The sequence below is a fragment of the Candidatus Binataceae bacterium genome (assembly GCA_035500095.1).
GTDB lineage: Bacteria > Desulfobacterota > Binatia > Binatales > Binataceae > JAKAVN01.
The window spans coordinates 1-57,671 of the sequence record DATJXN010000014.1 but is presented as its reverse complement, the minus strand read 5'-3'; the positions used below and the strand labels follow the sequence as shown (position 1 = coordinate 57,671).

The 57,671-nt window shown below is 65.3% G+C and carries 53 protein-coding genes and 1 riboswitch; of the genes, 22 read left to right on the top strand and 31 right to left on the bottom strand.

Translation table 11 applies throughout. The features are described from left to right. Positions 1-230: 230 nt before the first annotated feature. The 6 genes from VMI09_02370 to VMI09_02345 form a co-directional block, all read right to left on the bottom strand. Positions 231-1,007 carry a rhodanese-like domain-containing protein gene (locus VMI09_02370; GenBank protein ID HTQ23511.1) on the bottom strand — a complete coding sequence of 259 codons (777 nt, stop codon included), beginning with the start codon at positions 1,005-1,007 and terminating at the stop codon, positions 231-233. Between the two features lie 11 nt (positions 1,008-1,018). Then, positions 1,019-1,552, bottom strand: coding sequence for an OsmC family protein (locus tag VMI09_02365; protein ID HTQ23510.1), 534 nt, complete (start codon positions 1,550-1,552; stop codon positions 1,019-1,021). 72 nt (positions 1,553-1,624) lie between these two features. Beyond that, positions 1,625-2,788 (bottom strand): cobalamin-independent methionine synthase II family protein, encoded by a 1,164-nt coding sequence (locus tag VMI09_02360; GenBank protein ID HTQ23509.1) that lies wholly within the window; start codon positions 2,786-2,788, stop codon positions 1,625-1,627. Positions 2,789-2,880: 92 nt separating this feature from the next. Beyond that, on the bottom strand, positions 2,881-3,633 hold the full coding sequence (gene otsB, locus VMI09_02355; protein HTQ23508.1) for a trehalose-phosphatase: 753 nt from the start codon (positions 3,631-3,633) through the stop codon (positions 2,881-2,883). Positions 3,634-3,661: 28 nt separating this feature from the next. After that, positions 3,662-5,164: a trehalose-6-phosphate synthase gene (locus VMI09_02350; GenBank protein HTQ23507.1), complete on the bottom strand. Its 1,503-nt coding sequence runs from the start codon at positions 5,162-5,164 to the stop codon at positions 3,662-3,664. 263 nt (positions 5,165-5,427) lie between these two features. Continuing rightward, positions 5,428-6,090, bottom strand: coding sequence for a peroxiredoxin (locus tag VMI09_02345; protein ID HTQ23506.1), 663 nt, complete (start codon positions 6,088-6,090; stop codon positions 5,428-5,430). Between the two features lie 536 nt (positions 6,091-6,626). Between VMI09_02345 and VMI09_02340 the strand changes: the two genes are divergently transcribed. From VMI09_02340 to VMI09_02320, 5 genes are all read left to right on the top strand, one after another. Next, positions 6,627-8,369 (top strand): CocE/NonD family hydrolase, encoded by a 1,743-nt coding sequence (locus VMI09_02340; GenBank protein HTQ23505.1) that lies wholly within the window; start codon positions 6,627-6,629, stop codon positions 8,367-8,369. 265 nt (positions 8,370-8,634) lie between these two features. Then, complete coding sequence (locus VMI09_02335) at positions 8,635-10,608, top strand: sulfatase (GenBank protein HTQ23504.1); 1,974 nt, start codon at positions 8,635-8,637, stop codon at positions 10,606-10,608. Then, positions 10,605-12,584, top strand: coding sequence for a sulfatase (locus tag VMI09_02330; protein HTQ23503.1), 1,980 nt, complete (start codon positions 10,605-10,607; stop codon positions 12,582-12,584). The genes VMI09_02335 and VMI09_02330 overlap by 4 nt, the downstream gene beginning before the upstream one ends. Before the next feature lie 136 nt (positions 12,585-12,720). Continuing rightward, positions 12,721-13,137: a nuclear transport factor 2 family protein gene (locus tag VMI09_02325; protein ID HTQ23502.1), complete on the top strand. Its 417-nt coding sequence runs from the start codon at positions 12,721-12,723 to the stop codon at positions 13,135-13,137. A gap of 148 nt (positions 13,138-13,285) precedes the next feature. Next, the gene (locus VMI09_02320) at positions 13,286-13,633 is read left to right on the top strand and encodes a hypothetical protein (GenBank protein HTQ23501.1); all 348 of its coding nucleotides are present in this window, start codon (positions 13,286-13,288) and stop codon (positions 13,631-13,633) included. Between the two features lie 81 nt (positions 13,634-13,714). Here the strand turns inward: VMI09_02320 and sat are convergent, their stop codons facing one another. The 9 genes from sat to VMI09_02275 all read right to left on the bottom strand — a co-directional run bounded on the left by sat (position 13,715) and on the right by VMI09_02275 (position 20,769). Beyond that, positions 13,715-14,893: a sulfate adenylyltransferase gene (gene sat / locus VMI09_02315; protein ID HTQ23500.1), complete on the bottom strand. Its 1,179-nt coding sequence runs from the start codon at positions 14,891-14,893 to the stop codon at positions 13,715-13,717. Next, positions 14,890-15,459, bottom strand: coding sequence for an adenylyl-sulfate kinase (gene cysC, locus VMI09_02310; protein HTQ23499.1), 570 nt, complete (start codon positions 15,457-15,459; stop codon positions 14,890-14,892). Before cysC ends, sat begins: the two co-directional genes overlap by 4 nt. Positions 15,460-15,514: 55 nt before the next feature. Then, positions 15,515-16,384, bottom strand: a complete 870-nt coding sequence (locus VMI09_02305; GenBank protein HTQ23498.1) for an HAD hydrolase-like protein — start codon at positions 16,382-16,384, stop codon at positions 15,515-15,517. After that, the gene (locus VMI09_02300) at positions 16,381-17,115 is read right to left on the bottom strand and encodes a hypothetical protein (GenBank protein HTQ23497.1); all 735 of its coding nucleotides are present in this window, start codon (positions 17,113-17,115) and stop codon (positions 16,381-16,383) included. The genes VMI09_02305 and VMI09_02300 overlap by 4 nt, the downstream gene beginning before the upstream one ends. A 47-nt stretch (positions 17,116-17,162) precedes the next feature. Next, complete coding sequence (locus VMI09_02295; GenBank protein ID HTQ23496.1) at positions 17,163-17,408, bottom strand: NIL domain-containing protein; 246 nt, start codon at positions 17,406-17,408, stop codon at positions 17,163-17,165. Continuing rightward, a complete protein-coding gene (locus VMI09_02290) occupies positions 17,378-18,424 on the bottom strand; it encodes a PLP-dependent cysteine synthase family protein (GenBank protein ID HTQ23495.1) in 1,047 nt (348 codons plus the stop codon). The genes VMI09_02295 and VMI09_02290 overlap by 31 nt, the downstream gene beginning before the upstream one ends. Next, the gene (locus VMI09_02285; GenBank protein HTQ23494.1) at positions 18,378-18,656 is read right to left on the bottom strand and encodes a ubiquitin-like small modifier protein 1; all 279 of its coding nucleotides are present in this window, start codon (positions 18,654-18,656) and stop codon (positions 18,378-18,380) included. Before VMI09_02285 ends, VMI09_02290 begins: the two co-directional genes overlap by 47 nt. Before the next feature lie 79 nt (positions 18,657-18,735). After that, positions 18,736-19,998, bottom strand: coding sequence for a threonine synthase (locus VMI09_02280; GenBank protein ID HTQ23493.1), 1,263 nt, complete (start codon positions 19,996-19,998; stop codon positions 18,736-18,738). Between the two features lie 27 nt (positions 19,999-20,025). Next, complete coding sequence (locus VMI09_02275) at positions 20,026-20,769, bottom strand: HesA/MoeB/ThiF family protein (protein ID HTQ23492.1); 744 nt, start codon at positions 20,767-20,769, stop codon at positions 20,026-20,028. A 107-nt stretch (positions 20,770-20,876) separates the two neighbouring features. Beyond that, a riboswitch (SAM riboswitch) is annotated at positions 20,877-20,989 on the bottom strand. Between the two features lie 219 nt (positions 20,990-21,208). Between VMI09_02275 and VMI09_02270 the strand changes: the two genes are divergently transcribed. The 5 genes from VMI09_02270 to asd all read left to right on the top strand — a co-directional run bounded on the left by VMI09_02270 (position 21,209) and on the right by asd (position 25,423). After that, positions 21,209-22,108 carry an NAD(P)-dependent oxidoreductase gene (locus tag VMI09_02270; protein ID HTQ23491.1) on the top strand — a complete coding sequence of 300 codons (900 nt, stop codon included), beginning with the start codon at positions 21,209-21,211 and terminating at the stop codon, positions 22,106-22,108. Between the two features lie 113 nt (positions 22,109-22,221). Beyond that, positions 22,222-22,599: a carboxymuconolactone decarboxylase family protein gene (locus VMI09_02265; GenBank protein ID HTQ23490.1), complete on the top strand. Its 378-nt coding sequence runs from the start codon at positions 22,222-22,224 to the stop codon at positions 22,597-22,599. Positions 22,600-22,645: 46 nt separating this feature from the next. Beyond that, entirely contained in the window at positions 22,646-23,518 is an 873-nt protein-coding gene (locus VMI09_02260) for an LLM class F420-dependent oxidoreductase (protein HTQ23489.1), read from the top strand. A gap of 27 nt (positions 23,519-23,545) precedes the next feature. Beyond that, positions 23,546-24,241 (top strand): dienelactone hydrolase family protein, encoded by a 696-nt coding sequence (locus VMI09_02255; GenBank protein ID HTQ23488.1) that lies wholly within the window; start codon positions 23,546-23,548, stop codon positions 24,239-24,241. A gap of 102 nt (positions 24,242-24,343) precedes the next feature. Beyond that, positions 24,344-25,423 carry an aspartate-semialdehyde dehydrogenase gene (gene asd / locus VMI09_02250; GenBank protein ID HTQ23487.1) on the top strand — a complete coding sequence of 360 codons (1,080 nt, stop codon included), beginning with the start codon at positions 24,344-24,346 and terminating at the stop codon, positions 25,421-25,423. A 5-nt stretch (positions 25,424-25,428) separates the two neighbouring features. On the opposite strand, the gene VMI09_02245 is transcribed toward asd, so the two are convergent. The 5 genes from VMI09_02245 to VMI09_02225 all read right to left on the bottom strand — a co-directional run bounded on the left by VMI09_02245 (position 25,429) and on the right by VMI09_02225 (position 31,054). Beyond that, complete coding sequence (locus VMI09_02245; GenBank protein ID HTQ23486.1) at positions 25,429-26,247, bottom strand: arsenite methyltransferase; 819 nt, start codon at positions 26,245-26,247, stop codon at positions 25,429-25,431. Between the two features lie 483 nt (positions 26,248-26,730). Beyond that, positions 26,731-27,831: a phosphate ABC transporter substrate-binding protein PstS gene (gene pstS, locus VMI09_02240; GenBank protein HTQ23485.1), complete on the bottom strand. Its 1,101-nt coding sequence runs from the start codon at positions 27,829-27,831 to the stop codon at positions 26,731-26,733. 81 nt (positions 27,832-27,912) lie between these two features. Further along, positions 27,913-29,160, bottom strand: coding sequence for an organoarsenical effux MFS transporter ArsJ (gene arsJ, locus VMI09_02235; GenBank protein HTQ23484.1), 1,248 nt, complete (start codon positions 29,158-29,160; stop codon positions 27,913-27,915). Between the two features lie 3 nt (positions 29,161-29,163). Then, positions 29,164-30,201: an ArsJ-associated glyceraldehyde-3-phosphate dehydrogenase gene (locus VMI09_02230; GenBank protein ID HTQ23483.1), complete on the bottom strand. Its 1,038-nt coding sequence runs from the start codon at positions 30,199-30,201 to the stop codon at positions 29,164-29,166. A 25-nt stretch (positions 30,202-30,226) separates the two neighbouring features. Further along, positions 30,227-31,054, bottom strand: coding sequence for a metalloregulator ArsR/SmtB family transcription factor (locus VMI09_02225; GenBank protein HTQ23482.1), 828 nt, complete (start codon positions 31,052-31,054; stop codon positions 30,227-30,229). A gap of 213 nt (positions 31,055-31,267) precedes the next feature. Between VMI09_02225 and arsB the strand changes: the two genes are divergently transcribed. The 4 genes from arsB to VMI09_02205 all read left to right on the top strand — a co-directional run bounded on the left by arsB (position 31,268) and on the right by VMI09_02205 (position 34,574). Beyond that, positions 31,268-32,356, top strand: coding sequence for an ACR3 family arsenite efflux transporter (gene arsB / locus VMI09_02220; protein HTQ23481.1), 1,089 nt, complete (start codon positions 31,268-31,270; stop codon positions 32,354-32,356). A gap of 33 nt (positions 32,357-32,389) precedes the next feature. Continuing rightward, entirely contained in the window at positions 32,390-32,806 is a 417-nt protein-coding gene (locus VMI09_02215; protein HTQ23480.1) for an OB-fold domain-containing protein, read from the top strand. 21 nt (positions 32,807-32,827) lie between these two features. Continuing rightward, positions 32,828-34,009, top strand: coding sequence for a hypothetical protein (locus tag VMI09_02210; GenBank protein HTQ23479.1), 1,182 nt, complete (start codon positions 32,828-32,830; stop codon positions 34,007-34,009). Between the two features lie 232 nt (positions 34,010-34,241). Continuing rightward, entirely contained in the window at positions 34,242-34,574 is a 333-nt protein-coding gene (locus VMI09_02205) for an RNA-binding protein (protein HTQ23478.1), read from the top strand. A gap of 118 nt (positions 34,575-34,692) precedes the next feature. Here the strand turns inward: VMI09_02205 and VMI09_02200 are convergent, their stop codons facing one another. The 3 genes from VMI09_02200 to VMI09_02190 are packed head-to-tail and all read right to left on the bottom strand — an operon-like array spanning position 34,693 to position 38,744. Next, positions 34,693-36,021 carry a heterodisulfide reductase-related iron-sulfur binding cluster gene (locus VMI09_02200; protein ID HTQ23477.1) on the bottom strand — a complete coding sequence of 443 codons (1,329 nt, stop codon included), beginning with the start codon at positions 36,019-36,021 and terminating at the stop codon, positions 34,693-34,695. Then, positions 36,021-37,280, bottom strand: coding sequence for an FAD-binding oxidoreductase (locus VMI09_02195; protein HTQ23476.1), 1,260 nt, complete (start codon positions 37,278-37,280; stop codon positions 36,021-36,023). Before VMI09_02195 ends, VMI09_02200 begins: the two co-directional genes overlap by 1 nt. A 3-nt stretch (positions 37,281-37,283) precedes the next feature. Then, positions 37,284-38,744, bottom strand: coding sequence for an FAD-linked oxidase C-terminal domain-containing protein (locus tag VMI09_02190; GenBank protein HTQ23475.1), 1,461 nt, complete (start codon positions 38,742-38,744; stop codon positions 37,284-37,286). 183 nt (positions 38,745-38,927) lie between these two features. Here VMI09_02190 and VMI09_02185 point away from each other — a divergent pair, with 183 nt between their 5' ends. After that, a complete protein-coding gene (locus VMI09_02185; GenBank protein HTQ23474.1) occupies positions 38,928-40,121 on the top strand; it encodes an alanine--glyoxylate aminotransferase family protein in 1,194 nt (397 codons plus the stop codon). Positions 40,122-40,127: 6 nt separating this feature from the next. On the opposite strand, the gene VMI09_02180 is transcribed toward VMI09_02185, so the two are convergent. Beyond that, positions 40,128-42,791 (bottom strand): response regulator, encoded by a 2,664-nt coding sequence (locus tag VMI09_02180; GenBank protein ID HTQ23473.1) that lies wholly within the window; start codon positions 42,789-42,791, stop codon positions 40,128-40,130. A gap of 241 nt (positions 42,792-43,032) precedes the next feature. Between VMI09_02180 and VMI09_02175 the strand changes: the two genes are divergently transcribed. Next, on the top strand, positions 43,033-43,728 hold the full coding sequence (locus tag VMI09_02175; protein ID HTQ23472.1) for a hypothetical protein: 696 nt from the start codon (positions 43,033-43,035) through the stop codon (positions 43,726-43,728). Positions 43,729-43,762: 34 nt separating this feature from the next. On the opposite strand, the gene VMI09_02170 is transcribed toward VMI09_02175, so the two are convergent. The 3 genes from VMI09_02170 to VMI09_02160 form a co-directional block, all read right to left on the bottom strand. Continuing rightward, positions 43,763-44,200 carry a CopD family protein gene (locus VMI09_02170; protein ID HTQ23471.1) on the bottom strand — a complete coding sequence of 146 codons (438 nt, stop codon included), beginning with the start codon at positions 44,198-44,200 and terminating at the stop codon, positions 43,763-43,765. A gap of 15 nt (positions 44,201-44,215) precedes the next feature. After that, entirely contained in the window at positions 44,216-45,445 is a 1,230-nt protein-coding gene (locus tag VMI09_02165; GenBank protein HTQ23470.1) for an MFS transporter, read from the bottom strand. 185 nt (positions 45,446-45,630) lie between these two features. Further along, entirely contained in the window at positions 45,631-45,975 is a 345-nt protein-coding gene (locus VMI09_02160) for a septum formation initiator family protein (protein HTQ23469.1), read from the bottom strand. A gap of 547 nt (positions 45,976-46,522) precedes the next feature. Between VMI09_02160 and VMI09_02155 the strand changes: the two genes are divergently transcribed. The 6 genes from VMI09_02155 to VMI09_02130 all read left to right on the top strand — a co-directional run bounded on the left by VMI09_02155 (position 46,523) and on the right by VMI09_02130 (position 53,530). Further along, entirely contained in the window at positions 46,523-47,389 is an 867-nt protein-coding gene (locus VMI09_02155) for an alpha/beta fold hydrolase (GenBank protein HTQ23468.1), read from the top strand. A 177-nt stretch (positions 47,390-47,566) separates the two neighbouring features. Further along, a complete protein-coding gene (gene guaB, locus VMI09_02150) occupies positions 47,567-49,021 on the top strand; it encodes an IMP dehydrogenase (protein ID HTQ23467.1) in 1,455 nt (484 codons plus the stop codon). A 202-nt stretch (positions 49,022-49,223) separates the two neighbouring features. Then, positions 49,224-50,393, top strand: coding sequence for a D-alanine--D-alanine ligase family protein (locus VMI09_02145; protein HTQ23466.1), 1,170 nt, complete (start codon positions 49,224-49,226; stop codon positions 50,391-50,393). 35 nt (positions 50,394-50,428) lie between these two features. Continuing rightward, the gene (locus tag VMI09_02140; protein ID HTQ23465.1) at positions 50,429-51,079 is read left to right on the top strand and encodes a non-canonical purine NTP pyrophosphatase; all 651 of its coding nucleotides are present in this window, start codon (positions 50,429-50,431) and stop codon (positions 51,077-51,079) included. A 206-nt stretch (positions 51,080-51,285) separates the two neighbouring features. Next, positions 51,286-52,785, top strand: a complete 1,500-nt coding sequence (locus VMI09_02135) for a mechanosensitive ion channel family protein (GenBank protein HTQ23464.1) — start codon at positions 51,286-51,288, stop codon at positions 52,783-52,785. Positions 52,786-52,858: 73 nt separating this feature from the next. Beyond that, on the top strand, positions 52,859-53,530 hold the full coding sequence (locus VMI09_02130; protein ID HTQ23463.1) for an EthD family reductase: 672 nt from the start codon (positions 52,859-52,861) through the stop codon (positions 53,528-53,530). Positions 53,531-53,548: 18 nt separating this feature from the next. Here the strand turns inward: VMI09_02130 and VMI09_02125 are convergent, their stop codons facing one another. The 4 genes from VMI09_02125 to VMI09_02110 form a co-directional block, all read right to left on the bottom strand. Next, a complete protein-coding gene (locus VMI09_02125) occupies positions 53,549-55,795 on the bottom strand; it encodes an adenylate/guanylate cyclase domain-containing protein (GenBank protein ID HTQ23462.1) in 2,247 nt (748 codons plus the stop codon). 164 nt (positions 55,796-55,959) lie between these two features. Next, entirely contained in the window at positions 55,960-56,157 is a 198-nt protein-coding gene (locus VMI09_02120; GenBank protein HTQ23461.1) for a hypothetical protein, read from the bottom strand. Between the two features lie 24 nt (positions 56,158-56,181). Beyond that, complete coding sequence (locus VMI09_02115; GenBank protein ID HTQ23460.1) at positions 56,182-56,640, bottom strand: FecR family protein; 459 nt, start codon at positions 56,638-56,640, stop codon at positions 56,182-56,184. A 234-nt stretch (positions 56,641-56,874) separates the two neighbouring features. Then, positions 56,875-57,671, bottom strand: a 797-nt coding sequence (locus tag VMI09_02110) for a VWA domain-containing protein (protein ID HTQ23459.1), incomplete at its 5' end; no start/stop codon positions are given.

Genomic DNA, 57,671 nt, shown 5'->3' with positions numbered 1-57,671 from the left:
GACGCCGGCACACCCGCTCTCTACAATACAAAGCCGGCCTGCTTCGTTCCTTCATCCGCCACAGTCCTCTTTCTTTGCGCCTATGCTAGGACGTTATTTATGCAGGAATCAATAGTTGCGGCGCCGCATTCGTATCGGGTCGCCGTTACGACAGCGTTCGGATCGGTTTGTGCTCTCCGAGGCTAAGCGGGAAGCGGCATCCGCGTCGCGCCGCGAGTACTATCGGGCGTTCATTTTTCGACCGGAAGGCCGGCGCGCGACCATTTAAGGAACGATCCGTCGAACAGCCGCGCGTCGTAACCCGCCTGCACCAGCGCGATGTATCCAAGTGCGGCGCGCGGCCCGCTGCGGCAATAGGCGATAACCTTCTGCCCCTTTGCGACGCCGGCCTGCGCGAACCTAAGCTCGAGCTGTTTGCGTGAGCCGAGGAGGCGGCCCTCCGCGCCGTTGAGCGCGCTCCATACGACATTGACCGCGCGCGGAAGATGGCCGGGCGCGCCGTCGAGGTCGCGCTCGCCGGTAAACTCTTCGCGCGAGCGGAAATCGATCAGGCGATCGGAGGTGTTGGCGCGCACCTCGTCGAGCGTCGCGCGCATCCGTTGGTCCAACCGCGGCACAAAACGCCTTCTGGCAGGCGTCGGGACCGGACGGTAGGTGACCTCGCGGCCCTCGCTCTTCCATTGCTCGAAGAAGACGTCGAGCAGGAGGATCTCCGGCGCGCCCAGATACTCCATGATCCACGTGAGCATTGCCGCATTCTGTCCCTGCGGCGAATCGTAGAGCACAGGCGTCACGCCCTCGCCGACGCCGCCTGCTCCGAGCCATTCGGCGAGCGCCGCCGGTTCGAGCAGGGCGCCGTCGTCGCCGAACGCGCGATAGACGGGCAGATTGAGCGCGCCGCTCAGATGGCCCATCAGGTATTTCATCGGGCGGCGCGGATCGACGATCACGAAATCGGCCTTGCCGATCCGCTCGGCGACCGCATCCGCTCCAGCGAGCCGTATCATCGAGTCTTGGGTCAGACCTTCTCGAACTCGGTGATGATCCGGGTCGGCCGCGCGATGGTCTGGGTGACGGGCGAGCCTTCGACCGCGAGGCGCCATAGCTCCTGGAGGGTTTTTTCGTCGGCGTCTGCCCGCACGAACAGCTTGGCTTTGACCGCGGAGTAGCCGGGATTGCCGTCGGCGCTGTGGCCGGCCCACTTCAGGATATTTTCGAAGTTGCCTTCGAGCGCGACTTCGAGGTCGTGGATGCGCACGCCGCGCTTGGTCGCGTTGAGCACGAAGCCGACCGTGAGGCAGCTGCCCATCGCCGAGAGCAGCTGCTCGTGGGCGCTGGCGGCGGCGTCGGTTGCGTCGAGGCCCTCGGGTTCGTCCATTTCGATCACGTGCTTGCGCATGTAGGCCTTGGCCCGAAAGCCGCCCTGCCATACCACGCGCGATTTCCACGGCCCGCTGACGTCCTTGAGCACGTTGGGATCGTCGCGCATCGAATCGGTGATCGTCCTGAGCTTGGCGGGATGGAGGCCATTGAGGATCGTTTCGTCGGCCATAGTCTTATCGCTCCTGATCTTATTGCTGTTGCGAGCGGTGCCTTTTTAGATTCGCGGCCCTGCGCGCGTTTCTCAGCCGCATTCCTTGCGCAGCATCTCGGCCGCCTCCGCGATCGCCTGCAGCTTGTGGAAAGCGACCGGGGAGGTGTTGACGCAGCGCTCGGCGAAGGTGCCGAAGCCGCAATCGGGATTGAGATAGATTTTGTCGGGATCGAAGTAGCGCAGAATCTCCTTGACCCGTTTCACGATTTCCGCGGGCGCTTCGATCTCGTCGGTGCGCGGATTGCTGACGCCGAGGCCCAGCTCCTTTTCGTTGCGATACTCCTTGAAGACCTCGATCTCGCCGGCCCGCGGCGTGGCCATCTCGAGCACCAGCTGATGGACGTTCATGCGCATCAGCCACGGCAGCAGCGGCCCGTAGTTGCCCGCGAGCAGCACGTTCTCCTTGCGGCTCCAGTTGCCGCGGCAGACGTGCACGCCGAAATGCATGCCGTCGATACCGTCAACGGTCTCGTTCATCAGGCGCACCGCGAACTCGAGCTCGTGGGTCGGGTCGGTGCGCGAGCCAAGCGCCGCGCACATGAACGTCTGCTCGGCCTCGTCGCCGTAAACCACCTGCGAGAGCGAGGGCTCGTCGAGCTGGATAAAGTCGATGCCGAGTTCCTTCAGCCGGACGATCTCGCGGCGGAGAATCTGGACCACGTCGCGCGCCAGGTCTTCGCGGGTCGGGTAGGCCTTGTCGGAGAGCCCTTCGAACCAGCTCGAGCGGGTGAGCAGGTAGGGGCCGGGAATCGGAATTTTGGTCGCGCGTTTGGTGTGTTCCTTGAGGAATTTCGCCTCGCCGACGCACAGTCCCTCGCGCTCGCGGATTTTCTCGACCGCGATCGGGCTTTTGATCGCAAAGGCCGGAACGTCGAGCGCGCGCAGGATCTCCTCGAAGCCGGCGCGGTCCTTCACGTAGTCCATCAGCTGCGAGAGCTTCATCAGACGCATCCCGCTGAGCTTCTCGACCACGAAGGAATAGAAATTGTCGCGGCGCATCTCGCCGTCGGCGACGATATCGACTCCCGCGTCCTCCTGGTACTTGATCGCGGCGAGCACGGCGTCGTCGGCTACTGCGTCGAATTCGGCGGCGCTGATTTCGCCGGCCTGGCGCTGGCGCAGCGCCGCCACCAGCCACGGCTGGCGCGTCCACGATCCGACCACGGTTACCGGAAACAGTTTGGTCTGGGCCATCGGTCCGATTAATCCTTTGATAAACGGTGTCCGCTACTGTTGCAACGAACCTTGATTGAGGCAAGCGATGCGCCGCGCCGCCCGCCCGAGGTTTATCGCGAATCGAGCGACTCCGCGAGCGTTTTAAGGGTGCGCACGACCGCCGCCGGATTTTCCACGCGCCAGCGCGCGAGCGAGGGGCGCGCCTCGCCGACTAGAACTCCGACGCCGCGCCCGGCCGCTTCGGCAAACGCGTCTTCGTCGGTGCGATCGTCGCCGAAGTACACGGGCACGAAGGCGGCGCCGGCCTCGCGGCAGAGGGCGCGCAGCGCTTCGCCCTTGGAGGCTGCGGCGGGAATCGCCTCGACCACCATCTTGTTGTGGGCGGCACGCAGATTAGGCGTCTTTGCGCGTACGAATTCCTCGAAGCGGGCGCATAGCTCGGCGGCCGCGGCGCGCTCGGCATTGCGATAGTGAAGGGCCAGCGAGTACCGTTTGTCCTCGACCTCGAAGCCGGCGCCCTGCGGGACGTTGCGCGCGGTCCATGTGCGCACGCGCTCCAGCTCCGGGGCGCATCGGGATACGGCCTCGGCCACGCGGACCTGGGCGTCTCCTCCAGCGATTTCGAGACCGTGCACGCCGGAGTACATCACCGCATCGCCGAGCCCGGTCATCCTGCGTATTTCGGCGACCGGGCGGCCGCTCACGATCGCGACCGCAACACGCTCCGGCCGCGCCGCGAGGGCTTTTATCGCTGCGACGGCGCCCTCGACCGGGCGCGCGCTCGCGGGCCTGCTTACCAGGTCCGAGATCGTGCCGTCGTAGTCGAGACAGAGCAGGATCGGGCCGCGGGCCGCGAGTTCCAAAAGCGCCGCGCGTGGCAGCGGCGGCGGCTTAGAAGCCGGCGGAGGCCTCTGCGGCAAAGTCTCGCTCCGGCAAAAGCGCGGACAGGAATTGCTCGGACCAATGCTCGAGGTTCTTGCGATGGACCTGCGTGCGCATCGCGCGCATCCGCGTCGCGCGCTCGGCCGGACTCATTTCGAGCGCCTGCTTGATGCGCGCGGCGACCGCGTCAACGTCGTAGGGGTTGACCAGCAGCGCCTGGGTCAGCTCTTCGGCCGCGCCGGCAAACTCGCTCAGGATGAGCGCGCCGTCGTCGGCGAGATGCGCGGCGACGTATTCCTTGGCGACCAGGTTCATCCCGTCGCGCAGCGGCGTCAGCAGCGCGACGTCGGCGGCCTGATAGTAGGCGACCAGCTCTTCGGCGCCGAACTGCGTATAGAGGTAGCGGATCGGCACCCAGCCCTCGGAGGAGAAGCGGCCGATGATGCGGCCGACCAGCTCGTCGAGCTCGCGCTTGAGCGCGCCATAGTCGGCGACCTTGGTGCGCGAGGGCACCGCGATCAGCACCAGCGTGACGCGCCGATGGTAGGAGGGGTTGGCCTCGAGGAAGCGCTCGAAGCCGAGCAGGCGCTCCAGGATGCCCTTGGTGTAGTCGAGACGGTCGACGCCCAGCACCACGTGCGGCGTGCGGAGCGCGCGGCGCACGCGCTGGGTGCGCTCCTGCACGCGCGCGGTCGCGGCGAGCCCCGCGAAGTAGTCGGCCGGGATGCCGAGTGGAAAGACGCCAACGCGCACCGGGCCGTGATGAGTGGCGACCTCGTCGCGCGCGCGGTCAACGCGCAGGCCCAGGATGCGCTCGCAGCAGTTCAGGAACTGGTTCACGTAGGAGCGCGTGTGGAAGCCGATGAGGTCGGCTCCGAGCATGCCCTCGAGCAGCTCCGTGCGCCACGGGAATACGCGGAAAATCTGCTCGGGCGGAAACGGCACGTGCCAGAAGAGCCCGATCGGCACGCGCGGGCGCTGCTCGCGCAACAATAGCGGCACCAGCGCAAGATGGAAGTCCTGCACCCAGACCACGTCGTCGTCGCAGGCTTCGGCGGCGACGAGCGCGGCGAAGTTGCGATTGACGGACTCGTAGTGGCGCCAGTGGAGCGTGTTGAAATGACAAGTGGCCGTCATGAAATGCATCAACGGCCACAATCCCCGATTGCACATGCCGTAGTAATAGTGCGAGATGTCGCGTTCGCGGAGCGGGCAAAACACGATCTGAAAGCGCGCCGGGTCGGCGCCAGGCGGCATCATCAGCCGTCCGGGCGTTCTGGTCTGCGTGCCCGACCACGCTATCCAGACCCCTCCCATATGTTCGAGCAGACGCAGGAAGGTGCTGCCGACGCCGCCTACGGTAGGCTCAATTTTCTGTTTGCCGCCCTCATGCACGACACGGATCGGCGCACGATTGGACACCACGATGAGACGTCCGCTGCCGAGTGCATTCGATCCGCCGGTGGCGGTCAGAGATGCATGGCCAGAACCCTTTTTGCCCTGGTGTTCCATAGGCCGGCGCTACGCGCGCTCATGATAGCCGAGCGCGATCAAAGAAGATCTAAATTTACGGACCCCATTCAACTCTAACGCCGCGTTTGCCGCGGAGGCAAGCGCAGAGTTGCGAGGCGGACCAGGAGCGCCTCAAAAAGGCCGCGCCCGGCGCAGCTTCTGAAGCTGCATCGGGCGCATCCGGAGATCTAGGAGTGCCGTCGCGAGCTAATCTGGGCAGCGGTCCTCTGCGCAGACGACCGCCGCAGCCCGCCCCAGGTTTCCTATCCCTTGGGCTGCGGCACGATCCGCAGATAGGGCCTCGGTGCCTTCCAGCCCTGCGGGTAGATCTTCTTGGCCTCCTCGTCGGATACCGAACCCGCGATAATCACATCGTCGCCGGGCTTCCAGTTGACCGGCGTCGCGACCTTGTGCTTGGCCGATAATTGCAGCGAGTCGAGCACGCGCAGGACCTCGTCGAAATTGCGCCCGGTGGTCATCGGGTAAACGATAATCAACTTGATCTTCTTGTCCGGTCCGATCACGAAGACGTTGCGGACGGTCAGATTGTCCATCGGCGTGCGCTTCGACGCATCTCCCGAGGCGCTCGCCGCGAGCATCCCGTAGAGCTTCGAAATCGCGAGGTCGGTGTCGCCGATCACCGGATAGTTGGGCGCCTGTCCCTGCGTCTCCTTGATGTCGTTCGCCCATCGCGAGTGGTCGGCGACCGGATCGACGCTGAGACCGATGACCTTGGTGTTGCGCTTGTCGAACTCGCTTTTCAGCTTGGCGACCATTCCGAGTTCGGTCGTGCACACCGGCGTGAAATCCTTGGGATGGGAGAACAGCACGCACCAGGAATTGCCGATCCAGTCGTGGAAGCGGATGCGGCCTTCGGTTGTATCGGCCTCGAAATCCGGTGCAACGTCGTTTAACTGCAGAGCCATCGCGAACCTCCTTGGTTCAATAGTTATGGAACCTGTCCCGCGCGGGATCAGGCGTGGTCAAAGACGGGTCGCGCACAGCCTCGTGAGGCGCGCCATGCGCGGAGTGCGGTCTCTGAATCGCTCGGACTGCGCAAGCATAGCGCTCACCCGCTACCAAAGTCATCTGGTTTCAATAGGTTTAGCTGTATTTAATACAAATGCAGCTCTATAAGTCTCCTAATGATAGGGCGGTCGCATTGATGGCGCAAGCCAGATGATGATCGCCCGTTAACGCTTCTTTCTGTGCTTGCGAGCCTCGCGTGTGCGCGCCTTCAGCCGCTTCTCGCGCCGCTTGCGTCGCCGCTTGATTTCTCGCTGCCGTTCCGTCGCCATCGTTACCTCGGTTTCGGGATGAGGCCCCGCGGTACTTCAGCTTGAAGCCGCGGGCTCCTCGGATTACAAGCGACCTTAAACGGCGCGGCGTGCCAGCGCAAACGGCGCACGCCGGCGCTGCGTTCGCGAGACGAGACCCGACGGAAGAAAAGGGGGCCGATCCGATGTCCAGGATCATAATCGAAAAAGACATCGAAATTCCGATGCGTGACGGATGCGTGCTGAAGGCCGATCTCTACCGGCCCGACGGATCCGAGAAGCTGCCGGTGCTGCTGAACCGCACGCCTTACGACAAATCGTTTCCGCCAATCACGCTCAACACGCTCGACCCGGTTCGCGCGGCGCGCGCCGGCTACAACGTCGTCGTTCAGGATTGCCGCGGACTGTTCGCTTCGCAAGGGAGCTTTCGGTGCTTCGTTGACGAGGCGCGCGACGGTTACGACACGATCGAGCACCTTGCGCGCCAGCCCTTCGCCAACGGCAAGGTCGGCACCTTCGGCGCGTCGTACATGGGCGCGACACAATGGCTCGCCGCAACCCAGCGTCCGCCGAGCCTGAAAGCGATGGTGCCGTCGATCACGGCGAGCGACTATCACGAAGGATGGGTTTTCCAGGGCGGCGCGTTCGAACTCTTCTTCAGCGTGAGCTGGCTGATGATCACGCTGGGACTGAGCCGCCTGATGCGCGAGCGCGCGGACAATCCCAAGGCGGCCGAGGAACTGAGCGCGCTGATGGGCAGCATCGACGTGATGCGTGAGCGGATGGAGTTCATGCCGCTTAACGAGTTCCCGCTCTTTCGCATCGGCGCGCCCTACTTCTTCGAGTGGCTGGCGCATCCCTACTACGACGACTACTGGCGCGCGATTTCCATCGAGGAGCAGCACGATAAGATCGACGTGCCGGCGCTCAACGTCGCCGGATGGCACGACATCTTCATGGGCGGCACGCTGCGCAACTACGCCGGGATGCGCGCGCGCGGCGGCTCCTCGGCGGCGCGCGCGGGCCAGCGCCTGCTAGTCGGTCCGTGGCATCACGCGGTGCCGTTCTCGAGCCTGGTGGGACAGGTCGACTATGGTTTCCGCTCCGGGCCGGTGGCGATCGACTATGACGGCACGCAGCTTCGCTGGTTTGACCATTGGCTGAAGGGCGTCGATAACGGCGTTGACCAGGACGCGCCGGTCAGGCTCTTCGTGATGGGCGTCAATGAATGGCGCGACGAGAAAGAGTGGCCGCCGCCGGGCGTCGAGATACGGCGCTATTATCTGCACAGCCGCGGCAAGGCCAACAGTGTCTATGGCGACGGCGCCCTCGCGACCGAAGGGCCGGGCGATGAGCCGCCCGACTCCTTCCTCTATAATCCGCTCAACCCGGTGCCGACCGCGGGCGGGGGCCTGTGCTGCTACGCCAACGCCCAGATGGGTGGCGCGCTCGACCAGAGCATGGTCGAGCATCGCGCCGACGTGCTGGTCTATTCGACCGATCCGCTGACGGAGGACCTCGAAGTGATCGGCCCGGTGACAGTGACGCTCTACACATCGTCGTCGGCGCCCGACACCGACTTCACGGCCAAGCTGGTCGACGCCGGGCCGTGCGGCTTCGCGCGCAATCTGACCGACGGGATCATCCGGGCCCGCGTGCGCGAGTCGCAGAGCGATCCCAAGCTGATGGTCCCGGGCAAGGTTTACGAATTCAGGATCGATCTGTGGGCTACGGCCAACGTCTTCAAGGCGGGCCATCGCATGCGGCTCGAGATAAGCTCGTCGAATTTCCCGCGCTTCGACCGCAATCCCAATACCGGACACGAACTGTTCACCGACGCCGAGATGCGCCCGGCGCTGCAGAGCGTGCTGCACGAGCGGAGCTTCGCGTCGTATCTGAGCCTGCCGGTGATGCCCCGCCGCCCCTGAGACGCCTGGGGTATTTTCGCGTACGGCGCAGACCTCGATCGCGGCAGGGCAACCGGCGGCTCTGCCTATGGCGGGCTAATTCTGTCCAAAGACAAGCCATCAAGTCATGTCATACAGCTTGAAATCATAATTAGAGATAATTAAGCTTATTTCCCAAGGGGAGGGCGACGGAGCCAGGTACCTGGTTCCTCGGCGTCGCTATTTATACTCGTCTTAACCGCCTTGCCGGCCTGGGTGTCGACCGGCACGGATCGGCTCAACGCTGATGGCTGCCAGTCCGGCAGAGGGCGCTCCGCGCGCGGAGCTTGCCGCTGCGGTACCTGCTGCCCCGGCGCGGACCCCAGCGTCGCATCGCGACAGCGCGGAGTATCTGTTCGCCGGGTTCATTGCGCTGACCATTGTGACGGTCACGGCGCCGCTGCGAACCATTCATGCGCTCCTTCCGTGGCGGCGCGTCGTGTTGCTGCCGCTTGCGACCTGCCAGGATCTGTTCGTGCTGGCGGCGATTGCGTGGGCCTTTTACGGACTCTTCGCGATCGTCAAGCCGCCGTGGGCAAGGCGTTTGGTTGCGGTTGCAGGATGGACCGTCAGCGTTACGCTCGCGCTCTACGGCTACCTGAGCAGCATCATCTATCTGGTCATCCGCAGGCCGCTGACTCTCGGTTTGCTCGCGGCCGCCGACAATCTGCGCGGTATCCAGTCCTCGATCCACGCAATTGCGACGCCCGCGCTGATTTCCGAGCTGGCGATGGCCCCGGCTTACCTGGTGCTGATCGCAATAAGCCTCGAATCGTTTGCCCCCGCCGCAGTGAGGCGGATGCGCAGCGCTTTTCACTCCCTCTGGGGACTGTCGCTCACGTCGATCTTTCTCGTCGCGGCGCACGGCTGGGCCATCCGCAACGTGCCCTTTTCACTGGCATCCTTTAATCCGCAGTGGACCCTGATGTCGTCGGCTTTTGAGCTGCACACGCCGGTGGTGAAGGACGTTATCCCGAACGGGTATCTCGCCGACTTTGAGCCGACGGAGAAGCGCCCCTCGCCGGCGCCGGCCCTGCCCGCCGGGGCGGCGCTCGCGGCGGCGGCAGAACGGCCGCTTAACGTTCTGATGATCGTGATGGAGTCGGTTGGCGCCCGACACCTCGGGCTCTATGGTGCGCCATTCGACGACACACCCAACATCTCCGAGTTGGCCCGCCGCGCGCTCGTTTTCAACCGGGCCTATGTAGCCGAAGCGGAGACCTCGGCGGCCATGGGCGCACTGTTCGCCTCGGTCTATCCCGATCATGATTGGCCGAGTCTCACCCAGCTTGCCCCCGACTTGTCGATTCCCGGTCTGCCCGCGGTCTTGTCGGGCAAAGGCTACCGCACGGCGTTCATCCATTCGGGACAGCTCGTGTTCGACCGCCAGGGCGAGTTCGTGCGCAGCCGCGGCTTCGACCAGGTTTTCGACCGCGATAGCGACGCCGACCTTCCCGTCGACGCCGGGCTGGTGGCGCCGGCGCTGGAATGGATAAAGGCCGATCCTTCGCGACCGTTTTTTCTGACCGTTTGGACCCAGGACACGCACCATCCCTATCTGGCCGTGCAGCATCACGACTACGGCGTCCACGACGCCTTTCTTAGCCGTTATCTCAACGCGGTGTGGGCGACCGACAGGATAATCGGACAACTGGCCGCGGCGTTGCAGACGATGGGGCTCGCGGACCGCACACTGATCGTGATTACCGGCGACCACGGTGAGGCGTTCGGCGAGCATGGGCAGCTGATCCACGGCGGCACCATTTACAACGAAGAAGTGCAGGTGCCGCTGCTGATCGTGAATCCGAAGCTTTTCCCGCGCGAGCTGAGGGTGAATCGGGTCGTGCGCCAGATCGATATTGCGCCGACTCTGCTGGCGCTGCTCGGCTTCAACGCGCCCGCAGCCTGGCAGGGCGCCGACGTTTTCGACCCCGGCGCGCCCGCTCGCGCCTACCTCTTCGCGGGCACCGGGAATTTTTCCTTCGGACTGGTCGAGGGCGACTACAAGTACATCTACGACTTTCAGCGCGACCGCTCGCAACTCTACAATCTTGCGATCGACCCGGGCGAGACCCGGAACCTCGCTTCGAACAGCGCGTATGCCTACATGATGAAGCGCGCGCATCTGCGGCTTGAAGCCTGGGTATCCTTTCAGAACCGTTACCTGGCGCGGTTCGAAAACTCGCACCCGCCCAATAACGAAAGAGCGGTCGTTAGATGAGCTACGATGATCTGTCACTGACAGTGCCGCAATCGGCCATCGCGTCGGGCGTCGACCCCGACACGGGCGACAATCTCGCGTTGGCCGAGCAGCCGGAGTATCGGGCCGAGCCCGCGGATTGCCTGTTCGCCGTCTTTGTAGGGCTGGCGATCGTGACGGTTTGCACTCCGCTTAGAACCCTGCATGCGCTGCTCACCTGGGGCCTGGTGGCGCTGCTGCCGCTTGTGACCTACAGGGATCTTTTCCTGGTAGCGGCGTTCGCCTGGCTGTTCCACGGACTGTTTGCGATCGCTCGATGGCCATGGGCGCGCCGATCGGTCGTGGCGGCCGGTTGGGCCGTGTGCCTGACGCTCGCGCTTTACACCTATCTGAGCGACGTCATCTATCTCATCATTCGCCGGCCGCTGACGGCCGGTCTGCTCGTGGCCGCCGACAACCTTCGCGCGATCCAGGCCTCGGCCCAATCGATCGTTACGCCGGGATTGGTCGGAGCGCTGGTGATGGCGCCCGTGTGGACGGTGCTGATTGCGTCGATCCTGGTGGGGCTTGCGCCTGAGGAGCTGACGCGCTTGCGCAAGCGTTTCTATTCGGCGGCCGGCCTGGCGGCTACCGTGCTCTATCTTTTCGCCGCCCACGCCTGCGCGGTTCGATGGGTGCCCTACTCGCTCTTGTCCTTCAACCCGCAATGGACCCTGGTCTCGTCGTTCTTCGAGAAGCGCACGCCGGTAATCACCGACGCCATCCCGGCCAGCTATCTCGATGACTTCGAGCCCGCCGCAGTACGCCGACGCTCCGGCGCGGATAGCTTTACCGTGGGCGGGTTGAACCCGGCAGCGTGGCCGCGGCCGCTCAACGTGGTGATGGTGGTGATGGAGTCGGTCGGCGCCGAGCGGGTCCAGCTCTACGGCGCGCCGTTCGGCAATACTCCCGGGCTCGTCGAACTGGCTCGCCACGGCATGGTTTTCAAGCGGGTGTACGCATCTGAGGCTGAAACTTCAGCCGCCTATGGCGCACTGTTCACGTCGGTCTATCCGGATCACGATTGGCCAAGCATCACTCAACTCGCCCCGTCCCTGGCGATCCCGGGATTACCCGCCGTGCTCGCAAGCCATGGCTACCGCACCGCCTTCGTCCACTCCGGGCAGATCGTTTTCGACCGCGAGGGCGAGTTCTTAAGGAATCATGGCTTCCAGGATGTCATGGCCGAGCCGCGCGACTATCCCTACCCGCGCGATCCGGAATTGGTGCCGGAGACGCTCAAATGGATCGAGAGCGATCCCAACCGGCCCTTCTTCGTAACGCTCTGGACGCATGACACTCACCATCCCTACGTGTCGGCGTCGAATCGCGACTTCGGCGTTCACGACGACAGGTTCAATCGCTATCTCAACGCCGTCCAGGCGACCGACGCACTGATCACGCAACTGGCGGCGGCGCTGCAGAAGAAAGGACTCGCGGATCGGACCCTGCTGGTCGTTATGGGCGATCATGGAGAGGCCTTCGGCGACCACAACCAGTTGATCCATGGCGGCAGTGTCTATGACGAAGAAGTCCATATCCCGTTTATGATCGAGAACCCGGCGCAGTTCCCGCATGAGGTAGTTGTCGATCGCCTGATGCGCCAGGTGGATATCGCGCCGACTCTGCTGGCGCTGCTGGGCTTCGGCACGCCCGCCGCGTGGCAGGGCGCCAATGCCTTCGGCGGGGAGCTTCCGCCGCGGGCCTACTTCTTTGCCGGCACCGGAAATCTTACCTTCGGCCTGGTGGAGGGCAACTTCAAATATATCTATAATTTCCCGCGCCAACTCAGTCAGCTCTACAACCTCGCAACCGATCCTGACGAAAAAAACAATCTCGCTTCCGACCCGGTCTACGCGCAAACGATCGCGCGCGACCATCTGCGGCTCGAAGCCTGGGTCTCGTTTCAGAACCCGTATTTGGAACGATTCGAAAAGTCCGCTAGCGCAGACCGTTGACGCGCGCGGACCCTGAGCTCGCGGGCCGCGCGCGCGGCGCGCCGGGCCGGCAGTCTCGCTGCGCAGAAGTGTCTGGCGCATCCCCGGCAAACTGAATAGACTCGGGTGCATCGCCGCCACCGCCGGCAGGCGCGCTATGTCCGACCGCCAAACGATCCTCGAGGCGAACCGCGCATTTTACCGGGCCTTCGAGAGCCTCGACGCCGATGCCATGGGCGCGGTGTGGCTGCGCGAGCCGCGCATCGTCTGTATCCATCCCGGATGGAACCGGCTCGTCGGGTGGGGCCCGATCATGAACAGCTGGGAGCGGATCTTCGAAAACGTCTTCGAGATGAAGTTCGAGCTGACCGATCCGCAGGTGATGTCGAGCGGCGACCTGGCGGTGGTGGTGGTCGAGGAAAATCTTCTCCAGCGCGGCTACGACGGCGCGTCGCGCTCGCGCGTGCTGGCGACCAATGTCTTCGAACGCGCGGACGGACGGTGGTGGATGGTGTCGCATCAGGGCTCGCCGGTGCTGGAACCGTCGGAGAGCGGAGAACCGCCATTGCAATAGAGTTTGTCGGGCCACGTCGGGCCCGCGCCTTGCGGCGCGCGTGAGCTGGCCGCGAAGCCATCGAAAAGACCAGATAGTTCCCGAAGCGGTCGAAGACGAAAGGAGATCAATGAAATCGGTATCAATCAGCTGGGCAATGAGCGCAGTGTTGGCTTTCTGCCTGACGCCCGGCATGTCGAGCCTCGCGTCTCGCCACGTCGCGAAGCATCCGACAACGCTCGCGCAGGCCGACGGCTCGGTCGCGGTGCCCGGCTCGGCGGATGCGCAGGGATCCGGCGGCGGCGATGACGACTACCAGGCCGGACAGGCGCAGACGCCCGACGATCCCGACGCGGAGCAGCAGCCCAACATGCAGCAGGCTCCCGCCGACGACGACGGTGGCGATTCTTCCGCGCAGAATGGCGACGACAATAATAACGCCCAGCAGCAGTCGGGCGACGACACCGATCAGGGCGCGACGCAGGGCCAACCGCAATCGGGTGACGACGACAACTGATCGCTGATCGCGCCCGGACAGCGCTCGGCCAATCGCGCATCAGCCGCACGCGCAAGGGCGCGTTCGTCAGCGGCGAGGCGGTCAGCCGCCCGGGCGCATCGCGCGCATCAGGATCTCCGCTATTTCAGGACGAGTGTACTCGGGCGGAGGCGACTCGCCGGCGCGGAGCATCTCGCGGACCCGGGTTCCCGACAGCAGTAGCCGGTCCGAATCCTCGTGCGGGCAGGTCTTGTACGACGCCATCGCGCCGCACCGCTTGCAATAAAAGGTATTCTCGAAGGTCAGTGGCGTGATGCCGATTTCCGCGGCGCTGAAGCGCTCGAAAATCTTTTGCGCGTCGTAGGTGCCGTAGTAACTGCCCACCCCGGCATGGTCGCGCCCAACGATGAAGTGCGTGCAGCCGTAGTTGCGCCGGATGATGGCGTGCAGGATGGCCTCGCGCGGTCCGCCGTAGCGCATATGCGCCGGCATCACGGAGAGCATCGCGCGGTTGCGCGGATAGTACAGGTCCAGCAGCACCTTGTAGGTCTCCATCCGCACCGCGGCCGGAACATCGTCGCCCTTGGTCTCGCCGACGAGCGGATGAAGCAAAAGCCCGTCGCAGATCTCGAGCGCCGCCTTCTGGATGTATTCGTGGGCGCGATGGGTGGGGTTGCGGGTCTGAAAGGCGACAATCTTGCGCCATCCGCGCTCGGCGAACGCGGCCCGCGTCTGGCGCGGTGCGAGCCGGTATTCGAGAAAAGTCCGGCCGGGAATCTCGCCGAACAGGGTCACGCTTCCGCCGAGACACCATGGCGGCGTCGCGAGCACGTTGGCTGCGCCCGGATGCGCAGGGTCGGCGGTGCCGAAGACGGCCTCGGCCTCGCGTGCGCGGTCAACCTTGTAGATTTCGGCGAGCTTGAGAATCGCGAGGCGGACGCCATCGCCGTCGGCTAGCGCGATCTCCCCGCCCGGCTTGAGCCTGGGCGCCTCGGCCTCGGCGATTCCGAGCGTGATCGGAATCGACCACGGCACGCCCGCGGCCAGACGCATCGCGTCCCGCGAGCGCACGTAGTCCGCCTCGCCCATGAAACCTGTAAGCGGCGAGAATGCGCCCGAGGCCAGCATCTCGAGGTCAGCCAGGTCCCGCGCGCCGAGCCGCACCGTCGTGAGCCCTTCGGCGTGGCGCGCGATCGCGTCGCGCTCCGCCGCGGGCGCATTCAGATCGACCAGCCCTCCGCCGCCGTGTGCGGTGATCGGATCGCCATGCGCGGTGCTCATCGCTGCGCTCCCTTGAGGCTGATGTAGCCGAGCGCCTCGAGGCTGCCGAGCAGCCGGGCGAGGCTCTCCTCCGGAGTTTCGCTGCTCGTGTTAACGGTCAGCTCATGGTTAATCGGCGGCTCGTACGGATCGGACACGCCGGTGAAACCCTTGAGCTCGCCGGCGAGCGCCTTCTTGTAAAGCCCCTTGACGTCGCGTTCGACCAGGGTGTCCAGCGGACATTCCACGTACGCTTCGAAGAAACGCTCGTGCTGCTTGCGCACTTCGTCGCGAATCTCGCGGTAAGGCGAGATAGCCGCCGCGATCGCGATCACGCCGTTGCGCGCGAGCAGCTTGCAGACGAACCCGATGCGCCGGATGTTGGTGTCGCGGTCTTCCTTGGAAAATCCCAGTCCCTTCGACAGATGGGTGCGCACCTCGTCGCCGTCGAGGATCTCGACTCGGTACCCCAGCCGCCGCAATTCCTCAGCCGCCAGCCATGCCAGCGTTGACTTGCCCGCTCCGGACAAGCCGGTGAACCACAAAGTGAAACCGTCGCTCATCGTGGTGGAATCACGCCCCCTGATTATATATTACTAAGTGAGTCGTTTAAGTTATATAAAATTACAAACCACTGCAAGATCACAAATCCGACCGCTCCGCAGCTGTTCCTTCGATTGGCATATCGAGATAAATCGCCATCGCGGCCGGCGAGGAAAAGACCGGCGATGCGCCAAGCGCCGTCAGCCGGTCACGTCCCTCGGCCGTGGCGCTGATACCGTAGAATCGCACTGCGGCCGCCTTGGCGGCATTGAGATCGGCCTCGCTGTCGCCGACGAAGGCCGCGTTGGCCGAGGCGGCCGTGCAAAGGGCAAGCGCGCGCTCGAGCGTCGCGGGCGACGGCTTCAGGGGGAGGCCGCTATCGCGGCCGACAATCAGATCGACCAACTCGACCGCGTCGGCCCGTCCGTCGGCCGCCTGCGCCTTAAGCCAGGCGGCAACGGTGCGTGAGGAATTCGACGTGACGACGGCGACCGTCGCGCCCGCGGCGCGGAGCGCGCGGAGCAGTTCGAGCGCACCCGTAGCGGGTGCGACCGAGCGCACGCCGGCGAGTTCGTGGCGCTCGATGATGGCGCAAGCGCCGTCGAGGATCGAGCGCGCGGTCTCGGAGAGGCGTCCGCCGCCGCAGGCTGCGGACGCCTCTCCAAGACCGCCCAGCACCGCGCGGGCGATGTCGCCGCCCGCGCAGAGCCGCGCGCGCAGCGCCTCGTACAGCACCAGGTTGCCGCGCGGGAACTCCCCGAACAGCGCTTGCGACACCCCTTGCGCGGCGAGCCATGCCTGCAGCTCGCGCCGGCTGCCCGCCCAATCGACGGCCGGCTCCAGCGGCGCGAGCGTATTGTCGAAGTCGAACATCCAGAGCATGTGGCCGGCGGCGAGGGCGCGCCGCAGCGCGCCCTTGCCGCCGGCCACACGGCTGCGCCGCCTGCGCGTCTGCAAGGCGCCGCTCACGACGGCTCCTCACTCTTAAGCGGCGCCTCGCAGATACAGTGGCGCTCGCCGCGCGCTTCGCGGCCGAGCGGGCGCGTCCGCGCGGCGTAGCCGTCGAAGTCGATTAGGGTGCTCTCAAGCTGCTGGCCGGCGAGGCCGGCCAGCAGCTTGAAAGCCTCGGCTACCGCGGCCATCGCAACCACTCCCGCGTTCGCGGCGCGCGCGTGCGGCGCATCCAGCAAGTCCGCGCCGGCGCATAGGGGACAGGGCGGCGGCGCCGGCAGGATCGCGATTCGCGCCGGCGCATCCAGGCGCGCGATGACTGCGGCGCGCGCACGACGCGCGCGTGCGGCGCGCGCGGTCACATCGGCGGCCACCTGGTCACCGATCAACGCGAGGATCACATCGAATGTCGCGGGAGAATGATCAGGCCAAGCATGAGATAAAGCATGGACGGTAGCGTGTTGCGTACCGTCTTTTGCCAGTGCAGCCTGTACGTCGGCGTTGAGATCCCGCGTTCGTTCAATCAGCGCCGCATACGGCGCGCGGTTGGCGACGGGATAGATCGTTATTCGGCCGACGCCGGAGCCGGCCAGGTAGGCGAGCGCCGCCGCCGCGTCCTTTGGCCTTGCAACCAGTGCGGCGTGCGCAGCAAGCAGACGCTCCTGCGCGCGGCCGCCGACGCCGGGGACGATTATCTGGCGGCTGTAGCGTTCGATCTGGCCGTTGGTGAGTGTTTCGGTGAGTACCATAGAGCCGGAGGCGGCGCGCCGTCGCCCGACGCTCCGCCGTCGTGCGGCTATTCGATCACGTTCTTTTCGATCGGCTCGACGGTGACTCCACTTTGCCGCAGCCACGCGAGTGCGCGCTCGATCTGTTCGCTCGATCCTTCGAACTCGACCGCAACCAGTCCCATCGATTCCGAGACGCTCGCCCCGCGGATGTTGAACACGAGGTCGAACTTCTTGACCAGGTGATACAGCAGCGGCTCGCGGATGAGCGACTTGGGATAGGTCAGGTAATACCGTTCGCGGAGGCGTTCCATTTGCTGATGAGCTTTTGCAGGCGCTCCTTGCGCCACTGTTCCCATCCGATCCACAGATTGGTGGACAGGTACTTGTCACCGAAGTCCGGAAATACGGTCACCACGCATCCCTCGCGCAAACCCCGCGCCACCCGCAAGGCCGCCACCAGGGCCGCCCCGCACGATTGCCCGACCAGCACGCCCTCGATCTGGCCGAGCGCATAGACCATCTCGTAGGCGTCCTCGGTGCTGACCGCGAGCCGGTCGTCCAGCTCCTCGGCGTGAAAGATGCCCGGCACGAGCGACGACGCCATGTGTTTCAGCCCCTCGAGCCCGTGCATCGCGTCGTCCGGCTCGACTCCGACCACCCTTACCGCGGGGTTTTGCGACTTGAGGTAGCGGCCGGTGCCCATCACGGTGCCGCCGGTGCCGACTCCGGCGACGAAGTGGGTAATGCGGCCGCGGGTCTGACGCCAGATTTCGGGGCCGGTGGTCTCGAAATGGGCCAGCGGATTGGCCTCGTTGTTGTACTGGTCGGGTTTGAAATAGCGCTCGGGATCGGCGGTGATGATCTTGCGCGCCATCACGATCGCGCCGTCGGATCCTTCGAGCGGGTCGGAGTAGATCGGCTTGGCCCCGAAAGCCTCGATTATCTTCTTGCGCTCGCGGCTAACGTTGGAGGCCATCACGATCTCGACCGGATAACCGAGCGCCGCGCCGACCATCGCGAGCGCGATCCCGGTGTTGCCCGAGGTCGAGTCGATGATGGTTTTGCCGGGACGCAGCTCGCCGCGCTTGAGCCCGAGCTCGATCATGTGGCGCGCGGCGCGGTCCTTGACCGAGCCGCCGGGGTTGAAGCCCTCGAGCTTGGCGAAAAGTCGCACGCCGGGGCGGAGCAGCCCCGCGCACACGCGCGTGATCTCGAGCAGCGGCGTGTTGCCGATCAGCTCGAGCACGCTGTGCGCCCGCGCCGCCGGCACGTGCTCTTCGCTATTCGCCGCCGGCGATCGCAGGGACGATTGAAATATCGTCGCCATCCTTGACCTGTGAGTTGAGCTGGTTGAGGAAGCGAATGTCGTCGCCGTTCAGATAGATATTGACGAAACGGCGCAGCTCGCCCTGATCGTCGAGCAGCCGCTCGCGCATCCCGGGATGGCGCTTTTCGAGGTCCTCGATAACCGCGCGGACCGATTCGCCCGCGGCCGCAACCTCGTCGTTACCCCCGGTAAACCTGCGCAGCGGGGTCGGGACTCGTACCTTGACTTGCATAATCGAACCTTTCACCTCTCAGACTAGCGTTTGATGCATATGCTTGGCCACCCGGCTTTACAAGCGCGCCGCCGCGCGTTCAGGCCGCGCCCTTGAGCGAGCGCTTGCCGTCGCCCAGGCTTTCATAGATCGCGTCGAAGTCCTTGAGCCGCGCCTCGATCACGAGCGGCGGCTCGATGCTTTGCGCGACCGCCTCGAGCGTCTTGTAGCCGTTGCCTGTGATCGACACCACCACGCTCTCGTCGGTCTTGATGCGCCCGGCGGCGATGAGTTTGAGCGCCACCGCGAGCGTGGTGCCGCCGGCCGGCTCGGCAAAGACGCCCTCGGTGCGCGCGAGCAGCTTGATCGCGTCGATGATTTCGGGGTCCGTCGCCATCTCGCCCCATCCGCCGGATTCGCGTACGGCGCGCAGCACGTAAAAGCCGTCGGCCGGATTGCCGATCGCGATCGACTTGGCGATCGTGTCGGGCTTGACCGGCGTGATCAGGTCGGTGCCCTTGTGCAGGGCGTTGATCACCGGCGCCGCGCCGGCCGCCTGCGCGCAATGAATCTTGAACTCGCCGCTATGGATCAGGCCGACCTCCTTGAGTTCCTTGAGCGCCTTGGCGACCTTGGGCAGGATCGTGCCGCCCGCCGTCGGCAGCACGATATGGTTGGGCAGCTTCCATCCGAGCTGCTCGGCGACCTCGAAACCGAAGGTCTTGGCGCCCTCGGTGTAATACGGGCGCAGATTGATATTGACGAAGGCCCATCCGTACTTGTCGGCGATCTCGCTGCACAGCCGGTTGACGTCGTCGTAGTTGCCGCGGATCGTGATCACCCGCGCGCCGTAAATCGACGAGCCGACGATTTTTCCCGACTCGACGCCCTCGGGCATGAAGATCACCGACCGGAGCCCCGCACGCGCCGCATGCGCCGCGACCGCGGTCGCCAGGTTGCCGGTCGAAGCGCAGGAGACCGTGGTGAAGCCGAAATCGCGCGCCTTGGTGATCGCCACCGACACCACGCGGTCCTTGTAAGAGAGCGTCGGATGGTTGACCGTGTCGTCCTTGATGTAAAGCTTCTTGAGCCCCAGTTCCGCGCCGAGCCGGCGCGCGTGCAGAAGCGGCGTGAAGCCGGAATGCGGCCCCGCCTCGGGCTCGCCGTCCACCGGCAGCAGCTCGCGATAGCGCCAGAGGTTGTGCGGGCGCGCGGCGATCGTCGCGCGCGAGATGGCGGCGCGAATTTTCGCGTAGTCATAGGTGACTTCGAGCGGGCCGAAGCAATCCTCGCATACGTGCAGCGGCTTGATCGGGTATTCCTGGCCGCATTCGCGGCACTTAAGGTTGGTGACGTAGCTCATCTCATTGAATCCTCGTTAGTTGCCCGGCTAATTGCGCGGATGGTCGCGGCCGCATGGCACCGCCGCCGCGTTTGCTGCATGCCGGGCCGCCCCGCAGGCGCATCCGGCGCGCGCGCTCACCTCGAACGTGCGCATTCGGCCGCTCACTGATCCGTCATAGGTCAGAATTTTTCCCGCGAGCAGAGGCACGCCGCCGCCCAGCCAGCGGATCGCTTCCGCCGCTTCGATCTCGCCGATCAGGGCCGCGACCGGGCCGATTATTCCTGCCTCGCGGCAGCTCGCAATCTCGCCCGGATCGGGCGGCTGCTCGAACAGGCATCGCAGACACGCCGTGCGCCCGGGCAGCACGGTCATCGCCTGGCCCGTCATCCCGAGCACGCCGGCATAAATGAAGGGGCGTTCGAGCGCGAGGCACGTGTCGCTAATGAGAAACTTGGCGGAGGGATCGTCGGTCGCGTCGATCACGAAGTCATGGCGTCCGATCAGATCGGCGGCGTTCGCGGCGTCGAGCGCGACCGGATACGTGTCGACGCGGAGGTCACAGTGGTCGTGACGAAGGCGCTCGGCCGCTGCCTCGACCTTGCGCCGCCCGAGGCTAGCTGCGCCGTAGATCACCTGGCGCGGGAGATTGGAGAGTTCGACCGGGTCCGGATCGACAAGGCCAATGCGCTTCGCGCCGTCCCGCGCGAGCGCACAGGCGGCCGGAACACCCAGCCCGCCCATCCCGACCACCAAAACCGTTGCTTTCTCCAATTGTGGCTGCTCTCCCAACTCACTCTCACGCCCGGGCCTTTGGACGTTCCATCCGGCAGTGCTGCGAGGGGGGCTAAAGGAAAAAACCCTCCTCCTGCGATAAGGACGAGGGTACGTTGACTCTCGCCTTATCTACCGAAGCCTCGTACGGGCTCCGTTGGAGTTAGCACCAGCACCCTCTTGCGGGCCGGTTGCTGCGGCATCATCGGGCCAGTCCCTCCGCCGCTCTGGATAAGGCCAATAGGCCAAATACGGTTATCCAACCCTCCGCGCAAAGTCAACTGCCCGAGCCGTCGGTTAGTCTAGCAGATGGGTTCGGTAGATAGCTCCGGCGGCCGATCCCGATACTCCCGCTTTTCCTTGCGGGATTTGTCCGGCGATGCTTTAAGGGGGCTTGCGACCGGAGTTTTTTTGCCTGCGGCGTGCGCGGCAGTTCCCCCGGCACGGGAGGTTAGTTATGCGAATCGGATTCATCGGGCTCGGCAACATGGGCGGTTCGATGGCGCTCAATCTCATGAAGGCGGGCCATCAGGTAACGGTCAACGACGTCCGGCGCCAGATGGCCGAACCGCATCTGGCCGGCGGCGCAAAATGGGCCGACAGCGCCGCCGCGGTTGCCAAAGACGCCCAGGTCGTCTTCACCTCGCTGCCGGGGCCGCGCGAGGTCGAGGCGGTGGCGCTTGGCGAGGGCGGGCTTATTAGCGCGATGGCGCCGGGGAGCCTGTATATCGACCTTTCGACCAATTCGCCCACGGTGGTGCGCCAGGTTCACGCGCGCCTTAAGGCGCGGGGCATCCGGATGCTCGACGCGCCCGTCAGCGGCGGGGTGGTCGGCGCTAAAAAGGCGACGCTCGCGGTGATGGTCGGCGGGAGCGAAGCGGATTACAACGAGGTCAAGCCGGTGCTCGACGCGATCGGCGACAAGGTCACCTACATCGGAGAGATCGGCGCCGGCTCGGTCGCCAAGCTGGTTCACAACATGATCGCGATCTGCTCGACCCAGTTGCTGGCCGAGGCCTTCACGATGGGCGTCAAGGCGGGCGTGTCACCCGAAGCGCTGCTGCGCGCGGTGCAGGGCGGCGCATACGGGCAGGGGATGGTGCTCAACGCGGCGCTGCCGAAGATGATCTTTCGCGGCACCTTCGACCGCGTGACCTTCGCGCTCAAGCTCGCGCGCAAGGACCTGGGTCTCGCGACCGAGCTCGCGCGCGAGCTCAACGTGCCGATGCCGATGGCGGCGCACGCCGAGCAGGATTTCCTCGAGGCGCTCAACAAGGGCTGGGGCGAGAAGGACTCTTCGGCGACGTTCATGGTCCAGGAAGAGCGCGCCGGCGTTAAGGTCCGCAGCTCTTCGTAGGGCGCGCGGATTCCGGCTTCCGGCGATGCGGGTTCTGGCTTCCGACGATTGACTGGCGGACTTCACGTCAAATAACTGCTTCGCACTACTTGCTATTCGAAGGAGATGCACACATGGCCGACGACAAGCGTGAAAAAGGGATGGAGATACGCACCCAGTTGTGGGGCGAGAAGGGCGCCAAGGCGGGCGATGCATTCCTGAGCGGCTTCGACCCCGACTTCGGCAAATTTCTGAACGACGAACTGTTCGGCGGCATCTGGGCCCGTCCCGGCCTGCCGATCAAAACCCGCTCGATGATCACGATGGCGGCGCTGCTCGCGCTCGGCCGCGGCGCGGAATTGCGGGTTCACATGCGCGGCGCGCTCAACCTCGGCATCACGCATACCGAGCTCAAGGAGATGATCTTCCATCTCTCGCAATACAGCGGCGTGCCGAGCGCGGTCGAGGCGATTCGCGCCTTCACCGAGGTCACCGCGCCCCCCAAGAAGTAGCCCTTGTGTGCGCCGCGGGGCGGCGGTTTTGCGCTCGAGGACTTCAATGAAGATAGGACTGCTGGTCGCGCCCAACGAGCGCAGCGCCAATCCGGCCGATCTCGCCCGCGCCGCCGAGACCCTCGGCTTCGAGTCGCTGTGGATGCCGGATCATTCGGTGATGCCCGTGCATACGGCCACCCCGCTGCCCGAGACGCGCCCCGGCGAGGGCGGAATCCCGGAAGTCTATTACCACATGTGCGATCCGTTCGTGGCGATGGCGATGGCGGCGGCGGCGACCACGCGCCTGATGGTCGCGACCGGCGTCCTGCTGGTGCCCGAGCGCAATCCGCTGCTGGCCGCCAACGAACTGGCCTCGCTCGACCGCTTTTCGGGCGGGCGCGTGATCCTCGGGATCGGCGCGGGATGGCTCCGCGAGGAATCGGAACTCCTCGGCGTGGACTTTGCCCATCGATGGACCCAGACGCGCGAGCACATCGCCGCGATGCGCGAGTTGTGGACGCGCGACGAGGCGTCGTTCGACGGCCGCTACGTAAAGTTCCCGCCGGTGCGATGCTATCCGAAGCCCGCGCGCAAGGGCGGTCCCCCGGTCATCATCGGCAGCAAGGACAAGAATGCGCTGCGCTGGGTGGCGCGATGGGCCGACGGATGGTGCCCGATTTTCCTGAGTCCCGCGCAGCTCAGAGACGAGCTCGCAAAGCTCAAGGCGGAATGCGATTCGGCCGGCAGCGACTTCGAGCGCAAGGAGATCACGCTGATGCGCCGCGAAATGCGCGGCGCGCGCGCCGAGGTGCAGGCGGGGCTCGAGCAGTACGCGGCCGCCGGGGCTCATCGGTTTGTCATCATGACGCTCGATGCGGCGTTAAGGCCCGAGAACTACCAGGCAGAGCTGCAGCGGCTCGCGTCGTTGTACGTATGATTTGAAGACCGATCGCGTCGAGGCCCGATGAGCGACGACGAAGAACTAAGCCTGCGTATCGTCGGGATCGAGCCGGGTGCGCAGCCGCCCGGAGGCGAGCTTGCCGGCGGGCAGGGCCTCAAGCTTCTCACCACGCGCGGCGAAATCCCGCTAATCGTACATGAGGAGCAAGGTGCGCGGGGCGCGCACGAGGCGCAGGCGCCCGGCCGCGCCGTCGTATGTATCAGCGGCGCGCTTGGCGGATTCGACGGCCCCGCAAAGCTGTATGTGCGGCTCGGCGAGGAGATGCCGGCGCGCGGGATCGCGGTGGTGCGGCTCAACTACCGGATGCCCAACGAGTTCGGCGAATGCGTGCTCGACACGATGGCGGGTCTCGCGTTTGCGAAAGCGACGCATCACGAGCGCGCGGCGCTCATCGGCCACTCCTTCGGCGGCGCGGTCGCGATCAACGCGGGCACGCTCGCGCCGGCGGTTGCGACGGTGATCGCGGTCTCGAGCCAACTGTACGGCGCGCACGTGGTGGCCGAGCTGGCGCCGCGCCCGCTGCTGCTCCTGCACGGCGCCGCGGACACGATCTTGCCGCACGAATGTTCCGAGCGGCTCTATGAGCGCGCGCAGGAGCCGCGGACGCTGAAGCTTTTTCCCGGCGTCGGCCATCGCTTCAGCGAAGCACCCGACGAATTGATGGAAACCGTCCGCGACTGGCTGCTCGCTCATCTTTGACAGGCTCCGCCAAGGCGCTGCAGCCGTATGGATCGCGCCACCGGGCATCTATAATCTCTTAGCCCCGGAGTTTCAGGAATTTGCAGGAACTCGGCCGTTTAGATGAAGATCAAAGCTGCAATCGTTGGTGCGACCGGAATTGCCGGCCAGCAGGTGCTGGCCGCCCTCGACGGACATCCCTGGTTCGAAATTGCGGCGCTCGCCGCCTCCGAGCGCTCGGCCGGAAAGACCTTTGCCGATGCGATAAGCGACGCGCAAAGCGGGATACGGCGATGGTACGTCGGCGGCTGCGAGCCGCCGGCCGAGGCGCTGGGGCTCGAGGTGCAGGACGCGAAATCGCTGAGCCTCAATGGAATCGGCGTGGTCTTCGCCGCGGTCGAATCCGAAGCGGCGCGCGAACTCGAGCCGATTTACGCCGCCCACGTTCCGACTATCAGCACCGCGCGGCCTCACCGGATGGAACCCGATGTCCCGCTCCTCATTCCGGGCGTCAACCTCGACCATCTGGCGCTCGTGAACGAGCAGCGGCGGCGGCGCGGATGGAAAGGCTATATCGCGACGCTGCCCAACTGCACCGCAACCGGGCTTGCGATTACGCTCAAGGCGCTGGATGCGCGCTTCGGCGTCGAGGCCACGATGGTCACGACGATGCAGGGGATCTCGGGTGCCGGGCGCGACCTCGCCGCGCTCGACATCGTGGAGAACGTCATTCCGTTCATTCCGCGCGAAGAGGAGCGGGTGATGATCGAGACCCGCAAAATCCTCGGGCGGATGGCCGAGGGTGGAATAGCGGAGTTACCGCTGCGCGTCAGCGCAACCTGCACGCGCGCCGCCGTCCTCAACGGGCACACCGAGGCCGTTGCGGCGTCGCTCAAAAAGGCGGTCGCGATCGAGGCGGTCGGCGAGGCGTTCGAGAGCTTTGGGCGCGACTTCACCGCGCTCGGCCTGCCCAACTCGCCAAAGCGCATGATCACCGTGCATCGCGATCCGATGCGTCCGCAGCCGCGGCTCGATCGCGACGCCGACCGTGGGATGACGACGTCGGTCGGGCGCATCCGCGCCGACGAGGTCCTGCCCAATGGGGTCAAGTACCTCCTGGTCACGCACAACACGGCGATGGGCGCGGGACGCGGCGCGGTGCTGCTCGCCGAGTACCTGCAGCACGCGGGCTACCTCGCGTAGCGCGTTCAGAGCGGCTTGCGGGCGCGGATGAAGGCGCTCATGAACTTGCCGTCGACCAGCGGCGCCACCTTTTCAAGTTCGAGATTCGCGTCGGCAAAAAACTGCCGCGCGTCCTCGGCGCGATAGATCCGGGTCGGCTCGACCTCGACCGCGGCGAACCCGGCGCTCTTCAGTTTCGCGCGGTATTCGGACTCCTCGAGCGCTCCCGCGACGCATCCGATCCACAGCTCGACGCTGCGCCGGATCGCTGGAGGAACCTCGCCGCGCACCACCACGTCGGAGACGGCGAAGCGCCCGCCCGGCCGCAGCACGCGAAACGCCTCCGCCAGCACGCGATCCTTGTCGCCGGAAAGATTGATCACGCAGTTCGAGATGATCACGTCCACAGAATTGTCGGGCAGCGGGATGTTTTCGATCTCGCCCTTTAAGAACTCGACGTTTTCCACCCCGCCCTTGCGCTGATTCTCGCGCGCGAGTGCCAGCATCTCGTCCGTCATGTCGAGGCCGTAGGCCTTGCCGGCGGGTCCGACGCGGCGCGCCGAGAGCAGGACGTCGATTCCCCCGCCGGAGCCGAGGTCGAGCACGGTCTCGCCCGCCTTCAACTCGGCGAGCGCGGTTGGATTGCCGCATCCGAGCGAGGCGGCGACTGCCTCCGCCGGCAGCGCCCCGGTCTCGCTGTCGTTATAGAGGTTCGAGGTTATCGGATTGCCGCAGGGCGCGGCGGTGCCGCAGCATCCGCCGCCGCTCTGCTGGCGCGCGACGCGTCGCGCCGCGCGCGCGTAGTTCTCTCGCACCTGGTCCTTTATCGAAGATTGGTCATCCATTTTGCGCCTCCGGAGGATTTGGGCCGCACGCGTACACCGTTTGCGGCGGCTCGTTGGTTCTCATTGCAGCATCGGCCGCGCCTGCCGTCGCCCGTATCGGACGGTTCCGAAGCGGCCTGGTCCAACCTCAAATGCATCTCGGCGCAGCAATCTTCGGTGAGAAACCGAATCAGCGCTGCGGTCTCGCGCCAGTTTACCGCGTAGTAGATAAAACGTCCGGAGCGTCGCGCGCTGAGCAGGCCGGAGCGCGTCAGGGTGTCGAGGTGGTGAGATAGCGTTGAACCCGGCATCTTGAGCCGCCGCTTGATCTCGCCAACGCACTTGCCGTCGGGCCCGGCACGGACGAGAAGGCGAAAGATTTGGAGCCGGTCATCTTGCCCCAGGGCGTCGAACTGTTCGACTCGCCGGTCCATTACGATATTTCTAGTAGCATAGAAATATGAAGACGAGCAAGGGGAAGAAGGGTCCCGGCCGCAGCGCAGATCACCGGAAAAGCGGCTTCGTCTGAAGGGCGACGTCAGTGCTGATCAGCTTGATCCGGGCGACGGCCTTTTCTTCCTGCGCGACGACGGCTTCCGGAAGCCGCGCATAAGACAGCGGTTCCAGATAATCCTGGCCCTTGCTCAGGCCCCAATGGATGAATTCCATGATGGCGGTGCGCTTTTGCGCGTCGCCTATAACTGACGGCACGAGCATCCAGGTGAAGCTGGAAACAGGATAAGCATCCGTGCTGGGCGCGTCGGTGATCGACACCCTGAAATCCGCAGACATGGCGCCGGCGACGCCGGCCGCCGCGGCGGTGACGCTCGCGAGATTGGCTTCGATAAATCGGCCGCTGCGGTTGGCGACGCTTCCGTAAGTTAATCCATTCTGGATGGCGTAGGTGAGTTCGGAGTATCCGATCGAAAAAGGCGTGGCGGCGACCGTGCGAACGACGCCGGCATTGCCCTTCGCGGCGACGCCCACCGGCCAATTGACCGAAATCCCTGTGCCTACCCGCTGTCGCCAGTCGGAACTTACCTTGCTCAAGTAATCGGTCCACACGTACGTGGTTCCGCTGCCGTCCTGGCGGCGAACGACAACGATCTCATGTTTGGGCAGCGCGACATTCGGATTGGCGCTCGCGATTTCCGGATCGTTCCATCGGGTGACCGTCCCGAGATAGATGCCGGCCAGCGCCTGCGGAGTGAAGTGCAGGGCCTGAGTCACTCCAGGCAGATTGTAGATCGGCACGTCGGCTCCCAGAGCCATCGGAAAATGCAGAACGTCACACGCTCGATGCGTGCTGAAGTCCAGCATCTGCGTCTTGTTCAGCGGGCCGTCCGTACCGGCAAAATCGACCGTGCCCATCATGATGTCGTGGATGCCGGCGCCGGAGCCGTTTGAAACGTAGGTCAGATGGACCGAGGGATTTTCCTTCTCGTACTCTTCGATCCACTTGCGATACATCGGGTACGCGAAGGTTGAACCGTCGCCTTTGATCAGCAGGCGATCGTTCCCGGCTGCGGCGACTGGCAGGAACGAGACCTGAAGGAACATCGCGAAAAACGCGGCGGCCAATAGCGACAGGGTTTTGCTTGCCATGGGAATCAACTCCATCGAGCGCAAGAGAATTCGCTGCGCGCGCTCTAGTGCGGTACCGCGTCGAGCTGCTCCGGCCTGAAATCATGATTCGGCGTCCGCCAGTTTGACGGTCAGCGGGATCGCGCGCGCCCGCGGCAGATTGAAGGACAACAGGCTCGCGGCGAGCACCAGGAGCGCCGACGCCACCAGGCAGCCGACGAAGCCGTAGAACTCGAAGATCACCCCGGACAAAACCGTGCCGAGAAGGCGGCCGCCCGCGTTCGCCATGTAGTAAAAGCCGACGTTGGTCGCGACCTCGTCGTCATGCGAGTAGGCAAGAATAAGATACGAATGCACCGCCGAGTTGATCGCGAAAACGATCATGAACAGAGCGAGCCCGATCATCAGCGCCGGAGCGGGCCTCGCTTGAAGCTGGAGCACCAGGGCGAGGGCGGCGGGAATCATCGTCAGTATGAAGGCCCACAGACGGGCGGTGTCTCCCGTCACTCCCTGACGCGCGCCCGATTGGCGCAGAATCTCGGGGACGATCGCCTGGATCATGCCGTAGCCGATGAACCAGGCGGCGACAAAAGCTCCAACCCGCATGAGGCTCCAACCAAGCGTCGAGGCCAGGAAGACCGGCAATCCGACGACGAACCATACGTCGCGGGCCGAGAAGAGGAAGAACCGCGCGGCCGAGAGCCAGTTGATCGCGGCGCTCTTCGAAAAGAGGGTCGTGAATTTGACTTTCGATTTGGCCTTCCCGATCCCGCCCGGAAGCGCGACGACGGTACCCATCAGCACCGCGAGCAGCCCCCCGGCCATCATGAGCAGCGAGCCGACGAAGCCGAGCTTCGCCAGGAGCGCGGCGCCCATGAAAAAGCCCGCACCCTTGAGCGCGTTCTTCGAGCCCGTGAGCCGTGCGACCCACTTGAACAGCGCGCCGTCTTCGCCCTCGGGAACGACGACTTTGATCGCGCTCTTCGCGCTCATCTTCGTGAGATCCTTGGCGATGCCCGACAGCGCCTGCGCCGCCATCACGTACGCGACGGACGCCAGGCGGGACCAGCTCGGCTGCAACAGCGCGAGCATGATCAACGCTCCGATTTGCAGCAGCAAGCCGCCGTACAGCGTGACCTTCAAGCCGGATCGGGCGGCTATCCAGCCGCCGAGCAGATTGGTGACGATGCCGAAGAACTCGTAGAAGAGGAACAGGAAGGCGATTTCGACGGCGCTGTATCCCAGTCGATCGAAATGCAGCAGCACCAGCATCCGGAGGGCGCCGTCGGTGAGCGTGAAGCCCCAGTAGGCGCCGGTGACGAGCGCGTAATTACGGACGGCGCTGTTCATCGCTTAGATTGCGGCCGCCTTGCGCAGCGTTGACGGCATACTGGCGGCGACCTTGGCCGCCAATTCGATCAGCCGGTTCACGTAACCCCATTCGTTGTCGTACCAGGCCACGATTTTGAGCTGCGTCCCGTCCACGACCATCGTCGACGGCCCGTCCACGATCGACGATCGCGGATCGTTGACGAAGTCGACCGAGACCAGCGGGCGCTCCTCGAAGCCTAAAATGCCGCGCAGCTCATCCTGGGCCGCGTCTTTCAACCGATCATTTACTTCCGCCGCGGTCACGGGCCGCGCCACCTCGAAGACGCAATCGGTGAGCGACGCGTTCAGAAGCGGAACGCGCACTGCCATCCCGTTCAGCTTTCCCTGGAGCTCGGGATAGATAAGGCCGATAGCCGTGGCCGACCCGGTGGTCGTCGGCACCAATGACATCAGCGCCGATCGCGCCCGCCGAAGATCCTTGTGGCCCAGATCGACCACCGTCTGCGTGTTGGTCACGTCGTGGATCGTCGTGATGACGCCGTGCCGGATGCCGAATCGCTCGTGCACCACCTTCACCACCGGAGCCAGGCAATTAGTCGTGCACGAAGCGGCCGTGACGATGTGATGCCGCTCGGGATCGTACAGGCGATCGTTGACGCCCATCACGATGTTCAGCGCGCCTTGCTTGACCGGGGCGGCGACGATCACCTTGCGGACGCCGCGCTCGAAGTACAGCCCGAGAGTCTCGGCGGTAAGGAATTTGCCCGTGCATTCGAGGACGATCTCGACGCCGGCCCGGTCCCATGGCGCTTCGTTGGGTGCGCCGAAAGCGCTGTACCCGATGCGTCCTCCGTTCACCGTGAGACTGTTTGGCGCCGCGGATATCGCGGCCGGCCAGCGGCCGTGCACGCTGTCGAATTCGAGCAGGTGTGCAGCCGTCTCAGGGCCGCCCCTAAGCTCGTTGATATGAACGATTTCGATCTGGCGGTTGCCCGATGCGGCGCGCATGGCCAGCCGGCCCATGCGTCCGAACCCGTTGATTCCCACCCGTACGGACATGCTGGTTCCCCGTCGAAAAACGCGGTCAGGCCGCGATACGCAACTTGCCGATCTCCGCGACCCAGTGCTCGAGGGCGAAACGTTCAAGCACTTCGACCGGCAGAGCCGCGAAAATCCGAATCCGCTGCTCGAGCTCGCTATAGGTCTTCACGAACGCCTTTCGCCTGGCGGCAACTCCGACGACCGCGACCGGGTCTTCGACGCCCCAGTGCGCCCTTACCGGCTGACCCGGCCATGCCGGACACGTCTCGGCCGCTGCGCGATCGCAGAGGGTAAAAACAAAATCGAGTTTCGCGCTTGCGGGCCGTGCGAATTCATTCCAGCTTTTGCTGCTCAGTCCATCGGTCTCGTAACCGAATCGCCTAAGCACCTGCAGGGTCAGCGGATGAACTTCGCCGCGCGGGTTGCTGCCTGCGCTGAAAGCGCGGAACCTTTGCTCGCCCCATCGGTTCATCAGGCACTCGGCCATCACGCTGCGCGCGGAGTTTCGCGTGCAGAGAAAAAGCACGTTGTACCGGCCCCCGGGCGGCGCGGAGGCCGGATACGGCGGCGGAGCCGTCTTCAAGGGCCGCTCGGCGCAACAATTCTCGGTCAGGTAGTCGAGAAGGCTTTCGATCGTGCGGAATTTCGCGGCGTAAATGACGAGCCGGCTATGCCGTCGGGAATCGACCAGCCCCGCGTGCCGCAATTGATTGAGGTGAAAGGAGAGCGTGGGTGACGGCAGCTTGAGCCGGCTTCCGATCTGTCCCGCCGGCATTCCTTCAGGCCCGCGATCGACCAGCAGCCGCAGGATCTCAAGCCGGGTTTCCTGGGCCAGGGCGCCCAAGGCGCTTATGATAGCAATCTTATTCATAGTTCCATATATATGGAGGAATTGAAATATCATCAAGGCGTTGATGATTGAACATTTAGGCTAGGTTAATTCTCGCGATTTATCGCTGACGCCGCGCGAGATGCCGACAGCTTCGTTCCGAGGCCGAGTGATGGCAGGATCGGCTGCTCACGGCTTCGAAGTTTTGGAGTTACAAGAATGAGGGCCAGTTTGACTCTGTCCAGCGCTCCCGCGTTGCGAAGGTTATCGTTTCTCGACCGCTACCTTACGCTTTGGATCTTCCTCGCGATGGCCGCGGGCGTCGCGCTGGGCTACGCGCGGCCGGGGATCAAGGCGGCATTCGACCGCCTGAGCGTCGGCACGACGTCGCTGCCGATCGCGGCGGGGCTCATCCTGATGATGTATCCGCCGCTCGCGAAGGTGAACTACGACGAGTTGGGCGACGTCTTTGGCGACTGGAAGATCCTGGGCCTCTCGCTGGTGCAGAACTGGATTATCGGGCCGATCCTGATGTTCGCGCTGGCGATCGTTTTTCTGCGCGATCGGCCGGAATACATGGCCGGCCTCATCATGATCGGGCTCGCGCGATGCATCGCGATGGTGGTCGTGTGGAATGACCTCGCCTGCGGCGACAACGACTACTGCGCGGGCCTGGTGGCGTTCAACTCGATTTTCCAGGTGCTGTTCTTTTCGATCTACGCGTTCGTCTTCACGACCGTGCTGCCGCGATGGCTCGGCCTCGGCGGAGTGGTGGTGCACGTGACGATCGGCGATATAGCCGAAAGCGTCGGCATCTATCTCGGCGTGCCGTTCGCCGCGGGGTTCGCGAGCTGGAAAATTCTGACCGCGCTCAAGGGCAAGGCGTGGTATCGGCAACGCTTCATCCCGAAGATCGGCCCGCTGACGTTGATTTTCCTGCTCTTCACGATCGTCGTGATGTTTTCGATCAAGGGCGAGGCGATCGTGCGGCTGCCGCTCGACGTGGTGCGAATCGCGATTCCGCTGCTGCTCTATTTCGCGATCATGTTCGCCCTCTCATTCGTACTCAGCTATAAGGCCGGCGCCACCTATCCGCAAACCGCGACGCTTTCGTTCACCGCAGCCTCGAACAACTTCGAGCTCGCGATCGCGGTGGCAGTCGCGACTTTCGGTATCGACAGCGGCGCCGCCTTCGCCGCGGTGATCGGACCGCTCATCGAAGTGCCGGTGATGATCGGTCTGGTCGGCGTCGCGCGATGGGCGGGCGAGATTTATTTTCCCGCTTCGAGCGCAAGGCTTGCGGCGGCTGAATGCTGCGACACGATTGGCGCCGCCGAGCGCTGACAGCGGAGCCCTGGACCTGCTATACACGGAGGCGTGACGGAGCCTCGCGAAAAACCCGTTCCGGTCGCCGACGAAATTTCCGAACCCTTCTGGGACGCGGCCAAAGAGCATCGGCTCGCGGTGCAGCGATGCGCCGAGTGCGGATATTACAACCATCCGCCGCGTCCGACCTGCGATCGCTGCTCCTCGCAGCGCCTTGCGTTCGCGCCAGTCTCCGGCCGCGGCATCATTTACACGTTTACCGTGATGCATCAGCGCAGCGTCGCCGGCTTCGAGAGCGAGGTTCCGTACGTCAATATCGTGGTCGAGCTCGAGGAGCAGCCGTTGCTCTTCATGGTCTCCAACCTGCCGCACGCGGAACTGAATAAGATCCGAATCGGCGGCCGTGCCGAAATATGGTTTGAAGAGCGCGGCGGCGGTCTGACGCTCGCCCAATTCAGGCCGGTCTGAGCGCACGAGGGACACGCCGTGATGTGGCAGGGCAGGGGTAAAACCGCGATCGTCGGGATCGGCTATTCGGAGCTGACGCGCCAGTCAAATCGGCCGCTTGGACTGCTCGCGCTCGACGCCTGCCGCGAAGCGATCGCCGACGCCGGACTTGCGCCGCAGCAGATCGACGGGCTTGCGACCTATCCCGAAGCGCCGTTTTTGGGCGCGGGAACGCGCGACGGCGTCGATATCGTGAGCGTCGCATGGATCGTCAACCATCTGGCGCTCGCGCCGGAAGTGCGATGGTACGCGCAGATCGAGACCGGGATGATCGCGGCGCCGGTGATCGAGGGCGTGCACGCGCTGCTGGCCGGCGCGTGCGACTACGTGCTGATCTGGCGCGCGCTGCACCAGCCGCGCACTTACGGCGCGTTCACCGGCGCGCGCGCCGGCGGCGACGCGCAGTTCCTTGCGCCGTACGGATGCATCAGCGTCATCCAGTCGCACGCGATGGCGTGGCGGCGCTATATGCATCAGTATGGCGCCCGGCGCGAGCACCTGGGCACGCTCGCGGTAAACTCGCGGCGCAATGCCAATTTGAATCCGCGCGCCTTTTTTTATTCCAAGCCGATGACGCTCGACGACTACATGGCCGCGCGGCCAATCGCCGAGCCGTTTTGCCTCTTCGATTGTGACGTGCCGGTCGAAGGCTGCGTCGCGCTGGTGATGACCAGCGCCGAGCGCGCGCGCGATCTGCGCCATCCGCCCGCCTATATCGCCGGCTGCGGCCAGAACACAGCAAGCCGCCGGAGCCTGCTCTTCTACACCCTCGACGACTACATCGCCAACGGGCAATCGCTCGCGAGCAAGCTGTGGTCGGCGGCGGGCCTCGCTCCGGCCGACATGGATGCCGCGCAGTTATACGACGGCTTCGCGCCTTCGGCGCTCTACTGGCTCGAGGCGGCAGGCTTCTGCAAACGCGGCGAGGCCTACGCCTTCATCCAGGACGGCCGAATCGCGCTTGAAGGCGAGCTGCCGGTTAATACGTTCGGCGGGAGCCTCAGCGAGGGCCGATTGCACGGAATGGGGCATATCGCCGAGGCGGTATTCCAGGTGACCGACCGCGCCGAGCGCCGCCAGGTGCCGGATGCGGCGGCGGTGTGCGCGCTCGACGGTTCGCCGATGATGCGCGGCAGCGGAATCGTGGTTACGCGCGATCCGTGACAAGCTGCAAAATGCATTGCCAGATCTCTTGCCAGATGTTTTGCCACCGGATGTCTTGCCAGATGTCTTGAAAGATCCGTAGCCGAGCGCCGCCGGGGGGGGCTTCCATTGCCCCGCTGAAACGCATACGCTTAATGGTGTGAACGGTCGGAGTGTTCCCTATCAACTGCCCGGGAATTAGCCCGGGTTCTCTGTTCGAGAGCTTCCCGACAAATACCAACGGAGGGCAACGATGCCCAGCAAATTGTACGTAGGCAATCTGGCCTACGCAGTGTCCAACGACGACCTGCAGCAACTCTTTTCCCAGGTGGGACAGGTGCAGAGCGTCGCGATCATCACCGACAAGTTTTCCGGGCAGTCCAAGGGGTTCGGTTTTGTCGAGATGTCTAACGACGAAGAGGCGGCCAAGGCGATTCAGCAGTTCAACGAGACCGAGCTGAAGGGCCGCAACATCAAGGTGAACGAGGCGAAGCCCCGCGAGTCGAGCTTCGGCGGCGGCGGCAATCGTGGCGGGGGCGGAAATCGAGGCGGCGGCGGCGGCAATCGCGGCCGCGATCGCTGGTAACAACAAAAGGATTCAAGCGGGGGCGGGCCCAAACCGCCCCCGCACGTTTCATAAGCGCAAGCGCACGCCGCTTGCCAAAGACAAGCGGCGGCGCGCGTTCGACGCGACAGCCCGTCTGTCAGGGATTCTCTTTCGCGCCCGCGGCTGCAGCGAGCGCGAGAAAATTCGCCACATGCATCACTCGGATACGTGAGCCGCGCCGGCGCAGCTCCGCTGCGATCTGAAATTCGCATCCGGGATTCCCCAGCACGACATAGTCGGCGCCTGTTGCCTCGATATTGTCGGCCTTGCGCCGCGCCAGCTCATGCGCCATCGCGGTCTCGAGCAGGTTGTAGCTCCCGGCTGAACCGCAGCAAAGATCGGATTCCGCCATCTCGACCAGCCGCACGCCTGCGATCGCGCCGAGCAGCTTGCGCGGCCCCTCACGCACGCCCATCCCGTGCGCCAGATGGCACGAGTCATGGTAGGTGACCGTGCAATCGAGCCGGCCCTCCGGCTTGGCGTCGCGCGCAAGCAGGAGCGTGCTCAGATCGGTCGCGCGCGACGAAACCTCGCGCGCGTCGGCGCCCAGTTCCGGATCATCCTTCAATAACTCGCCGTATGACGCGATCGCCGCGGTGCATCCTGAGGCCGCTGAAACGATCGCCTCTGCGCCCGACGCCTTGAGCGCCCGCACGTTGCGCCGTACGAAATCGAGCCCGCGCCCGAGGTTGCCATCATGCAGGTCGAGCGCGCCGCAACAGACCGCGGGTGCAAGCTGCACGACGCGATAGCCGGCAGCCTTAAGCGCGCGCTCCGTGTTGAGATTCTCCGAGGGCGTCAGCACCTTCGCGACGCATCCGTGATGCACCACGGCGACGGGGCCGGCGGAGATCGTCGGCGCCGCTTCGCGCGCACTATGCGGCGCATTATTTGGATAAACCGGCGCGGGTCCGCCCTGCTCCGGCACCAGCTCGATCCACTCGCGTAACGCGCGCGGCAACAGGCGCGTGAGCAGGCCGCGCATCTTTAACCGCTCGGCGGCGCGCAGCGGCAACAGCATCGCGCGCAGGCGCCCCGGATAGGGAAAGATAGAGCGGATCGCCGTGTGGCGAATCGCGTCGATCGCGCCGCGCCGATGGTTGCGCTCGACGTAATCGCGCGCCCGCTCCAGGAGCCGTCCATAATGAACGCCCGAGGGACACGCGGTCTCGCATCCGCGGCATCCCAGGCACGAATCGAGATGGCGCACGGCGTCGTCGTCGAGCGCCATCCGCCCCTCGGCGAGCGATTTCATCAGGTAGATACGCCCGCGCGGAGAGTCCATCTCGGAGCGGGTCAACAGGTAGGTCGGGCAGGACTCGAGGCAGAGCCCGCAGTGCACGCAGTCGAACAGGAGCTCGTAATCGACCACGTCGCGCATCGGTCCGCGCCGGACGGCGGCCGCCTGTTTCTCCGCCGCGGCCATCAGATTCCCCCGACGAAGCATCCGGGGTTGAAAACTCCAGACGGATCGAATGCGGCCTTGAGCCGGCGCATCAGGTTGAGCACGCCGGGCGGCGGCGCGTCGAAAAAATCCAGCTCCGGTCTTAGCGCCGGCGCGGCGGCGAGGATTCGCAGATGGCCCTTCGCGGCGCGTGCGGCCGAACGCCATCGCGCGACCGTCTCGCGCGCGCCGGCGAGATCAACCTCGCCGCCCAGGAAAATCTGCGCGACGCCGCATCCCGCGTGCGCGCGGAACTCCGCGCCGATGCTCTCGACGCAGCGGCCAAGCTCGCCCGGCGCGGTCGCGAGTTGCGCGGCGATCGCGGCGGGCGCAAATTCGAGGTCGCGCAATTGCTCGTAAATTGCCCCGGCGCGCGGGCCGTCAAACAAAGCGACGCCGTCGAGCGCGCGCAAAGAGCCGCGCTGATACTCCAGTTCCGGAGCGTTGCCCGCGATCGCGGCGATCAGCGCAAACACTCCGGGATAGCCAAAGCGCGCCGCGAGCACGGGGCTCAAAACCTCGGCATGCAGGAGCGGCAGCGCGTCGCAGAGCCTGGCCGCCGCCGCGAATGCGCTCGAGGCGCGCGCGAACGGTGCAACAGCCGCCGTGTAACCTTCCGGAATCGGGCGCAGCTTGAAAGCGGCCTCGACGATCACTCCGAGCGTTCCGAACGATCCGGTCATCACCTTCATCAAATCATAGCCGGCCACGTTTTTGACCACGCGGCCGCCGCCGTGCACCGTGCGTCCCTCGCGGCCTACGAAACGAACTCCGATCAGCAGGTCGCGCGGCGTCCCTTCGGAGAGCCTGAGCGGGCCGGCCTGCGCCGCGCCAAGCAGCGCGCCGAGCGCGGTTTCGCCCAGGCCGCGGGGATCGAGCGGCAGGCGCTGCCCGTGCTCGGCCAGGCGCCGGTTGAGGGCGCCGAGCGTCAGGCCTGCCTCCGCGATCACCGTCATGTCTTCAGGTTCGTGGCTGACGACGCGGTCCATGCGCGCGAGCGAGACGCCGAGCATCACCGGCGTGTGGCGGATTTCTGCGAGCGTGCGCGCGGCGCCAAGCGGTGCGAGCGCGATGCGCTCGGCTTCACAGACGCGAACGATCGCGGCGATCTGTTCCGCGTCGCACGGCTCGGCAACGATCCGCGCGCAGCGGGATTCGCGTTCGCGCGGCGCGCGCACGGCCTCGGCGCCGAGCAGCCGGCGGATAGCGTCTTCGGCCCTGTCGAAGGAGGCGTCGCTCACCGGCTAGAGCGGGGCCTGGCGGCGCGGGGCGGCGACTTCCACGCAGCCGCCGGGCTGCGGCAGGACCTTGTTGGGATTGGCGTGTCCGTTGGGATCGAACACGCGGCGCAGGTCATTCATGACCATCAGATCGTCGGGCGCGAACAAGAGCGGCATTTCGTCCTGCTTTTCGACTCCGATTCCGTGCTCGCCGGTCAGGCTGCCGCCCATCTCGACGCAGGCTTTGAGAATCTCGCGCCCGACTTCGATCGCGCGCCGCACCTGGTCAGGATCCCGCTCGTCGTAGAGCACGATCGGATGGATATTGCCGTCGCCGGCGTGGAAGACGTTGCCGATCGCGAGATTGTAGCCGCGGCTGAGCATCGCGATGACGCGCAGGATGTCGGGCAGGCGCGTGCGCGGCACCACGCCGTCCTGCGTGGCGTAGTTGGGCGCGAGGCGGCCGACCGCGCCGAAGGCGCGCTTGCGCGCCTTCCACAGGAGCGCGCGCTCGGCCTCGTCGCGCGCGAGCTTCACTTCGGCCGCGCCCATCTCGGTGGCGAGGCGCGCGATGCTCGCGGCGCGCTCGTTAAGCCCGGCCTCGAGCCCGTCGATCTCGACGATCAGCACGGCGCCGGCGCCGGCGGGGAAGCCGACATGGAACGCCGCCTCGACCGCGCGGATGATGAGCGCGTCCATCATTTCGATCGCGCCGGGAATTATTCCGGCGGCGATAATCGCGCTCACCGCCGCGGTCGCGCGTTCGACGTCGGCGAAAACCGCGAGCATCGTGCGATGCGCCTGCGGTTCGCGCATGAGCCGGAGCGTCGCGCGGGTGACGATTCCCGCTGTGCCCTCGGCGCCGACCACTGCGCCGAGCAGATCGTAGCCCATGCGCTCGTCGGCCGGCCCGCCCAGCTCGACGACCTCGCCGCCCGCCAGTACCAGCTCGACTCCCAGCACGTGGTTGGTGGTCACCCCGTACTTGAGCGTGTGCGGGCCGCCGGAGTTCTCGGCGATATTGCCGCCGATCGTGCATGCGGCCTGCGAGGACGGGTCGGGCGCGTAGAAATAACCGGCCGCCTTGACCGCATTGGTCACGTTGATATTGACCACGCCGCTTTCGACCACGGCGCGGCGGTTGGCCAGATCGCAGGCGAGGATATGGTTCATGCGCGAGGTGCAGATCATCACCGGCGCATTGAGCGGCAGGCATCCGCCGGAAAGCCCGGTGCCAGCGCCGCGCGGCACGAAGGGCACGCCGCGCCGCGCGAGCGCCGCCAGCACGCCGCTGACCTGCGCCGTGGTCCGCGGCAGGACCAGGAGATCGGGCGTGCTCTTGCCGATCGTCCAGCCGTCGCACTCGTACACGGCGAGCTCGCTCAGGTGCGAGACGACGCCATCCGTGCCGACGATCGCGGCCAGTTCCTCGGCGAGTCCGGGCAGTTCGGCCGCGAATTGCGATGCGCTCACGGGGGTTGCCACGGCCCGTTACTCTAGCACGACCGTGCCGCGTCGTTCCGAATTATCGAGCGCCATGCTTTCCGGCGCGCTTTTGCCATGCGTGCCGGTGCCGGTCAATAATGAAGCTCAGCGAAAATCGGCCGCCGGCGAAAGACCGCGCTTACGGGCGCCGCTTGAGCCCGCGGCGCTTGAAGGAGACCGCCTTTGGCAAGTTCCTCGTTTCCGGAGTTGCAACCGTCCGCACGCGTCCTGCTCGGGCCGGGCCCCTCGAACGTTCATCCGCGCGTGATGAAGGCGATGTTGTCGCCGGTGGTCGGCCATCTCGACCCCGACTTCGTCAGGGTGATGGACGACATCAAGAAGATGCTGCGGATGGTGTTCCGCACCGACAACGAGATCACCTTCCCGGTTTCCGGCACCGGCTCGGCCGGGATGCAGACCGTGATGGCGAACCTGATCGAGCCGGGCGACGAGGTGGTGATCGGCACCGCCGGCGTGTTCGGCACCCGGATGGTCGAAGTCGCCACGCGGCTCGGTGCGCAGATCCATCAGGTGGACGCCGAGTGGGGCAGGATCGTCGAGCCCGCGCGGATCGAGCAGGCGCTCAAGGCGGCGCGGTCGCCCAAGCTGGTCGCGGTCGTGCACGCCGAGACCTCGACCGGAATTCATCAGCCGATCGAGGAGATCGCGAAAATGGCGCACGCGCGCGGCGCGCTGATGGTGGCCGACGGCGTGACGTCGCTTGGATGCGTGCCGCTGGAGATCGACGCCTGGCAGATCGACGCCTGTTACAGTTGCACGCAAAAGGGCGTGGGCGCGCCGCCCGGACTCTCGCCGGTGACTTTCAGCGCGCACGCGATGGAAGCCGTGCGCCGGCGCAAGACGCCGTGCACCTCATGGTACTTCGACCTTTCGCTGATCGAGAAGTACTGGGGCCCCGACCGCGTCTATCATCACACCGCGCCGATCACGATGAACTATGCGCTGTACGAGGCGCTTCGGATCGTGATCGAGGAGGGGCTCGAGGCGCGTTTTCAGCGTCATCGCGCGAACGCGGCCGCGCTGCAGGCCGGGATCGAGAACATGGGCCTCGGCCTCGCGGCGCAGGAGGGCTTCCGGCTGCCGCAACTCACCACGGTCGCGGTGCCGTCGGGCATCGACGAGGCCAGGGTGCGCGCGCAACTGATCGAGAAATTCAACATCGAGGTCGGCGCCGGGCTGGGACCGCTCAAGGGCAAGGTCTGGCGGATCGGCCTGATGGGCGAGTCGTGCAAGCGCGAGAACGTGATGCTCGTTCTGAGCGCGCTCGAGACGATCCTGGAATCGATGGGCTTCGAGATCGCGCGCGGGAAATCGCTGGCGGCGGCCGATCGCGCCTACAGCGGTTCTGCCGCGTAGTGCGGTTCAGGCCGCCTGCCGGTTGGCGATCGCGGTCTCGCGAATGACTCTGAGCAGCGTGCTGCGCTTGAGCGGCTTGCCCAGATGCGAATCGCATCCGGCCTCCACCGCCTTGCGCACGGTTTCGTCGAAGGTTGACGCGGTGAGCGCGATGATTGGCGTGCGGCGCGTGTCGTGCTCGCGCTCCCACTGCCGGAAGCGGCGCACCGCGGTGAACCCGTCCATCACCGGCATCTGGATGTCCATCAGGACCAGGTCGTAGCGGCCGCTCGTCAGTTTGTCGACCGCGACCTGGCCGTTCTCGGCCTCGTCGAGTCCGTAACCGGTTTTGCCGAGGTACGCGCGAATCAGCAGGCGGTTGTCGAGCGAATCGTCGGCGAGCAGTATCCGACAGGGCGCGACTTGTTCACCGGCGATCGCCAGAACCGGCTGCGCGGACGCGCCTGCGGCGCCGTCCGATACGCTCGGCGTGGACTGTTCGAAATGAGCCGATTGGTCGAGCGCACCGCCGGTTGGGGCAGCCGCCGGGCCGACCGCCTCCGGCGCCCGCCGTGCAAAGTCAGCCGCCGCCGCGAGCAGGTCGGCGCGTTTGAGCGGCTTGACCACGTAGTGTTCGAGGCCGGCTTCGCGCAGCCCCACGAAGGCCTTCGAGAGGTCGTAGGAGCTGACCGTAGCCACCGTCAGGCCCGGCGCCTTGACGGGGTCGGCACCGATGCGCTGCGCGAGTTCAAGCCCGCCCGCCTGCGGCCGCGAGCAATCGGCGAATACCAGTTGGAACGGCTCGGCGGCCCGCTTGACCGCCTCCATCGCTTCGTCCGCCGACGCGGCCTCCATCACCAAAGCGCCGCGGGCGGCGAAAATCTCGCGCATCGTGGCGCGGCAGGTCGCGTTGCGATCCATGATCAGCACGCGCACTCCGCCAAGGTCCATCGGGGCCCCGGCCGACGCGTCGGATAGACCGGGCGGCACGCCAAAACGCGCCGTGAAGTGAAAGACGCTGCCCTTGCCGATCTCGCTCTCGACCCACACCCGGCCGCCCATCAAATGCACCAGCCGCTCGACGATCGCGAGTCCGAGCCCGCTGCCGCCGTACTTGCGGGTGGTCGAAGAGTCGGCCTGGGCGAAGGGCGAAAAGATCGACGTGAGCTTTTCGGGCGGGATGCCGACGCCGGTATCGCTTACCGAAAAGCGCAGCGCGCCCGGTTCGCGGCTTTGCGTGTCGCGCCCGATCGCGACGACGACCTCGCCGTGCTCGGTAAACTTGAGCGCATTGCCGACCAGGTTGGTCAGCACCTGGTTGAGCCGCAACGGGTCGCCGACCAGCGTCGCCGGCAAATCGGGCGCGAAGCGGACCACGAGTTCGACCTGGGTCTGGCGCGCGCGAATCGCGAGCGTGTCGGCGACGCGTTCGACCAGCTCGGCGATATTAAAGGGCGTCTGCTCGAGGCTGAGCTGTCCGCTCTCGACCCGGGTAAGGTCAAGGATGCTGTTGAGGAGTTCCAGCAGGTTCGCGCCGTTGTTGACTATGCGGTCGACATAGTGGCGCTGCTCGGGCCCGAGCTGGGTATCGGTCAGCAGATCGGCCGAGCCGAGGATGACGTTGAGCGGAGTGCGGATCTCGTGCGACATGCACGAGAGAAACTGCGACTTGGCTTCCGAGGCAGCCAGCGCGACCTCGCGCGCCGCGACCAGCGCTTCGTGCGCCTTGCGCAGTTCGGTCACGTCGCGCACCGTGCTGATCACGCACTCCTCGCCGTTGATGATCGCCCGCACCGACGAGATCAGCGCCGTCACCGACTCGCCGCTGCGCATTCGGAAGCGGACCTCGACGTTGCGCGCAAAGCCGACGGTCTTTATCTCCTCGGAGAGCAATTTCGCCTGCTCGAGGTCGTCCCACAGATTGAGGTCCAAGGGCAGGTGCCCGATGGCCTCCTCGCGGCTGTAGCCCGTGCGATCGACGAACTCGCGGTTGACGTCGATGATGTGGCCGTCGACGGTGCGGCTGATGACGATCGCGTCGGAGCTGGTCTCGAATACGCGGCGGAACTTTTCCTCGCTTTCGCCGAGCTGCAAATCGCGTTCGCGCAGCGCCTTATACTGTTGCGTCCGCTCGCGGAAGCGCACGCCGAAGGTGGCGGCGCACTGGGAGAGACATGCCGCCGTGATCACTCCCAGCCAGTGGTAGAGAATGTTGAGATTGGGATGGGCGGAGAACAGCGTGTTGGCCAGCAGGGCGAAAACGCTCAGCATGCCGAGCCCCAACTGCCAGTGCGCTTCCCATGGCACCAGCATTGCCGAGCCCAGCATGATCAACAGCAAGGAGACGAACAGCGCCTCGTGGCGGTCCGGCGCCGCGACACTCATAACGGCGGAGCTGACGATGAGCATCGCGCACAGCGAGAAGGCCGCCGAGCGCCAGTGTTCACGAAAACCGCGGGTCCAGCTTATGCTGAGGCCGGCCACGGCGGCGAAGAAATTGAACAGATGAAATGCGCTGAGCAACCAGGGATCGACTCCCCGCGTGCCGCCCAGCCTGAGTTCGGAAATCAGCAGGAGCGGCTGGGTCACGAGAATGATGACGATACCGACGCGAATGAGCAGGGTAGCCCACGCGTCGTCAGGCAGGGCGGGCGCCAGGTCGAGGCTGAGGCTTCCCCGACTGGAGTCCACAGGTTTTGCAGCAAAAAATGGGCGCATTTCGAAAGCCCTAAAGGGCCGCGTCCGACTAACTGCAATCGACATGCCCGAAAAAAATCCAACGAATTCGCGGCAGATCAGCTATTCTGACACTCTAAAGCAAACAATTCTGCATCAAGCCCTATGCAAACGTGCAACATTAAGCTAAAAGATAGGTCACAAAGATAGTGTTATCGGTTGAAGGATAAGTCGTTGACGAGCTGCGGGTGACCGAGTGCAATTGCGGCTCCTAACTACGGATGATGAGCGGCGCGAGTTCGCCGACCGTCTCGTACATGCCAGGGCTGGCAAAGGGCTCGGCTTCAGCGAGACGGGCCACTCGGCGCTTGGTGAAATTCATCTTGGTTACGGCGAGGTGCGCGCGCTCTATGACGAGACCGGGTCCGCGCCGAACGAGATGCTGGCCGGGTTCGTACTTCACAGCCTCGCAACATTTCCGCAAAGCTATCCGCGTCCGGACCTGACTCATCTGCCCGCCGAGGACGTATACGAGTGTGGCGAGTTATGGGCTCTTGCGCCGGGGGCCGCGCGGCTTGCCAGGCATGCCGGCTTCATCCTTGCGGGCTTGCGCAAAGCACAAGCGATCCTGGTCTATCCGATATTCAAACCGCGGAATCTGACGCCGTTTTACAAAACCTTCTCGCGCGCGGGAGTGCCTATCGAGTGGCCCTACGCGAAGACGCTTGAAGGCGGCGAGGTGTGGGTGCAGCCGATGGTGCTCGAAGGGCTGGCGCTCGAGATGACGGTCAACGTCGCGACCGCGCTCAGCCTCGAATCCTTCGACGGCCGGACTCTGCAGTTTCGCAATCCCTTTCCGATCGTGCCGAAGCTTGGCCGAAGAATTCCGCTGCACGCTCCCAGCGTGCCGGAAGTTCGCGGCGGCAGACGCGTCCTGCAACTGCGCCGCTAGGCGGCCGCGATTCTCCCCTGCGCATCGCTGCGCGCTAGAACGGTCTCAGCACCGCGAGCGCGAGAATGCCCAGCAAGAGTGCGCTTACGAATCCGTGGATCATCTTGAACTCGCGGGTTGAGGCGCTCGACGGGTCGTTCTCCAGGTTCAGGATCCGGCGGTAGAGGCGATAGTGGAAGTAGAGCAGCACCAGGACTAGCACCAGCTTCGCGTGCAGCCAGCCCAGCATCAGCACTGAGGGATCGAGCAGGATCAGGACGATGCCGAAGAAGACCGTGGTCAGCGCGCCGATATTGCATCCGATCTGAAACAGCCGGCGCGCGATCAGGATCAGCCGCTCGCGCGCGGCTCCCACTTCTTCCGCGGCCAGCGACAACATCGAAGCGATCACCAGCAGATTGCCGACCCAGATGATCACTCCGAACAGGTGAAAAACGATCACCCATCTGATGAGGCCCGTCCAATTGACCATCGTGCCGCTCCCTCCTCAGGCCGCTCGACTATGGCTTATCCGCAACGCCAGCACCATCGCCAACGCGGCCGTCGCCGCGCCGGCGAGGTAGGGCGCCGCAGGGCCCCTCGCCTGGTAAAGCATCCCGCCCGCGATCGGGCCCAGCACGCGCGCCAGCGAGAGCACCGATTGGTTGAGCCCGAGTGCTTCACCCTGGAGCTCGCCCGCGGTGCGGCGCGAAATCAGCGTGGCGACCGCGGTGGTGCCGAATCCGTATCCCGACGCGATCAGAATCAGCATCCCGTAAAGCGCGGCGTGTGAGGGCCAGCTTCCAAGCGGTGCAAGGCCCAGGGCCAGCGCCGCCGCGCCGGCCGTCACCAGCGCCGCCTCGCCGGTGCGCGGCACGAGCTTGCCGACCAGGTAGCCCTGCGCGAGCGCCTGCACCAGTCCGGCGAAGGCGAGCAATCCGCCGACCCCGGCCGCCGCGTAGCCATACACCGCTGGCACGGTGAGCGCGAAGGTCGCCTCCAGCTCCGCGATCGCGAGGGTGATCAGAAACGCGATCGCGAACAGAAGCCCGCGCGCGCGATGACGCCCGAGCAGCCGCGGCAAACTGAACGACGATCGAAAGCCCGCGCGCGCGCTGCGCTCGGTATCGCGAGCAGCCCCGCGCGGGGCGAGCGATTCGGGCAGCCGGACGGCGGCGAAGATGAGATTGGCGAACGTCAGCGCCGCCGCGAACAGCACCGGCGTGCGCAAGCTCACCGCCCCGAGCACGCCGCCGACCGCCGGTCCGAGCACGAAGCCGAGGCCGAAGGCCGCGCCGATCATGCCCATCGCCTGCGCGCGCTTCGATTCCTCGGTGGTGTCGGCGACGTATGCCTGCGCGGTCGAGATAGTGGCCGCGCAGGCGCCATGCACGGCGCGCGAGGCCAGCAGCCCGGCAAACGAATTCGTGAAGGCATAGATCACATAGCTCAGCGACGAACCGAACAGCCCCAGCATGATGATCGGGCGGCGGCCGATCCGATCGGAAAGCCGTCCGAGCAACGGCGCGAAAATGAACTGCGCCATCGAATAAGCCGAAAGCAGCAGTCCGATCGCCCCGGCGCCGATACCCAGGCGCGCCGCGTACATCGGCAGAAACGGAATCACGATGCCGAAGCCGAGCAGATCGAAGAACACGGTCGCAAACAGGATGAGCCGCGACGCGCCGTCGGGTCTCGCGCCGGAGAGCGCGGGTTTTGATGTTTGCGAAGTTGGCATCGGGGATCCCGGTTTGGAGTCGGTCTGGCTTCGGCCGTCGGCGCGCGATGAAGGAAATCGCGATGAAGGAAATCCTATGACGGCCGCGCAGTCAAGCAAGGCGGGCGCGGCTCCTGAGTGCCATCGCGCGCGCCCGGCGATTTCAGACGATCGCCGCGAGCGGAATTTTCGCCGGAGCGCGCACCCTAGCGATCGCCGTACGGAGTTTGCGACGGCGGTTGCGCCGAATCGTCTTCGGTGGCGAAGCGGTAGACCAGCTCGTCGGGGCGCACGTAACCGAGTTCCTCGCGGATGCGGCGCTCGAGGTAGCGGTCGTCGCCGCCGAGGCGGGCGACCTTGACCCTCAACTCCGCGTTGGATTTCAGCAGATCCCTGTGCGCGGCTTCGAATTGCGCGCGCCGCGCGCGCAGCGCGATCAGATCGCGCAGGCCCGACGGCCCGCTGACAAAGTCCGCGGCGAGCAGGGCGCAGGCCCCGGTCAGAACCAGCGTGAGCCATCTGCTGCGCAGGTGCAGGGTAAAGCGGGTCACAAGCATTATCGTAAAAAGGCTTGTCGCGAACTTCAAGCAGACTTATGACTGAACGCCATTCTAAACCGGCAAAGGTGAGGCATCGCAAGGCTTCTTACATTTTTAAAATTTCTTTATAAATGATCCGCCTTCTTCTTGATTTTTGAATAACGGGTTTCTATAATCCGGCCTTGAAGGCGAGATCAGCAACGGCTCGCCAGAGGTTCAGGGGGTTTCGGGAGCTTGTCCGGCAGCAGCAACTGTTAAGGAGGTGTCTATGCCAGTTAAGAAGAAAAGTTCCGCGAAAAAATCCAAGCCGAAGTTGAAGACGAGTATGAAGAAGAAAGCCGGCAAGAAAAAGAAGAAGTAAGGGCATAAGTTTTCCTCCGGAAAACCGGAGGCTGGCCAGGATGCCGGGCATGCTGCTGCGATAAGCCGGGGTGAAACAACCCCGTACCGCGAGAGGGCCCCTGAACAAGGGGCCCTCTTTTTTTTTCACTGAAACACTCACGCACGGTTAGCGAGCGCCGCTTGCGGCGCGCGATGCGCATGGCGCAACGTAGTTGTGATGGACACGCGGCTTGGCCGAATTCCGTCCGCATGCGAGCGGCCCGAACCGCTGAAGTTCGCATGGCCGCTGATTCTGCTGCCCGAGCTTTTCACCACTGCGCGTCATCTTGCGGTCTCACGCGGGTACTTCGCGAGCATCGGATGGGAAGTTTACGCGCCCGATCTTCGCGCGGCGGCGCCGGCGGTGCCGCGCGACTCCCGCGCATCAGGCGGGCAGGCGTACGGCTTCGAGCGTCTCGCGGCGTTGTTGTCCGAGGCTCTGACCGCGCTTGGGCGCGGTGCGATCGTCGTTGGCCACGGTCTTGGAGGGCTCCTCGCTCTGCACGCGGCCCGGCATCCGCAGGTGAAAGCGGCCGTCGCGCTGGCGCCGATGCTGCCGCACTTTCGATCGCCGCTCGTGATGAACGCGGCCAACTGGCGGGCGCGATGGCTCGGCGGCGCGCTCAGACCGCCGCGCGGCGCGATGCTGTTCCATCTGCTCGCCGACGCCGAGCCCTTTGCGCTCGAGGCACTGAGCGGAGCTCTCGTGGCCGACGACGCGCGCGCAGCGCTCGAGGTCGTGCGCGGCAGGATAAAGTTGGACGAATTCCCCTTCCTCCACGGCGGGCGCGCCGTGCCGCGGCTCGTCATCACGGGAGATTCCGATCCGTTCGCGCCGCTGGAGAAGACGCGCGAATTCGCTGAACGGCTCGGAGCGGCGATCCGCGTGGTGCGCGGCCGCGGCCATTGGCTCATCGGCGGACGCGCGCTGGAGCGCACCGTAGCCGAGGTCCAGCGCTTCCTGGTGCGCAGCCTGGACGGCGATCTGTTGCTGCTCTACTCCGAGCAATGGCAGGAGACGGACGACGAGCCGGGAGACGGATGACGAGCAATGGGAGCGCGGCGCCGGCGCGCGAAGCCAATCGATGATTTCGATTCGAATTGATCGGCAGGGTCCATTTTGTTAGATTGGCTTATGGCGCTGCACCAAATAGCAGCATCCAGCAACATGGTTGAAGGCCCGCGGATATCCGCGGGCTTTTTTGCATAAAGGAGACTCCCAATGCCGCAGTCGGAGCTTCGCGAGGGACTCACTTTCGACGACGTCCTGCTTCTGCCGCAGGCCTCCGACCTGCTGCCCTCGAGCTGCGAGGTCTCGACGATGCTCACTCCCAGCATCCGCCTGCGCATCCCGCTGGTCTCCAGTCCGATGGACACGGTGACCGAGTCGCGCTCGGCGATCGCGATCGCGCAGCTTGGCGGGCTGGGCTTCATTCATCGCAACCTCACAGTCGAACGGCAGGCAGCTGAAGTCGCCGCGGTGAAGAAGTATGAAAGCGGCATGATCGCCGACCCCGTCACGGTTCATCCCGAACAGAGAATCGCCGACGCGCTCGCGACCATGGAGCGCCACGGGATCTCGGGCCTGCCCGTGGTCGCCGACGGCCGCCTGGTCGGCATCCTGACCAATCGCGACCTGCGCTTCGAGAAACGCCTAGACAAGCTCGTGCGCGAGGTGATGACCACGCGCGTGGTCACCGCTCATCCCGGCATCGGCCTCGAACAGGCCAAGGAAATCCTCCAGGCCCATCGCATCGAAAAGCTGCCGCTGGTCGACGAACGCCAGCGCCTGTGCGGGCTTATCACCGTCAAGGACATGGACAAGGCGACACGCCATCCCCATTCGAGCAAGGACAAGATGGGACGGCTGCGCGTCGGCGCCGCGATCGGCGTGGGGCCCGAACGCGAGGAGCGCGCGGCGGCGCTGGTCCGCGCGGGCGTCGACGTGCTGGTCATCGATACCGCACACGGCCATTCGCGCAACGTGATCGACGCGCTGCGCGCGACCAAGCTGGCCCATCCCGGGATCGACATGGTCGCCGGCAATGTCGCCACCGCCGAGGGTGCCAAGGCGCTGATCGATGCGGGCGCCGATGCACTCAGGGTCGGGATGGGTCCCGGGTCGATTTGCACCACGCGGGTGATTTCGGGCGTCGGCGTGCCGCAGATTACCGCGATCATGGATTGCGTTGCGATGGCCGAGCCGCGCGGCATCCCGCTCATCGCCGACGGCGGCATCCGCTTCTCGGGCGACATCGTGAAGGCGCTCGCGGCGGGCGCGGCGACCGTGATGATCGGGTCGCTCTTCGCCGGCAGCGAAGAAAGTCCCGGCGAGACGATTCTCTACCAGGGCCGGACTTACAAGCTCTATCGCGGGATGGGATCGCTTGGCGCGATGAGTGAACGCGTGCGCGACCGTTACGGCCAGAGCGACGTGGAAGAGAGCAAGCTCGTGCCGGAAGGAATTGAGGGCCGGGTACCGCATCGCGGACCGCTCGCCTCCAACATCGAACAACTGGTCGGCGGCCTGCAGTCCGGGATGGGTTATGTCGGGGCCGCCAATCTCGCCGAGCTGCGCCGGCGCGCCCGCTTCATCCGCGTAACCGACGCGGGCCAGCGCGAGAGCCACGTGCACGATGTCTTCGTGACCAAGGAAGCGCCGAACTATCGTCCCTAGCACCGGTCAAGCCGCGCGGGAATGCGACAGGTTCAAGCGCCATGAGCGAGCGCCGCGCCGCCGGTTGCTGGAGGCCGCTCGATGCGGCCGCGCCGGCGTGGCACAATCGACTGCGCGTTGGTGATGCTACGATACATCGGCGGATGAAGCGGCCGCAGTGCGCGCACTCAAGGGGCGCACGCGGGCGGGGCGGCGCAACAAGATGGCTCAGACAAAGAAAATCCGCGTCGGCGTGCTCTTCGGCGGACGCTCGAGCGAGCATGAGATCTCGCTGCGTTCGGCGTTCACCGTGATGTCGGCGATGGATCCGGCGCGCTATGAAGTGGTGCCGATCGGGATCGGCCGCGACGGGCGCTGGTATTGGCGCGCCGACGCGATCCGGATGCTGGCCGACGCGGCGCCGCGCCTGGAAGCGCTCGCAGGCGGCGGTATTGAGGTCAGCCTGCTGCCTCATCCCGCTGCCAACGCGTTAGTCCAAGCACCGGCCGGCGCGCCGCGCGCCGCAGAAGTTGCGGGGCCCGGCGCCGGCAAGCTCCCCGGCCCGCTCGACGTCGTGTTTCCCGTCCTGCATGGGAGTTATGGCGAGGACGGCACCGTGCAGGGGCTGCTGGAGCTGGCGGGCCTTCCATACGTCGGCGCGGGCGTGCTCGGCTCCGCGGTCGGGATGGACAAGGACGTCCAAAAGCGGCTGTTGCGCGAGGCTGGATTGCCTGTGGTGCGCTACGCGATGATTGAGCGCTGGCAATGGCGCGAGAAGCCGGCGCGCGCGGCCGAGCTTGCGCGTTCGCTCGGGTACCCGGTGTTCGTCAAGCCCAATGCGCTCGGCTCGTCGGTCGGGATCAGCAAGGTCAAGAGCGAGCGCGAACTCGGCGCGGCGCTCGAGGAGGCGTTTGCGTACGACCGCAAGGTGCTGATCGAGGCCTCCTGCATCGGGCGCGAGCTGGAATGCGCGGTGCTCGGCAACGAGCGGCCCGAGTCCTCGATTCCCGGCGAAATCGTCATCAAGGGACGCCACGAGTTCTACAGCTACGAATCGAAATACGTCGATCCGGAGGGCGCCGAGGTCAGGATTCCCGCTGCGCTCAACGCCGCGCAGAGCGAGCATCTGCGCCAACTTGCCTGCGGCGCGTTTCGCGCGCTCGGCCTGCGCGGGATGGCGCGGGTCGATTTTCTGGCGCGGCCGGCGCTCAGCGAAATCTACGTCAACGAGGTCAACACGATTCCAGGCTTCACCGCCATAAGCATGTATCCCAAACTATGGGAGGCCTCCGGCCTGCCGCTTAACCGGCTCATCGATCGCCTGATCGAACTCGCGCTCGAGGAGCATCGCGAGCGCGCCGCGCTCAAGATAACCTACGAGATCAAAGGCTAACGGTTCGCGAGCCCCCGGCCGCGTAATCCTGCGCGATGAAAGCTCTGCTGATCGCCACCACCAATCCCGCCAAGCTCGAGGAATACCGGTTGCTGCTGCGCGGCTACGATCTCGCCCCGCTTTCCCTGCGCGAGGCCGGCATCGGCGATGACGCTCCCGAAGAGACCGGCGCAACTTTCGTCGAGAACGCGCTGCTCAAGGCGCGCTGCTATTTCGCGCGCGCCCATCTGCCGACCATCGCCGACGACGGCGGCCTGATGGTTGACGCGCTCGGCGGCGAACCCGGCGTGCGGTCTCATCGATGGCTTGCTGGCGACGGCGCGGACGCCGCTGCCGCCGCTCATGGCGACCTTGACCGCGCGCTTGCCGAGGAGGTGATACGCCGGATGGCCGGGGTGGAGCCGGCACGCCGCGGCGCGCGTCTGCGCGCCGCCGTCGCTCTCGTCTACGATGATGACGGACGCGCCCGGGAACGCGTGAGCGAAGCCTCTCTTGAGGGGGTTATCGCGGAGAGGGTGTGGCCGCGGATGCGGCTGGGCTTTCCCTACCGCGCCGTACTCTTTTTGCCGGATCGGGGATGCTACCTGGGCGAGCTTTCCGACGAGGAGGCGGCGCGTCTGAGCCAGCGCCGCGCGGCGCTCGAGGGTCTGCGCGCCGATCTGCTTCGCATTGCAGGCTCGCGCTGAGATGGCGCGCCTCTATTCGCACCGGGCGGCGGACTTGTTGTCGCTGCCAGAATGTCGCTGGTCGCGGCGCGCCAACTTTGTCAAAATACGCGACGTTTCGCGCGGGCCGAGCCGCTGTCGAACTCGCAACGTACCTCAATCGCGCCCGACTACTTTGACGCGCAGCGCCTGCCAGGCGAGATGGCGAAGATAATCGGGCCTAGCCGATGGACCATCTGACTCAGCTCCAAACCCTGCTCGGACTCGACGCGCTGTCGCTCGACGCGCGCGCGGTGGTCGAGTCGGCCGCAGCAGTTGCGGCGTTGCTCTATGCGCTCGCGCTGCGTCATCGGCGGGGCAATTTGCGGGGCTGGCCGGTTACGATGGTCGGAGTCGGGCTGGTGGTCGACCTCGCGACGCCGCTCTTCGGCCGCGCCTGGTTCGCCTATCTCGTCGATACGGTCGCGGTGGTGCTGTTCCTGTGGGGCGTAATCCGGATCGGGCTGGAGCTGTCCGACGCCGCGACGCATCGCGGGCGCGAGCATTTCTCGACCATCTTCCGCGACCTGCTCACGCTGATCCTGTGGCTGCTGGTCGTGATGGTCGTGCTCCATACATTTTTCAAGATCGACGTGACCGCGCTGCTCGCGGTGCCGGCCGTGCTGGGCGTGGTGATCGGCTTCGCGCTGCAAGAGACGCTGGGCAATATCTTCAGCGGACTAACGTTGCAAATCTCGCGCCCGTTCGCGCCCGGCGATTGGGTGCGCGTGGCCGACAAGGTCGGGACCGTCCACGACGTCGGATGGCGAGCGACGACGATCGTGACTCGCTCGAATGAATGGCTCGACATTCCCAACGCTCAGTTGGCCAAGGACCTGCTGTTCAATTACGGCAAACATGCGGTGGCCGAAGAAGTTTCGATCGGCCTCAGCTACGGCGAGCCGCCCAACCGGGTGCGCGAAGTCGTCCTCAACGTACTCCGCGACGTTCCCGATATCCTGAGCACTCCTGAGCCCGAGGTTATGACCTGGGATTTCGGCGACTACGCGATCCGTTACCGGATCAAGTACTGGATCGGCGACTACGGGCGCGCCGAGCAGATCCACGCCCGCGTGATGTCCGGATTGTGGTACGCGATGCGCCGCCACGCGATCGAGATTCCCTTTCCCGTCCGCACCATGCTGTTCAAGCAGGAGATCCAGATCGAGGCGTCGGAGGCGGCGCGCGAAATCGCCGCCGAGCTGCGCGGCGTCGATTTTCTGCGCGAGCTCAGCGACGAGGAACTGCACATCCTGGCCGGCGCCGTCCGCGTGCGCCAGTTCGGCGCCGGCGAGGCGCTGATGCGCCAGGGCGATACCGGCGACACTTTTTACATAATTCGCCACGGCACCGTCGATGTGACGACCAACGGCTCCGACGGCCGGCAGGTCCATATCGCCGAACTGGCCCGGCCGGCCTTTTTCGGCGAGATGGCGCTGATGACGGGCGAACCACGCAACGCCACCATCCGCGCGCGCATCGACGTCGAAGTTCTCGAGATGAACCGCGCCGGCTTCACCGAACTCTTCAGAACCCATCCCGACGCCGCCGCCCAGATGAGCGAAATCATCGCCGCCCGCCTGAGCCAGCGGCGCGAACGGCTCGACGCGGGACAGCAGACCGACGGCGGCGCGCGCGGCCGCTCGATGTGGCTGCTGGCCAAAATGCGCGAGATATTCGATATCTAGACGAGGCGCTTGCCACCGCCGGCACGCGCTCTGGCGGTGGCGTGCCCGCGCGCGCCCGACGGAGGAATCGGCCATGGTCAAGACGATTACGTTCATCAAGCGCAAGCCGGGGATGAGCGTCGACGAGTTCGGGAAATACTGGCGCAACCAGCACGCCCCCATCGTGGTAAAGCTGCCCGGACTTCGCCGCTACGTGCAATGCCATACGATCCCCTCGGGCTACCGCAACGGCGAGCCCGCCTATGACGGCGTGGCCGAGGTCTGGTTCGATTCGACCGACGCGATGCGCGCGACCGCGGCGACGCCGGAGTACCGCGCGGTGCGCGCCGACGAGCCCAACTTCATCGATCTTGCGCAGATCGATTTCCTCATCACCGATGAACGGGTGCAGAAGGACGCGCCGGCCGAACCCTCGATGGTGCACCTGGTCGAATTCGTCACCCGCAAGCCCGGGATGTCGGTCGAAGACTTCCAGCGCCACTGGAGCCAGGTGCACGGCCCGCTCGGCGCGAAGATCCCGATGGTGCGGCGCTACGTGCAGTGCCACGTGCGGCCGGCGGCCTATCGCGAGGGCCGCCAGCCCCGCTTCGACGGCGTGGCCGAAGTATGGTTCGACTCGACCGCCGCGATGCGCGAATCGGCGACCACGGCGGAGTACCGCGCGGTGCGCGCCGACGAACCCAACTTCATCGGCACGGCGCATCCATTCCCGTTCATCATCACGCGGGATTTCACCGTGCTCTGAGTTGTTGCGGGCGCGCGGCTACTTGGTTTCGAACTCGAAGACCATCTCGGTCGGATTCCCGTCGGTCGCCTCGACGATCTTCTCCAGGTAGAGATTGACCAGCGCGTCGTCGGGCGCTTCGCGGTTGAGCGCCTGCAGCACCGTGTTCGCGGCGGTCGCTTCGCCGCTGCGGATGTGCTCGAGCGCGCGGTTAAAGCGCTCATAGAAGGAAGGATCGATTCCGTTTCCGCCGTGTCCGGCGACGTCCACGATCGGCACCAATTGCGCCTTGCCCTTGACCTTGACCAACCCGACCTCGCGCGCGCAATACTTGCCCGCGGCCTCGGCCAGGGTCTGGCGGGTGACCAGCAGATGGACCTGGAAATGGCGCGTCAGGCCCTCCAGGCGCGAAGCCAGATTGACCGTGTCGCCGACCGCCGAATAGTCGAAGCGCTGCGCGCCGCCGAAGTTGCCCACTACCACTTCGCCGGTGGCGATGCCGATGCCGATGTCGACGTCGGCGAAGCGTTCGTCGGACTGGCGCAGATGGCGGAGGCCGTCGAGCATCCTGAGCGCGCAATCGATCGCGGCCGCCGCGGGGTTCTCGATCTCATTCGGCGCGCCCCAGAACGCCATGATCCCGTCGCCCATCAGCTTGTCCACCACGCCGTCCGACTTGAAGATGATGTCGATCATCACGCTCATGTACGTGTTGAGCAGCGCGACCACCCGCTCGGGCTCGGAACGCTCGGCGCGCGAGGTGAAATTGACGATGTCGGAGAACAGGATCGCGAGATGGCGCCGCTCGCCGCTAAGGCGCAGCCCCTGGGGGTCGTCGACCACCGAGGCGACCACGTTGGGGTTGAGATAATGCTCGAAGGCGGAGCGCAGGTAGCGTTTTTCGCTGCCCTCGGTCACGTAGCGGTAGGTTGCCAGCAGCATGTATGTAATCAGCACCGCGGCCATCGGCAGCGCCACGTCGATCAACACGCCGTCCTCGATCAGGCGGTACTGCGCGTACGCCGAAAAGCCGACGATCACCAGGAGCGCGGCGCTCGCCGACCATAGCGGCGAAAGATAGGCCGCGGCGAGACTGATCGCGAGCACCAGCGCGAGCGCCACGCCTTCCTCTTCCGCGGTGCCTTCGATGCGCGAGCGCCGGATGAAGTCGCCGCGCAGCACGTTGTCGATCGCGTTGGCATGGATCTCCACGCCGGGAAAATCGCCACCGGTCGGCGTGATCTTGCGGTCGCCGAGCGCGTGCGCGGTCATCCCGACCAGCACGATCTTTCCCGCGATCGCCTCGGGCGGCACCCGGTGCGCGATGAGATCGGCGATCGAGTATGCGGGAAAGGTGCCCGGCGGACCGCGGAAATTGATTAGCATCCGCCCGATCTCGTCCACCGGGATTTCTTCGCCGCCGAGCGCGACCTGCTGCACGCCCTCGGGACCTACCACCAGCCTGAGCGGCGCGTTCTTCAGGTAAGCCGCGGTCACCGCCAGGTAGAGCGGCACGCAATAGCGCCTGCCGAAACGAACCACGGAAAGCTCGGAGCGCAATACGCCGTCGGAATCGGCGTCGATATCGACATAGCCGATCCCGCGCGCCGCGCTGTTGAGCGTCGCTATCGGAGGCAGGTAGGCGCGTGCCGCGACCAGCAAGGCCGGCGCTGCATCAGGCAACTCGCGCACCAGGTTATAGGCGAGCGGTGCCGGCGTTATCGGCGCGGTCTTGAAACCGGCCGGAAGCGGCGCCGCGAGCGCCTGCCTCGCGCTCTTCAGATCGAAATGGCTTTCGAAGGCATAGCCGATGAAGGTCGAACCTTCGCCCCTTACGGCATTGGCAAAGGCGAGATCGTTGCCGGTGCCCAGGGTCTCTTTGATCGCCGCGTCGCTGACGCCCAGGCCCTTGAGACGCGTGGCGATTTGATCGGCCTGGATGTCGTCCTCGTCGCGCTCGCTGAACAGCACGTCATAGCCGACCACCGCAGCCTTGTAATCGCGGAGCGCATCGTTGAGCCGCGCCTCCACGCTGCGCGGCCACGGCCAATGGCCCAGCTCGGCGACGCTGGTCTCGTCGATCGCGGCAATCACGACCGCGCCGCTGAGCGGCGGCCGGCGCGTGACGTAAATCCGGAGGTCCGAGGCCTTCAGATCGGCCAGCTCGAAGACCGCCGGATGGAGAGCGTTGAAGATGAAGAGCGCGGCCAGGATGGCGATCCCGATGAGCAGCGGGCGCCATGCGTGCCGGTGACGGCTCGTCTTGACACTGGTCGGTTTGGCCATCGCGGACGAACGGCTCAGAGCTTAGCGCGTTGCCGCGCCGCCCGCGACCATCCGCTGCGGAGTTGCGTCGAGCCGGAGGCGGCGATCAACGCAATTCGACATCGAAGCGCCGACGAATATGGCGCTGGCAGGATGAGCGTCGCTCCCGCGCAGCGCGGTTCAGTTCACTCGTTGGGGCTCTTGGTTGGCTTGTGATGGCTGCCGCCTCCGCTGAATACGCCGGCGGCAGCCAATCCGCCGACCGTACCGCCGACCACGATCGCACTGCCGAGGAAGAGGCCGGTCGTGCTGGCGCCGAGCGCAGCCGCGGCCGCGGCCGCGCCGAGCTCGCTCGGCGGGAACGGCGCGAAACCGCATACCACGGTCGTTTTGTGGCCCGGAGGTACCTAGACCGAGCCGCCGCCAGGATTGGTCGTGTTGGTCACTTCGACCGTGCCGTCATAGACCGATACCTGGGTGAAGCGGCGGCAATCCTTGTACTTCTTGCGGTCCTCGTCGCTCATCGTGTTGGGCGGCTGATCGCTGGTGGACGTGTCATATTCGGTGCCGCGAGCCGAGGCGACCGCGTTGGGCGTATGAACCTCGAAATTAGGCGTCGGCGACGACGTGTACGATACGAAGGAACGCACCAAACCGGAGAAGAGGCTTAGCTTGGTGTTGCGCGTGTTGGTCCCGACCATCTGCTGGTCGATGGCCAGGGAGCTTGATTCGTCCAGCTCCAGCTTGCTGTTATCCGTCAGGGTTATGGTGGCGCGGCTGTTCGGGCCGCTGACGATCCGGTCGCCGACGTCAACCGCCGTGCCTGGCGTGGCCGGTACGGTGGTTCCGCCACGCTCGATATGCACGTCGTCCGTGAGGGCGGTGACGGAACCCGCGGGCGTCGTCTATGCCATCGCGCGGTTCGCGGTGATGAGCGTAAACGTGACTACAAGCACTATAGCCAAATGCAAAATATTGCTCTTAGTCATGGAAAAGCATCTTTTACGAGCTAATTGCTTTTGCGCTGCGCACCTTTACCGTCTCATCTTTCCATGTCAAACCCTGAAGCATTAAATGAAATGTCTTTTTCTCGCTTATTTTCAAAAGACGGTTCTAATCGAGCGTTCCAGCGAACGCTCCAGTTCGGCCAGGTTGGCGCATCGATGGAGTCCGTCAACCTCGCGCGCGTACTGATAGATAGCGCTGTCCCCGGTTCCCCATCGTTCCGCCACCTCCGGCGTCAGCCATACCGCGGCGCGGCACAGGCGCCGCAGGTCGCGCAAAAGATCGGCGCGCGCCGGTCGTCGATTGTTGCGCGCGTCTCCCAATATCACCATGAGCGTCGCCCGTGAGAGCAGTTCCCCGCGCCGGTCCCACAGCCCGACGAGCACCTTGCCGAAATCCGAGCGCGCATAGAGGTCCAGCGCGGGATCGGTGGCCACGTGTCCGCCGCCGAACTCGGCCTCGGCGAGGCGATCGATGAAGACGAAGCTGCGCACTCGCCGGAAATAGCCATGAACGCCGGCCACCAGTTCCAACATCAGCGTCGAGCAGTAGCGTACCGAGCCCGAAACGTCGGCCAGGATCAGAAGGTCGGCGTGGCGGGGGCGCCGTGCGCGAAACCGCAGCTCGGCGAGCGCGCCACCGTGCTGCAGCGAGGCGCGGATGGTCCGGCGGAAATCGACGCGGCCGCGCGCCGCAGCGTGAAGCCTGCGGCCTAATCGCAAACGGAAGCGGCGAACGAGCGGGGCAAGCGCGTCGCGCGCCGTTTCGTACTCGAGGTCGGTGTAGGCGGCGAACGGTGTGCGCCGCGCGTCGCGAAGCGTTGCTTGGCGGCGCGCGTCCATGCCCGTCGCGCCATGGTCGACGCTGTTACGAGCGCGCGGCGCGTGGGTCT

Coding starts and splice junctions, on each gene's coding strand:
- VMI09_02370 (HTQ23511.1), bottom strand. CDS start 1,007: ATGATACGGCTCGCTGGAGCGGATGCGGTCGCCGAGCGGATCGGCAAG.
- VMI09_02205 (HTQ23478.1), top strand. CDS start 34,242: ATGCCCAGCAAATTGTACGTAGGCAATCTGGCCTACGCAGTGTCCAAC.
- VMI09_02360 (HTQ23509.1), bottom strand. CDS start 2,788: ATGGCCCAGACCAAACTGTTTCCGGTAACCGTGGTCGGATCGTGGACG.
- VMI09_02165 (HTQ23470.1), bottom strand. CDS start 45,445: ATGCCAACTTCGCAAACATCAAAACCCGCGCTCTCCGGCGCGAGACCC.
- asd (HTQ23487.1), top strand. CDS start 24,344: ATGAAGATCAAAGCTGCAATCGTTGGTGCGACCGGAATTGCCGGCCAG.
- VMI09_02335 (HTQ23504.1), top strand. CDS start 8,635: ATGGCTGCCAGTCCGGCAGAGGGCGCTCCGCGCGCGGAGCTTGCCGCT.
- VMI09_02280 (HTQ23493.1), bottom strand. CDS start 19,998: ATGAGCTACGTCACCAACCTTAAGTGCCGCGAATGCGGCCAGGAATAC.
- VMI09_02350 (HTQ23507.1), bottom strand. CDS start 5,164: ATGGAACACCAGGGCAAAAAGGGTTCTGGCCATGCATCTCTGACCGCC.
- VMI09_02340 (HTQ23505.1), top strand. CDS start 6,627: ATGTCCAGGATCATAATCGAAAAAGACATCGAAATTCCGATGCGTGAC.
- VMI09_02295 (HTQ23496.1), bottom strand. CDS start 17,408: ATGGAACGCCTCCGCGAACGGTATTACCTGACCTATCCCAAGTCGCTC.
- VMI09_02330 (HTQ23503.1), top strand. CDS start 10,605: ATGAGCTACGATGATCTGTCACTGACAGTGCCGCAATCGGCCATCGCG.
- VMI09_02135 (HTQ23464.1), top strand. CDS start 51,286: ATGGACCATCTGACTCAGCTCCAAACCCTGCTCGGACTCGACGCGCTG.
- VMI09_02255 (HTQ23488.1), top strand. CDS start 23,546: ATGAGCGACGACGAAGAACTAAGCCTGCGTATCGTCGGGATCGAGCCG.
- VMI09_02210 (HTQ23479.1), top strand. CDS start 32,828: ATGTGGCAGGGCAGGGGTAAAACCGCGATCGTCGGGATCGGCTATTCG.
- VMI09_02325 (HTQ23502.1), top strand. CDS start 12,721: ATGTCCGACCGCCAAACGATCCTCGAGGCGAACCGCGCATTTTACCGG.
- sat (HTQ23500.1), bottom strand. CDS start 14,893: ATGAGCACCGCGCATGGCGATCCGATCACCGCACACGGCGGCGGAGGG.
- arsJ (HTQ23484.1), bottom strand. CDS start 29,160: ATGAACAGCGCCGTCCGTAATTACGCGCTCGTCACCGGCGCCTACTGG.
- VMI09_02365 (HTQ23510.1), bottom strand. CDS start 1,552: ATGGCCGACGAAACGATCCTCAATGGCCTCCATCCCGCCAAGCTCAGG.
- VMI09_02245 (HTQ23486.1), bottom strand. CDS start 26,247: ATGGATGACCAATCTTCGATAAAGGACCAGGTGCGAGAGAACTACGCG.
- VMI09_02130 (HTQ23463.1), top strand. CDS start 52,859: ATGGTCAAGACGATTACGTTCATCAAGCGCAAGCCGGGGATGAGCGTC.
- VMI09_02285 (HTQ23494.1), bottom strand. CDS start 18,656: ATGCAAGTCAAGGTACGAGTCCCGACCCCGCTGCGCAGGTTTACCGGG.
- VMI09_02265 (HTQ23490.1), top strand. CDS start 22,222: ATGGCCGACGACAAGCGTGAAAAAGGGATGGAGATACGCACCCAGTTG.
- VMI09_02200 (HTQ23477.1), bottom strand. CDS start 36,021: ATGGCCGCGGCGGAGAAACAGGCGGCCGCCGTCCGGCGCGGACCGATG.
- VMI09_02145 (HTQ23466.1), top strand. CDS start 49,224: ATGGCTCAGACAAAGAAAATCCGCGTCGGCGTGCTCTTCGGCGGACGC.
- VMI09_02225 (HTQ23482.1), bottom strand. CDS start 31,054: ATGAATAAGATTGCTATCATAAGCGCCTTGGGCGCCCTGGCCCAGGAA.
- VMI09_02155 (HTQ23468.1), top strand. CDS start 46,523: ATGGACACGCGGCTTGGCCGAATTCCGTCCGCATGCGAGCGGCCCGAA.
- VMI09_02170 (HTQ23471.1), bottom strand. CDS start 44,200: ATGGTCAATTGGACGGGCCTCATCAGATGGGTGATCGTTTTTCACCTG.
- VMI09_02300 (HTQ23497.1), bottom strand. CDS start 17,115: ATGGTACTCACCGAAACACTCACCAACGGCCAGATCGAACGCTACAGC.
- VMI09_02270 (HTQ23491.1), top strand. CDS start 21,209: ATGCGAATCGGATTCATCGGGCTCGGCAACATGGGCGGTTCGATGGCG.
- VMI09_02125 (HTQ23462.1), bottom strand. CDS start 55,795: ATGGCCAAACCGACCAGTGTCAAGACGAGCCGTCACCGGCACGCATGG.
- pstS (HTQ23485.1), bottom strand. CDS start 27,831: ATGGCAAGCAAAACCCTGTCGCTATTGGCCGCCGCGTTTTTCGCGATG.
- VMI09_02290 (HTQ23495.1), bottom strand. CDS start 18,424: ATGGCGACGATATTTCAATCGTCCCTGCGATCGCCGGCGGCGAATAGC.
- guaB (HTQ23467.1), top strand. CDS start 47,567: ATGCCGCAGTCGGAGCTTCGCGAGGGACTCACTTTCGACGACGTCCTG.
- VMI09_02140 (HTQ23465.1), top strand. CDS start 50,429: ATGAAAGCTCTGCTGATCGCCACCACCAATCCCGCCAAGCTCGAGGAA.
- VMI09_02260 (HTQ23489.1), top strand. CDS start 22,646: ATGAAGATAGGACTGCTGGTCGCGCCCAACGAGCGCAGCGCCAATCCG.
- VMI09_02345 (HTQ23506.1), bottom strand. CDS start 6,090: ATGGCTCTGCAGTTAAACGACGTTGCACCGGATTTCGAGGCCGATACA.
- VMI09_02230 (HTQ23483.1), bottom strand. CDS start 30,201: ATGTCCGTACGGGTGGGAATCAACGGGTTCGGACGCATGGGCCGGCTG.